This window comes from Aquirufa sp., from assembly GCF_964796385.1.
In genome coordinates, this window is sequence record NZ_CBAUBA010000017.1 from 1 (window position 1) to 52,410 (window position 52,410).

Consider the following 52,410-nt stretch of genomic DNA (forward strand, 5'->3'; position numbering starts at 1 on the left):
AAATAAAAAAAATTAAAATCGACCTATATTGACCTCAAATAGTACCAAAAAACATACCTTTGCCGGGTAACCTTGAAAAAATGGACTCCCCTTTTAGCCCCAAAAGCCCACGTGCCGCTCACCGCAAAAGTGAAAGTCAACCTCTAAAAGAGGCCATCGAATCGCTATTACGTGTCTATAAATTGCAAGGACAATACGACGAAACTTATATTGTGGCCCATTGGGAAGAAATCATGGGCAAACCAATTGCCGCTCGAACACAAAAAATGTACATCAAAAACGGCAAACTGTTTCTCACACTAGACAGTGCTCCACTCAAAAAAGAACTCATGATGGCCAAAGCCAAAATGATCGAATTGATCAATAAATACGCCCATTCCGATCTTATTCAAGAAGTCGTATTCCTATAATACTAGCATGTCTCAAATACCCCAACTGTTAAAACCTGGAAATCGCGTAGGCATTATATCACCTGCCTCACATCCCACATCCGATCAATGGAAAGCAGGGCTCGAGGTATTAGCTGATTGGGGATTAGAAATTGTGTTGGGAGATCATTATTTGGCCGAGCACTATGGTCTAGGCGGAACAGATGAGCAACGTCGTGCTGATCTTCAACGTATGCTTGACGACCTTAGTATCGCGGCGATTTTTCCACTGCGTGGGGGATATGGGGTAAGCCGACTCCTCGACGGGTTGGATTTTACGAAATTTCGCGCACATCCCAAATGGATCATTGGCTTCTCAGACATCACCGCACTAATTTGCCATATTGATACCTTTTCGATTGCAAGCATTCATGGACCCATGCCCAATAATTTCTGCCAAAAAGGTGGAGAAGTGGCATTGGCCAACCTACGTACCTTGCTTTTCGAAGGTCGTACACATATTAGTACCACAAGTCATCCATTAAATAGACACGGAAAAGCAGAGGCAAGTATCATTGGGGGAAACCTCTCATTGCTCACCCACTTGATTGGGAGTGAAAGCTTTCCCAATCCAAAAGGCAAAATTCTATTCATTGAAGAAGTGGGCGAACGCCTCTACCATGTAGACCGTTTATTGCTTCAATTAAAGCGAGCAGGGTATTTAGCCGACTTGGCCGGACTAATAATTGGTGGATTTACAGATTGCAAGGAAGCTAGTTTAACTATAGGCTTACGCGTCGAAGAGATGATTCTCGAACATACGGCTGCCTATCACTATCCTATTGCCTTTGATTTTCCAGCTGGGCACATACCAACTAATCTAGCACTCCCTATGGGTAAAAAAATCAAGTTCTTGGTAAACGCAGAAATTGTCCAAGTAACTGATTAAAAAACAACGTTTTTCCGCGAACAGCCATGTAGTTTTGGTAAAAAAAAGATGCTCGCAAAAACGTATGGCATGTCCGTTATTGGTATTTCTGCCGCCCTAATTACCATCGAAACGAACGTTGGCCAAGGTAGTAAATGCTTTTTAGTAGGCCTCCCCGATTCCACAATTAAAGAATCCATTCTCCGAGTCGAATCTGCCATTAAACACATGGGGTGCTTCTTTCCGCGCAGAAAAGTAATTATCAATTTGGCCCCAGCAAATATCCGAAAGGAGGGCTCAGCGTATGACCTTCCCATCGCGCTTTCCATCATGCATGCCTCTGAGCAAGTGGATATGCAGGTATTAGCTAATTTTGTTATCATGGGCGAGTTAGCTTTAGATGGAGTGCTTCGGCCAATAAAAGGGGCACTGGCGATGGTCATGGAAGCAAAAAAACAAGGATTTACCAAAATAATCTTGCCCAGAGCTAATGCCATGGAGGCGGCCATGATTAAAGGAATGGACGTTTTCGGGATGGAAAATCTGCAAGAAACCGTCTTGTTTCTACGCGGGAAAACAGTACACAAGCCCTTTCCCACAACCCAAACAACTATTCATGCGTATGATGAAGACTTAGACTTTGCCCATGTTCACGGCCAAAAAGTCGCGAAACGCGCATTTGAAATAGCTGCTGCCGGTGGACACAACCTGATTCTCATCGGCCCGCCAGGTGCCGGAAAAACCATGCTTGCTAAACGCATACCAAGCATCCTGCCTCCACTTAGCTTAGATGAAGCCATGGAAACGACCATAATCCATTCCGTTGCCGGAAAAATCGTCCAAAATTCACACCTAATTTCCAAACGCCCATTCCGCGCTCCTCATCATAGTATTTCAGCTACGGCATTAATCGGTGGTGGTTCCAATCCACAACCTGGCGAAATATCCTTAGCTCATAACGGCGTTTTATTTCTCGATGAAATGCCTGAATTTTCAAGGCATGCCCTGGAAGTCATGCGCCAGCCACTCGAAGACCACCACGTTCTGATTTCTAGGACTAAATGGTCCATTGCATTCCCAGCCAATTTTATGTTGATCGCCAGCATGAACCCCTGCCCCTGTGGCTATTTTAACCATCCCAGCAAAGATTGTACCTGCGGAGAAGAAGTAGTTAAACGCTATCTGAATAAAATCTCGGGGCCACTCCTCGACCGAATTGATCTTCACATCGAAGTTAGTCCAGTTTCATTTGATGAAATCCGCTCCGCCGAAATAGCCGAATCCAGCGAGAAAATTCGAGCGCGGGTGATCGTTGCACGAAAAATACAACATAATCGCTTTTTAGATTTTGCAGATGTGCATGCGAATGCGGGGATGACGGGCCAACAAACTTCTCAATTCTGCCCATTGAATCCTGAGGTAGAACTACTCTTGCAGCAAGCTATGAATCGATTGAAACTGTCGGCGCGCGCGTTCGAACGAATCCTAAAAGTAGCCCGAACCATCGCGGATTTGGCAGGCCAATTAGATATAAACCAACGACACATGGCCGAGGCCATCACGTATCGAAATTTAGATAGAGAAAATTGGGCAGGATAATGTATTTTTGAAAAAAATTTAAAGATGACTCGTAAGCTTTCAATCATTGGTTTTTTAGTTACTATTTCACTCGCAAGCTTTGGCCAAAATCCATCCTTCAAAAAATGGGAAACCCCTGAAGCAATTTTTCAGCGTGCGATCAAAGAAAAAAAGCCGATTTTATTAGAAGCATTTCTACCCACATGTTCGCATTGTTTGGCCTACGACAAAACGTTACGTAGCCCAATCATCAAAAATTATTTAGACAAAAACTTTCTTGCTTATCAATTAGATCTTTCCAAACGCGAAAATGGCCTATTCCTGCGGAAGCAAAAAATCTATATCCCCTCAACTCCATCATTTATCATCCTCTCACCCGAAGGTAAAACGTGGCATGTAGAAATTATGGGCGAAGAATTGAATTCCGTGCCAGGAATTCTGAAGACATTACAGCTAGCCACAGATCCCAAACAGCGCGATGCAGCGAAGTTGGCGCGCTACCAAGCGGGCGATCGCCAACCAGACCTATTGCTCTCCACTGCTTTTTACACGCGCGTGACGATGGACACGATACAGAACATGGCGATTGTCAACGACTATGCAAAATCAGAAGCGGTGGAAAATTACGGATCTGAACTTAATTTTTTGTTGATTCAAAAAGCCATGCTAGATTCTGATAATCCAATCTTTAGTTATTTCATTAATAATCTGCCTACATATTATGCCAAATATGACACCGCTCTAGTGAAGCAAATGGCTGAAAACACATTAATGTCGAGCATTTTTGCTAGTCGGGCACGCAAATACAGCCCTGAACGCATCGAATCCATCAAAAAAGATTTAGCGACATTAGGTATTCCTGTCAAACAAATTGCCATGCGTTTCATCGTATTAGAAGTGTTAATCGACCTCGATCAAGCAGATTCCGCGAAAGCCATCGCCCGCATCAATGCGTTTTACGAAGGGAAACCCATACCGGAAAAAGAGAAGGCATTTTGGTGTAAACAGCTAACCCGAAAAGAGGATACGACAAGCCCTTGTCCCTTACCTTAAATCCTTTTGCAATTTCCCCGTAAATGCATTAATTTCATTGACAAATTAGTAACCTCTGTACTCCTTGTATGAAAAAAATTCTACTCCTACTAGTACTTAGTTCCATTGGAATTTTGGCAACAAGTTCCGTTCCCTTAGGTGGAGAAGAATCATTGGAATCTGTTTTCAAGCGTATCAAAGAAGAAGTCGATCAAAATTCAAAAGCCTATGTCACCTTGGGTGATGCCTGTAAAAAAATTGGCCATCGATTAACAGGAAGTGCAAATGGCAAAAAAGCCGAGGAGTTCGCCTACCAATTATTTAAAAGTTACGGATTTCGAGACACAAAATATGAAGGCTTTCAAGTAGAGGCCTGGGCGCGCGATACCGTTACCCTATCTGTAGCCCCTCCCAAATCAGATGACTTTAGAGATATTAAAGTTGTTGCCTTAGCCCTAACCCCAGTAGAAGCAAACGTAACAGGAACAATCGTAGACTGTGGCAATGGGTTAGATGCAGATTTTGCTGCTAAAAAAGATCTCGTAAAGGGAAAAGTTGTGCTGGCAAACATCGGCTTGTTGGACGCCCCTGCCGGCACAAGAAATCTACATCGTTCTGAGAAGACAGCCTTAGCAATCCAATATGGCGCCACAGGTGTCATCTTTGTCAATACGGTCAAAGGAGAAATTTTATTAACAGGAACGGCATCCGTAACGGGTAATTTGATTTCAATTCCAGCGGTTTGTATTTCACTTGAAAGCGGCACTGAATTGCGCAAATGGCTCGTGGAGCAGCCGGGCTTATTGAGTATAATCGAAATGCATAACGTAAGCCAACCGATAAAAGCACGAAATGTAGTGGCAACCTTAAAGGGTGAAAGTCGGAAATTACGCCACGAAAAAATCATCATCGGCGGCCATTTAGACTCGTGGGATCTTGCCACAGGAGCTATTGACAATGGAATAGGTTCATTTTCAGTCATAGATATCGCCCGTACATTCAAAGCCTTGGGTTTGACCAGCAAGCGCACCATTGAATTTGTTGCATTTATGGGCGAAGAAGAGGGTTTATTAGGCTCCAAAGCCTACATTGAGCGCGCAAAGCGCACAGGGGAAATTGATAATATTGTCTACATGATTAATTTAGATATGGTCAACAATGTCTATGGATTTAATGCGGGTGGACGCGATGAGATGCTTTCAATCCTGAAGGAAATTGGCAATAAAATTAAATCCATCGATGCGAAATTTGGTAATGAAATTCACAATTCAGCTGGACTACATTCCGACCACCAAGTATTTTTAATGGAAGGAATTCCTGCCGCAGATCCACTTGGAAAATTACCGCGGTCAGTTCTTGATTGTTACCACGCGAATTGCGATACATTTGATTTAGTTAATAAATCAGAAATGGAAACCAATGTTAAGTATACGGCCATGTTGTTGTATGCATTAGGTAATGTCCCAACTTTCCCAGCCAAAAAGTTAGACTTCTATTCAACACGTGACTTTTTCATCAAACAAAACTTACGACGCGAATTAGAATTAGGAAATGAATGGCGTTGGGGGGATAATTAAAAAACGTATTTTTGCACTTATTGACCTTTTTGTTCACACAAATGAATACTACAAATCCTTCTTTTTTTGATCACGATATGGAAATGATTCCTGAAAACTCATTTAAATCCATCATCAAAGTCATCGGTATCGGTGGTGGCGGCTCCAATGCTGTCAAGCACATGAAAGAGATGGATATTAAAGGTGCCGACCTTATTATTTGCAATACAGACTCGCAAGCCCTGGCTTCTAATCCAGTGCAGACAAAAATAAAGTTGGGCCAACAAGGCTTAGGTGCGGGAACGGATCCGGAAGTAGGCCGACAAGCTGCCTTGGAATCCCGTGAAAAAATTCAACAAGTATTATCAAACGATACCCAAATGGTGTTTATCACCGCGGGTATGGGCGGTGGAACAGGAACAGGTGCTGCACCAGTTATCGCTGAAATCGCTCGGGAGAAGAATTTATTGACTGTTGCTGTAGTCACTGCCCCTTATAAATGGGAAGGAAGAGATAAAATCCACTATGCAATAGATGGCGTTGAAGCTTTAAAAAGCTATTGCGACACCGTGATTGTAGTAATGAATGATAAATTAGCCGAACATTACGAAAATTTACCCATGTCCGATGCCTTCTCGAAAGCAGATGATGTACTTGCCAAAGCCGTAAAATCCGTCGTTGATGTTATTGCCAAACCCGGTGATATTAACACCGACTTCATGGATGTGAAGAAAGTATTAACCAAAGCGGGACAAGCGATGATGAGTTCCGCATTTGGCGAAGGCGACAACCGGGCTTTTGATGCAATTGAAGAAGCATTGAAATCACCTTTGTTGAATTCGCAAGAAATTAAAGGAGCGAAACGCATTTTGGTGACTGTGTCTACTGGAAGCAAGCGCCCTTTATTAATGAAGGAACAAAATGTTATCATTAACTACTTGAATGAGCGTATTTATGCACAAGCAGATATGGTCAAGTTTGGATATTCTACGGATGAGGACCTAAATGAAAGTTTGTACCTAACCGTTATTGCGGCTGGATTTGAACATGAAGAAGATGGTTTTGGTGGATATTTCGAAAAGACAGAAACGACCTTTTCAGGATTAGATGATTACATTGATCAAGAATTAACACCGGGAAACACCATTACTTTTGAAGGAGAAAGTGCTGGAAATCTACTGAATGAAGAGGCTCGATTCGCTTACATGGTGGAACAGTATGTTAATGGTGGTCCAAGCGAACGTGAATTTGAAGTGCCTACTTACCGCCGCAATGCCGCTAAATTAATCTCACTCGACAGCCTTCGCCGCGATGAATGGGTAGTAACAGATCTATACGAAAACTAGTTTGAACGAATTTGCTGAATAGCCTGGCGGATGATTTCTTCACTCGCAAAGGCTACTTCAAATTCTGAAATTTCAGAAACACCGCCCATTGAAATGCCTGGCCTGCGGTATTCCATCATTGAATTGCGAACCGTTCGCGCGCTCAAGTGAATCGCGTTGACCCCTATTTGCTTAAAAAAGGCACAGTTTTGAGGGTTGACCCCACTGCCTGCCATAATCTGAATCCGGCCATCCGCACGTTCGACCATCTCGGCCAATGCCTCTATTCCTTCCATCGCCTTATCTTTTTGGCCGGAACTAAGAATGCGCACAAATCCCACTTGGATTAATCCTTCCATGACTTCAAAAGGATCACGTGACACATCAATCGCCCGATGACATGTGAGCGCAATGCCGCCCACAATGCGTTTTATTTCCGCTAAAAATGTGACATCAAGATCACCATTGGGCAATAAAGCACCTACAACTAACCCATGTACCCCCGCAGCAACTAAATCCGAAGCTTCGGCAAGCATCGTTTGTTTCTCTGACGCATCATAACAAAAATCCCCACCCCTAGGCCGCAACATGGCATGTACCTCGATAGACGTATTCGCTAATACCTGTTTAACCAAACCCGTGGAAGGTGTCGTCCCTCCTTCGTAAGGCGAAGCACAAAGTTCAACCCGATTCGCACCCACCCGATCAGCCGCCAAACAAGAAAAAAGAGAATAGGCACAAACTTCGACGTCAATTTCTTGATTATTTTTCATAAAAAGAGGCGAATAAACGCCGAAAATGAGACTTTTAGATATTTATTCAAAATTTAAAAAATAAATCTTTTATAAATATATTTTTATTTTACTTTTGCACACAGATCAATTTGAAATACTAAAATTACAAATCATATGTATTGGACACTAGAACTTGCATCATATTTAGAAGATGCGCCTTGGCCAGCCTCTAAAGATGAATTAATTGACTTCGCAATCCGCACAGGATCACCTTTGGAAGTAGTTGAAAATTTACAAGAATTAGAAGATGACGGACAACCCTTCGAAAGCATCGAAGAAATTTGGCCAGATTATCCGACGAAAGACGACTTCTTTTTCAACGAAGACGAATATTAATTAAGAGGCGAAAGCCTCTTTTTTATTGGCCCTAATCTCCTCCGCCAAACGTTCGTTCCGTAAACCAATCCCCCAGCGACGGATTAAGACATCGTCCCAACAAGTCGCCATTTCATTTTTCTGTACGTATTCAAGCTCCCCAACTACATAAGGTAATTCAGGATGCAAACGGGTTAGGTCACCGGTCAACAACTCAAACGCTTGTGAACCATACGTTGACCACAAATGCGACTGAATATCCGCATGCAAACTTCCAGTCTCAGTAATAAAGCGTGGTTTTTCACGTTCGAGCCCCCCCATAAGCACATGATTCTGCGTTTGACAAGAACTCGCCGACTGGTGTAAAACTTCACGCTCTAACTCATCCAACGTGTCAGCTGCCATCACGCGATATGTTGTCCATTTTCCACCCATAATACTCACTAGTTTACTGCGACCGTCCACTTCAACTTCGTGATCGCGCACTAGCGACTTCGTATCGGTTGCTAAATCACTAGCTAATGCAGCTTGAAGCAATGGTCTTTGGCCCACAAACGTAGCACTCACATCAGATTTAAGCGCTTTTTTCTTAGAATATCGATTAAAATAATCCAGCAAATAATCTGTTTCGTCCGGCGAAATTTCAGGTGATTCAGATAAATCATCCGGGTCATCGGTGGTTCCCACTAACACATATTCGCGCCATGGAATAACAAAGATTACCCGACCATCATCCGTTTTAGGAATTAACAAGGCCGTCGCTCCTGGCCAGAAATCTGCCGACAAAACGATATGAGCCCCTCGACTCACTTTCATGCGTGGCATTAAATTTGGATTAGCTAAAGCACGCACATAATCTGTAAATGGTCCCGTCGCATTAATAACCGCTTTAACCGGAATTTGATACGTTTGACCTGATTTTACATCAGTCCAACAAACTTCTTCAATTTTATTCGTGGTAGGTGATTGAACAAATGAGTTAAGTTTCGCATAATTTAACACACAAGCCCCCGCAGCCTCTGCTGCTTGTAAAATTGCCAACGCATAGCGAGCATCGTCAAATTGCCCATCAAAATACATAACACCGCCACGGACATGATGCATTTCCAAATTAGGACATAAGGACCGCATCCGCGATGGACTTAACCCGATACTTGGCTCTAAATTCGTTTTTCCAGCAATTTGATCATATACCCACATGCCAATGCGGTAATAAATACGATCAAACCAAGTATAACATGGAGTTAATAAAGCCAAGGGATGCGCCAAAAATGGTGCGTTTTGCAATAATACCTTGCGCTCATGCAACGCTTTATACACCATTTTCAACTGCTGCCAATCTAATTTCTTTACCGCTTGCTCTAGATATCGTACACCACCATGCACAAGTTTTGTTGACTTAGACGAAGTTTGTGCAGCAAAATCCCCCTTTTCGAGCAATAAAATGCGGTATCCACGTAGTGTTGCATCCAATGCAACCCCTGCTCCAGTTGCGCCTCCTCCGATGACACACAAGTCAAACGGTGCTTCTAGTTTCTTGAATTGATCTGGGCGGTTGAATGCCATAGGATATATTTTAACTTCTAAACAAATGATTTACCCACATTTACTCACAATTTGGAAAATAAAAAGCAAAAGATTCCGCTAATATTGATATTAATGGCAGAGATTTTATAATTTTGCAGTCCTTTAAAAAGAATTTATTAGTCGTATGGCAAAGAAAGAAAAAAACGAATCGATTGAAATTATTGAAAGCCCAGAAGCACTTCAGCAAGAGTTAACGAAGGTGACTGGTTTTTTTGAAAATAATAAATCCTCAGCAATCCTAGCTGTTATCGTAGTTATCGCTGCAATTGTAGGTTATTTCGGATTTAGCTGGTATCAAACCAACCAATCAACTGAAGGAGAAAAAAAATTATACAAAGCGGTTTACGCATTTGAGGCTGATTCATTAGCTACGGCAGCAAAAGATTTGGCTAAAGTTTCAGATGAGTTTGGTGGAAATGCGCAAAATTTGGCAGATTTATACCTAGGTATTACGTTGATTAAGCAAGGAAAATACGATCAAGCCATTGAGAAATTAAAGAATTTTAAAAGTAGCGATTTGTTAGTTCAAGCACGTGCTCTATCGCTTGTTGGCGATGCCTACTCAGAGAAAAAATCATATGCTGATGCCATCGAGTTTTATCAGAAAGCGGCAGAATATAAGCCAAATAAATTTTTCTCCCCGGGTTATTTATTAAAATTAGCCAATGCACAAGAGGCTAATAAACAACCTAAAGAAGCATTAGCGACCTATACAGAAATCACGGAAAAATATCCGCAGTCCGCTGAATCGGTCCCTGCAAAGAAATACAAAGCGCTCCTAGAAAGCTCTATCTCCGAATAAAAACATATTAAATAATGAAATGAAGGGATAAGAGCAAACGCTTTTATCCTTTATTTTTTTAAGCCCAACCCATGTCTTCAGCGCTAAAAAACTTGAGCGATTTTTCAACTGCCAATCTTCCGGATGTCAGCCAAAAACGATTCGCCATCATTGTTTCCGAATGGAACACCGAGGTCACAGGCGCACTCTACACAGGAGCCTATGAAACCTTGGTCAACTATGGCGTTCACGAGAATCACATCGTTAGCGCGCAAGTACCAGGCAGTTTTGAACTTAGCCTAGGTGCACAGAAATTCGCACAACGCGAAGATATTGACGCGGTGATCTGTTTAGGCTGTGTAATTCAGGGAGAGACACGTCATTTTGATTTTATTTGCCAAGCAGTAGCAGATGGCGTGACCAATGTTAGCTTGAAATACAATAAACCCGTTATTTTTGGCGTATTGACGCCCAATACCCAGGAGCAAGCCATGGATCGCGCAGGTGGAAAACATGGGAATAAAGGATATGAGGCGGCCATTACCGCCATTAAAATGTTAGCCCTAAACTAAAAATATACGATAATGCAAGTTTGGAAATTTGGAGGTACATCCGTAGGGAAACCAGAAAGAATGCAATCAATTCGTCAACTGATCACAGCGGACGGGAAGCCGAAAATCGTGGTTTTATCTGCTCTATCGGGATCTACGAATGCATTACTATCCATTTCAGAATCTTTAATCGCTCAAAATCAAGCGGAGGCAAAGGCTAAAACAAGTGAATTGCGCGCCCACTATGATGCGTTTATACACCAACTTTACCAAAGCCCGGCAGGCTTAGGCAAAGCTCAAGTCATCATTGAAAAAGAATTTTCATTCATTGGTAGTCTGATCGCAACGGTTCCCTTTACGGTTAAACAAGAGAAAGAGATGGTGGCGTTGGGTGAATTGTTGTCAACGCAAATTTTTGAGGCTTTCTTGCAAGAAGAGGGGGTAAAATCGGTTTTATTGCCAGCCTTAGATTTCATGGTCATTGATGCTGACAATGAGCCCATCATGGCTGAAATCGAAAAGAAATTAGCCGCTACACTAGCACCTGTTCAAGATAAACAAATCTTTATCACGCAAGGTTTTATTTGCCGAAACCCAGCTGGAGAGTTAGACAACCTAAAGCGTGGAGGGTCAGATTATACCGCATCATTAATCGGTGGGGCCATACAAGCAGAAGAAATTCAAATCTGGACGGATATCGATGGCATGCACAACAACGATCCACGCATCGTAAAAAACACATTCCCGATTCGGGAATTATCGTTCGCTGAAGCGGCTGAACTTGCGTACTTCGGTGCGAAAATTTTACACCCAAGCACCATCACACCAGCGAAAATAAAAGGGGTTCCCGTTCGGTTAAAAAACACAATGGAACCAAGCGCTTTTGGTACATTAATTTCAGAAAAGTCGACAGACATTGAAATAAAAGCCATCGCCGCCAAAGATAATATAACCGCTATCTACATTCACTCAACACGGATGTTGAATGCCTACGGATTTCTAAAACGTGTTTTTGAGATTTTTGAAAAATACAAGACGCCAGTTGACATGATCACCACGTCTGAAGTTTCCGTATCTGTCACCATCGACCAAACCGCTAACCTAGACGCAATTATGCGCGAATTACGCGAATTTGCTGAGTTGGAAGATCCGGATAATGAACAAGTGATTATTTGTATTGTGGGTAATTTCTGGGCCGACAAGGAAGGTATCGCCATTAAAGTATTGGATGCAATAAAAAATATCCCGATTCGCATGATTTCATATGGGGCATCTGAGCATAACATCTCACTTCTTGTAGATGCCAAACATAAAAATGATGCCTTAAACGCATTAAATGAAGGACTTTTCTAAACGAACACCATGCTAACGATTCCATTTATCCGGACAAACACGGACCTTACGATTGCTGGTTTAACGAAAAAGCATGTTAAAGATGCTAGAAAAATCGTGGCTCAGCTCATGGCAATGGATGATAAGCGGAAAGCTTTGCTCCAACAAGCCGAACATGCGCTGGAAAAATCCAATGCAGCTGCCAAAGAAATTGGTGCGCTCATGCAATCAGGTCAAAAAGAATTAGCTGAAGGAAAACGCGCTGAAACAGCTGCGCTGAAAAGTGAAATCAAAGCTATGGAGGAGGCCGCGCGAATAGCGGAAAAGGAATTAACCGACTTATTAGTTACCCTTCCAAACCTTCCACACAGCTCTGTCCCAGAAGGAAAATCGGCAGAAGACAACGAGGTCCTTTTAAACTGGGGAACTATCCCTACCCTTCACGCAGCCGCTAAGCCGCATTGGGACCTGATTAAGGACTATGACATCATCGATTTTGACCTAGGAAATAAAATTACAGGTGCCGGGTTTCCTGTTTACAAAGGAAAAGGAGCCCGTTTACAGCGTGCACTAATTAATTTCTTTTTAGACGAAGCCATTAAAGTAGGCTATTACGAAATCCAACCGCCCCTCTTGATTAATGAAGATTCGGGTTTTGGCACGGGGCAATTGCCCGACAAAGAAGGCCAAATGTATGTGACCCAAGCAGAAGGTTTGTATTTAATCCCAACAGCCGAAGTTCCCATTACGAATCTTTACCGCGATGTGATTGTTAATGAAAAAGAATTACCAATTAAAAATGTAGGCCATACACCTTGTTTCCGCCGCGAGGCAGGATCTTGGGGAGCACACGTGCGAGGTTTAAACCGCCTACATCAATTCGATAAGATTGAAATTGTACAGATTCAAAAGCCAGAAAATTCATACGCTGCTTTGGAGGAAATGTCTTTGCACGTACAAAGTATCTTACAGAAATTAGAATTACCGTACCGCGTATTACGCCTTTGTGGTGGCGATATGGGCTTCACGTCTGCCCTTACCTATGACATGGAAGTTTGGTCAGCCGCACAAGGTCGCTGGTTAGAAGTAAGCTCAGTTTCAAACTTTGAAACGTATCAAGCAAACCGCTTGAAACTACGGACGAAAATAGACGGAAAATCAATCTTATGCCATACACTAAATGGCTCTGCATTGGCATTGCCACGTATCGTAGCCGCAATTTTAGAAAATAATCAGACACCAGAAGGAATCAAAATACCAGCGGTTTTAGTTCCGTATACAGGCTATACGCACATTAACTAATTCCTTCAATACTCAATCGAAAACCCTCGCCGTGCAAATTCACTAGTTGTACGCGAGGGTCTTCTTTTAGCATTTTGCGCAATTTGGTCATGTACACATCCATGCTCCGCGCATTAAAATACGTATCATCTCCCCAAATTAATTTCAATGCATACGACCTACTGACCGGTCGGCCTAAATTCTCACACAACAATTTCATCAAATCATTTTCCTTAGGGGTAAACTTTTGCTCAATCCCAGCACGAATCAATTTCATTTTTTGCGGCCAATAAACAAATTCACCTAAGCTAATATCTGCAGCCAAACTTGGAATTACCTTATCTGTTTTCGTTCTTCTCAGTACCGCCTCCATCCGTGCCACAAGGACATCCATAGAAAATGGTTTGGTTAAATAGTCATCAGCACCCACTTTAAAGCCATGAAGCGTATCTTCTTCCATCGCTTTAGCGGTCAAAAAAATAATCGGGACTTCGAGGTGTGTGGCGCGAATGTCTTTGGCTAATGAAAAACCGTCTTTTTTAGGCATCATCACATCCAAAACACACAAATCGAATGAGCCTTTGACAAAATAATCCAAAGCTTCGTCTCCGTTATGAGCCCAGGTTACCCCGTAACCCTTCTTTTTCAAGAATTCGGCCAACAATAATCCCAGGTTGGGATCATCTTCTGCCAATAAAATTTCAGTTGTTTGTGCCATTTGGTATTGTTATTTCAAACGTACTACCTACGCCTAATTTGCTGCTCACTTGCACGCTACCTCCATGCGCTTCGACAATCTTTTTAACATAACTAAGTCCCAAACCGAAACCCTTTACATTGTGCACATTACCGGTAGGCACCCGATAAAATGGCTCAAAAACAGCCGAAAGTGCCTCTTTTTGGATACCCATCCCTTGATCGCGTACTTGAATATGCAAACCTTGGCTATCAGATTGGGTCTGAATGTCAACCTGTGGCGCTTCTGGACTGTATTTAATGGCATTGTCCAATAAGTTATTTAGCACGTTGCTAAGGTGTACCTCATCCACCATAACCTGGCTTTGCTGCGCATCTAAATGTAAAATCAATGATCCTTGATGTGTCTGAAGCAGCGGTGCATTCATGTCAGCCACTTGCTGAATTAACGCGTGCATATCCACCAACTTTTTCTTTAGAACGATTTCCTCGCGTTCCATTTGAGCCGTTTGCAATACGCGTTCGACTTGTTGGCCTAACCGAATATTCTCATCCTTTATGATCCCTAAATACCTTAAAATTGATTCACTTTTCGCGGCTTGCGGTTCCTCTTGAATCAATTGTGTAGCCAATGAAATCGTTGAAATAGGCGTCTTGAATTCATGCGTCATGTTGTTGATGAAATCATTTTTGATTTCAGCCAATTTCTTTTGCTTGATAATTGTCATCATCGCAATGTAAAAACACCCAATCATGATGAGAAGCAAGACTCCAGAACCGAGTAAATTCAAGCCCATGGTTTGCCAAATAAATCCATTGGTATCCGCAAAATTGATATGTAAAAATTGACCTGAGGCATGTAAATCATTCGGAAATAACGCGGCGGCAAATTGTGTCTTTTGCTTTTTTATACTTGCATTGGAGGCATAAATCCAGTCGGTGGACTTTTTAGGAGTAGCTGGCCCTATGCCAAAATCATAATTTAATTGAATGTTCTTAGTCGCCAGTTCTTTGCGTACCAGGCTATCGATAAACCGCGGCTCAACGCGCTCTGTTATTGGTCGTTCTTTAAATAGATAATCCGCGAAAACTTCTTTGGCTAAAGCGGTTTTTTGAATCACCTTGTCCACATCTTTTTTAGCGAATGAATCAACTGGAGATTTAGTCTTTTTCGGAGTTCGTGAATCCACAGAAACAAGCATTTTTCTGTTTTTAAATCTCCTTTTTATGTTATTCAAGCGCTTCTGAAGTCTAGGGGCAAAGAGTTCGGAAAGTTGTTGATCCTCTTGCATGCGCCTTTGGATTTCCATTTCGGGATCAACATCCACACGATATTCCTCCGTTATCTCTGCAATTTGGCCGTTGGGTAATAAAAATGACTTTCGAATATACATGATATCGGAACGAACCTCATTATGAATCGAGCCTCTTGGGCCACGCGCGATTCCTTCGGGGCCAACAAACGCTACTTCGGGATGTATATCTTCAGTTAATGCTTCCTGTCTAGGCTTAATGACGGGTTTAGGTTTAGCGGCTAATTTGGCAGAAAGTTCTTTCAATTTCTGCTGTTGGCTTTCAAACGTTTTATGCCGCTGGGCGAGCATGACTAATTCTTGTTTTTCCAACTTCCGTACAACTTGTGCCAAACCGTCTTGCACATCGGATGCAAATTGTTCTTTTTTTGTTTCGACCATAAACCCAAGCCAATAGGCTTGAAAAGCAATCAAGCCCACTAAAGCGAGGGTCATGAAGCCGATAATCCACCTGATTTTTGATTGGGTCATGGGTAATAAAAATTACAAAGTACAAATTTATCAAAATGCACCGAGCAAAAAAGTGGCCTTAACACATCTTAACAATCAACATTGCGCGGCATTTTGTAAGTTTGCTCCGCATTAAAAAACAAACACATGAAATACTTATTCATTACTGCGTTAGCCGCGTGTATTTCCACTGCCGCTTTTGCACAAGAAAAAAAAGAAGCCACGGTTAAAATCGTTATCAACGAAAATGGCAAAGAACGTGTCATTGAGAAAAAATTTAGCGACTTAGATCAAGCTGATGCCGAAATCAAAAAGTTAAGTGATTCATTAGACATCAATATTTCTACCTCAGGTGGAAAGAAAAAAATTGTTCGTGTAGATGTAAATAAAAGTCACTCGCGGATGGCTAATCAACCAGGCCAAATCATCATTGGAAAAATGGGAGATGAATCAGTAGGCGGGCCAGATAAGCGTGTGATTATTCGCCGTGTAGGTCCAGGAATGGCCACCCATGCAGCAGGCGCTCCAGGTTTTCATGGAAAAAAGCCGAATGTGATGATCTTCCGAGGAGAAGGAGGTCCGGAAGGAATGAGAAAAGATGGTCCAGGCATGAGAAAACGTGCGTTTAAACGTATACATAAAGGGATGTTAGCAGATCAAGCCTCAAAAACAATTCACGGGTTGAAAGCAGCACCAAACAAACCATTTAACGGTAAAATCAGTGTTAGATTTAATGCTCCTGAAAAAGGAAATGTGAACATTTCAATTTTAGATGTGAATGGCAAGGAATTAGCTAATGAGCAAATCAAAGATTTTCAAGGCGACTATTTGGGTCAAGTAGACATCAAGAAAGCAGGAGCTGGTGTCTATTTCATTCGGGTAAGTCAAGGTACAGATGGAGCTGTACGTAGAATTAAGGTTGATTAGTTTATTTCCCCAGGCCTTAGGGTCTGGGGAACATGTTAAATCCGCCTAAGACATAAAACCCTGAACGAAAGTTCGGGGTTTATTATTTACCCATATTTGCCCAAGCAAACGCATACATATCGGCGGTCAATTCGATCAGCTTCGCGGTATTGCTGGAACCATGACCACTGTTTGTATCAATCCGAATAATGGCAGGTTTTTTCCCTTTGTTTTTCTCTTGTAAGGTCGCTGCATATTTAAATGAGTGCGCAGGCACCACGCGATCATCATGATCTGCGGTAGTAATCAAGGTCGCCGGATATGCCTTCGCCTCGATATTGTGCAAAGGTGAATAACTACGTAATACCTTAAATTCCTCGGCATTATCACTAGAACCATAATCAGCTATCCAGTTCCAGCCAATCGTGAATTTCTGAAAACGCAACATGTCCATAACACCTACGCCGGGTAAAGCCACCCCGAATAATTCAGGATGCTGATTAATAGCTGCACCCACCAATAATCCACCGTTTGACCGGCCAGAAGCGGCTAAATATGATGCAGAAGTATATTTCTGACGAATTAAATACTTGGCTGCATAAATGAAATCATCAAATACATTTTGCTTGTTAAGCTTCATACCCGCCTCATGCCATTTTTCGCCGTATTCGCTGCCGCCACGTAAATTGGCCAACACGTATACGCCGCCTTTTTCCAACCAAGCCATTAGGCTAGCCGTAAAACTAGGTGTAGAGCTGATATTAAACCCACCATATCCGTGTAGGATGGTTGGATTTTTGCCATTAAGCACCATCCCTTTTTTACTCACAATAAACATAGGAACACGCGTACCGTCTTTACTTGTATAGAACTTCTGAAGGACTTGAAAGTCCTCAGGCTTAAAGGCCAATTTTGGCTTTTGGAATACCTTACTGGTATTTTGAGCGATCTCGTATTTATAAATTGTGGGAGGAAAGTTAAAGGATGAATAGGTAAAGAAAACAAATGTGTCTTCCTTCTTTCCTTGAAAACCACTTACATTTCCAAGGCCCGGCAATTTTACCGAACCAATGGCAACCCCTTTATTAGTATAAATTAACACCCGTGATGTCACATCCTTTAAATAAGTCAAATACAAGCGATTACCTACACTTGAGACTGCTTGTAATGGCTCAGCACGTTCTGGAACTATCGATTTCCAATATTTCTTATCTGGCTTAGTTAAGTTCACTTCTACTAGCTTTCCGTTGGGAGCGGTATCATTTGTTTCCAAAATAATACGATCCCCTATATTGTCAACAACTGAATAACTGTAAGAACCAATTTTTCTAACAATTGGTCTAAATACATCACCTACAACATCGGTATGAATATACCAAAGCGAATTTCCTTCCAAACCTTTCCCCCGATCACTAATCGTTAAATAGGCTAGCGTCTCATCTTCTGACGTTGAAATTGTATGAAAACGCTGCAAATTCTTCTTGTCATCATAAACTAATTGGTCTTGACTTTGTGGTGTTCCCACCGTATGAAACCAAACTTGATGATTCTCATTTTTCGTACTTAATTCCTTACCTGAATCTGGTGCAGGATAGCGTGAATAATAAAAGCCATTCCCCTTCCAAGCAACACCACTTACTTTAACCCATTGAATCTCATCCGCTAAATCTTTGCCCGTTTCCATATCGCGCACGGTGTACGTCTGCCAGTCACTACCGCCTTTACTTAAACCGATACAAGCATACCGTCCGTCTTTATTTAAATTAAACACAGTTAGTCGCGTAGTTGCATCCGACGACAATTTATTGGGATCTAAAACCTCCTCAGGAGTGCCATTTAGGCCTTTTTGACGGTAGAGTACCGACTGATTTTGTAGGCCTGAATTTTTATAAAAATAGAACCATTCACCGCGACGCGTAGGTGCTGAGAGCTTTTCGTAATTGCTCAATACCTCAATACGTTTTTTAAAGGTTTCACGCATTGGCAATTTTTCCAAATAGCCAAAACTTACTTCATTCTGAGCTTTGACCCAAGCCTTGGTATCTGCACTATTGTCATCTTCAAGCCACCGGTAGGGGTCTGCCACGGAAACCCCGTGATATTGATCAATTTGATCTACTTTACGTGTTTTCGGATAGGACAATTGAGCCATGGCATGAAGGCTTGCGCCAACTAAAAGGAGTGAAAAAATTCGTGTCTTCATAATCATTTATTTTTGATGAACCCAAAGCACTGCATCTGCAACGATTAGTCCTTTGGCATTTTTCGTATAGACAAGTACGTCTGCTGTAACAGGGTCTGAAAAAGTATAGGTCCCGAGTGGCAACCAGCCTGTTTTCATTTCCTGAGTTAGCTTTAAGGCGACTGGAAATTTAGTTCTACCTACATAAACTTCCAACTGTACCGTGGTATTTCCCATGGAAGTTGGCAAAAAATAATACGCTTGATAAACACCTTTCAAAGGTGTTCGTGGATTAAACCTAACCCGCGCGCCCAAATCGTCATTCGAAAATGTAGACAAATATCCTTCTCCATATCCATTGACCTTATCGGCAACTTTCTTCCAGGGACCAATAACCTCGACCATCGATTTATTGGAATCGTCAATCAATAAATCCGGACGAGATCCATCCATCAACGGGTTAAAACTATAATAGCGTTGAATATCATCCTCTTTTACATTGGCAACTGATATTCCTTTTTGCATCGCGTCGAGCGAGCGAATAACAGCCGTTTGGCTAGCTAAAATAGCATCTGACTCGAACACTTGACTTAGCATAAAAATAGGTGCTTGCGTGTTAGTCCATTTAATGGCGGGCTTTTGTAGGTGTTTGGTTGAGCCACCCATACCATCATCTTCTACCAGGGAAGTCATCTGATAGCCCGCCTTCGTAAGCAAGTCGGCATGTACACTACAATCAATGAACTGTTTCGCTTTAACTATTCGAATTCCTTTTCCATCAGAAACACTCACTTGCAGTAGCTGCGACTCATTTTGCTGGACCTCTTGTAATTGCATTCCTTCCCACACTAGGAATTCTGATTGCTTTTGATAGGCTTCAATGACTTGTTTTTTAACTCCGGCTGCTGCCTCAAACACATCAAACTGACCTGTCTTTTGACCAAGCTTTCGATAAAAATCCCAAGCTAATCCCTTGACTTCATGTCTAACTAATTGTTTTGAAATAGGGAGTTCATCAGCGGATTGGGGTACGATCAGCAGTGTTTTTTTACCTGCTATTTTGGCGGCATGTGCAGCTAGTTGAGCGCCTACATTTGCCCCATAAATGACCACATCCACCTGCTGTGCTTTTTGACCAAAGCAATAATGTACAGTCAGTAAAAGGATAAAAATTAAACGCATGCCCTTAAAATAACGTCCCCGTTTGTGCCTTTGGAGCGATACCTACATGAAGATATGCCTTTTCGGTAGCTTCCCGACCACGAGACGTACGTTTCAAAAATCCCTCTTGAATTAAAAAAGGTTCATATACTTCTTCAATGGTTTCTGCCTCTTCTCCACATGCCGTGGCAATGGTCGTTAGGCCTACGGGACCGCCCTTGAATTTTTCGATAATAGTCATTAAAATGCGATTATCCATTTCATCCAAGCCATTTTGATCCACATCTAAGGCGTCTAAAGCAATCTGGGCGATGCGCACATCAATTTCCCCATTGCCTTTTACTTGGGCGAAGTCACGTGTTCTACGGAGTAAGTTATTAGCAATACGCGGTGTTCCACGGCTCCGACGGGCAATTTCATAAGCCCCAGACTCCTCTATCGGCATTTTAAGAATTTGTGCGGAACGCTTCACAATGGTAGTAAGTAATTTGGCATCGTAATATTCCAAACGAGCATTGATTCCGAAACGTGCCCGTAATGGGGATGTTAACAATCCCGCACGCGTCGTAGCACCAATCAACGTAAATGGATTCAAACTAATTTGGATGCTGCGGGCGTTTGGACCCGAGTCCAGCATGATGTCAATTTTATAATCCTCCATGGCTGAATACAGATATTCTTCCACAATTGGATTTAATCGATGAATTTCATCAATAAATAGCACATCAAATGGTTGCAAATTCGTCAATAAACCTGCTAAATCAGAGGGTTTATCTAACACGGGGCCTGAAGAAATCCTCAAGGTAGACCCTAATTCATTGGCAATAATATGCGATAAAGTCGTCTTTCCAAGTCCTGGAGGACCATGAAGCAGGACGTGATCCAAGGCTTCTTCGCGCGCTTTGGCAGCTCCCACGAATACCTTCAGGTTCTCGACGATTTTGCCTTGACCCGAAAAGTCAAAAAAGCTCAAAGGCCGGAGGGCTTTGTCGTACTCTTTTTCTTGTGGATTCAATGCTTCCGCATCACCTGTTAAATAATCTTCCCGCATAAGGCGTTTTGAATCAAAAATTGAATTCAAAGATAATTTTTTTATTGCGAAGATTTTATAGTTTTGGAAAACCTTATTGATTTTCTAAACCTATGACCTCCATCTTTATCGGCGAACTCGCCGGAACAGCTACTCTATTATATATCGGAAATGGCGTTGTCGCCAATGTTCTCTTAAAAGATACGAAAGGAAATGGTACGGGATTACTTGCCATCGCGGCAGCTTGGGCTTTTGCCGTCACAATCGCCATCTATGTTTCCACTTATTTTGGCAGTTCTGCAGCGCATTTAAATCCAATTGTAACCATCGCAGATTGCGCTAAATCGGGTGATTGGTCCATGTTCCCAACTTTCACTGGGGCACAATTGTTGGGGGCGATGTTAGGTCAGTTATTAGTTTGGATACATTACAAACCACATTATGACATTACAGAAGATCCGAGGGCAATAAAAGGCTCATTTTGCACGGATCCTGCAATCAAAAATACCCCATTCAATTTTATTTCAGAAGCATTTGCTTCTGCTATCGCTGTCGTTGCCTTGGGTACGTTTAGCTCCATCGAAACAGGATTAGGGCCATTTATGGTAGGTATATTAGTCTGGGCAGTTGGCCTGGGCTTGGGGGGAACAACTGGTTATGCCATAAATCCTGCCCGTGATTTAGGACCACGTATTATGCATGCAATTTTACCTATTCGACATAAAGGAAATTCCGATTGGGGCTATGCATGGATTCCTGTTTTAGGACCTGCAGCGGGAGCTTTATTGGGTGCCTATATTTTGACCTTAAACTAGACCAGCTATGTATATTGGATCAATCGACCAGGGAACAACAAGTTCTCGGTTTATCATATTTAACAAGGCAGGAGAAATTATTTCCGTTGGCCAAAAAGAACATCAGCAGATTTATCCACAAGCTGGCTGGGTAGAGCATAACCCGGATGAAATCTGGAAAAATACGCAGGAAGTTATTGGCCTAGCTTTAGGAAAAGCGAACTTATCAGCGAAAGATATTGCGGCGGTTGGGATTACGAACCAACGAGAAACCACGGTCGTTTGGAATAAACATACGGGGAAACCCTATTATAATGCCATCGTTTGGCAAGATACACGCGTCGGATCTGAATTAGCTGAACTTGCTAAAGACGGGGGCATGGATCGTTTTCGTGCCAAAACGGGATTGCCACTAGCAGCCTATTTTAGTGGATTAAAATTACGTTGGCTACTCAATAACATCGAAGGACTTCGTTCCGATGCTGAAAAAGGCGATGCGATTTTCGGAAACATGGATACGTTTATTGCCTGGCATTTAACAGGTGGGTTACACATCACGGATGTGACAAATGCGAGTAGGACCCAACTCATGGATTTGGCGACATGCCAATGGGACGATGAAATTTTGGGCATATTTAACATCCCAAAAATCATGTTACCCGAGATTAAACCTAGCTCCGCCGTGTACGGACTTGCAAAGGGCGTTTTAGGCGGTGTACCATTAGCTGGGATTTTAGGGGACCAACAAGCTGCGTTAGTTGGCCAAACCTGCTTCAACCCGGGCCAAGGAAAAAATACCTACGGAACCGGTTGCTTTTTACTCATGAATACCGGGGAAAAACCTGTTCCCTCCCAACATGGCTTACTAACAACCGTGGCATATCAGTTAGGAAATGAACCCGTGCATTATGCTTTGGAAGGCTCTGTTGCCATAACCGGCGCATTGGTTCAATGGCTTCGTGACAACTTAGGGATCATTAAAAACAGCCCAGACATTGAAAAATTAGCGAAAGAAGTGGATGACAATGGCGGTTGCTATTTTGTTCCTGCATTCTCTGGATTATATGCCCCCTATTGGAAATCGGATGCACGTGGTGTTATCGTAGGTCTTACCCGCTATGTGAATAAATCACATATCGCTCGGGCTGCTTTGGAAGCAACTGCATTTCAAACATGGGAGGTGCTTGAAGCCATGGAAAAAGATGCTGGCATTCCAATTACGTCACTACGCGTGGACGGCGGCATGGTCGTCAATCAATTATTGATGCAATTTCAAGCAGATATACTGGGAGCAGAAGTAATTTGCCCAAAAATTATAGAAACCACTGCTTTGGGTGCAGCCTATGCCGCTGGGCTGGCCGTAGGATATTGGGAAAATCTAGATGACCTGCGGAAAAACTGGGGTATTGCACATACGTGGAAAAAACAAATGCCGACGGAAAAACGCCAGCATCTGCAAGGTCAATGGAAAAAGGCCGTCACGAAAAGTTTCGACTGGGCAGAAGATTAAACACGCTTAATCTTCACCGCCTCTACTTTTGTTGTCCCATAAGCAGGACAATACGCAGGTTGTGCACAGGAACTAAAGATTAATCCGGCCAACACACTTAATGCAATAAGCTTTTTCATATCGTTTTGATTAAACTGTAACAGGTATATTTACGGCCACCGGCTTCTTTTCTATCACCGGAACTTTTGGCTCATTATAGCCCAAAATCTGAAGCATCGTACCACTTGACTGCTCCTCTTGGAATAAGCGTGTGGTAATTGTTCCATCATCAAGGCGGTCAACAATCACATGTTTAGGAGCAGGAATTAAACAATGTTGGATTCCCCCATACCCACCTAAGGACTCTTGGTAGGCGCCGGTGTGAAAAAAGCCAACATACTGGCGTTCCTGATCCTCTTCAAATATAGGCAAATATAAGTCAGAACTGTGCGCCTCCGTATTGTAAAAATCCATCGAATCACAAGTTAAGCCACCTAAGTTAACTTTCTGATATGGGGAACTCCAGTTATTCACCGGAAGCATAATGTATTTTTGATTCATGCCCCACGAATCTGGCAATTGCGTAATAAAAGATCCGTCGATCATATACCACAACTCCTTATCATTCTGCAACTTCTGATCGATAATCTCATACAAAACGGCTCCACTTTCACCTACCGTATACGAACCAAACTCAGTGAAAATATTAGGAACCGGTACATTGTTTTTATTGCAAATCCACGAAATTGATTCAACGATTTCGTCGACCATCGACTGGTAATCGTAGTTAAATTGAAGCGAAGTTTGAATCGGCAAACCACCACCCAAATCAATCGAATCTAATTCAGGACAAACTTTTTTCAATTCGCAATATTTGTAAATAAAGCGGCTCAATTCAGACCAATAATACGCCGAATCTTGGATACCCGTATTAATAAAGAAATGAAGCATCTTTAAATTAAACTTCGGATTTGGTTTGATTTTCTCCTCATACAGAGGAATCACATCCGAGTAACGAACACCCAAACGAGACGTGTAAAAAGCAAAATCAGGCTCCTCATCCGTGGCAATGCGAATCGCTAGATTGGCCTTTTCGGCAGTCACCGACTTCTCATAGAAATCAATTTCCTTTAAATTATCAAGGATTGGAATGCAATTAAATCCATCATTGATTAACTCTGAAATATATTGCGTATACAAAGGTTGCTTGTAGCCGTTACACAAAATATAGGTCGACTTTGTCACTTTTCCTTGATTGTACATATCCCGAATAATCGGAATATCAAATGCACTTGAGGTCTCTAAATGCACATGTTGCTTCAAAACTTCCTCTAAAATGAAAGAGAAATGGGATGACTTCGTACAGTAACAGTAGGTGTAATTTCCTTTGTAATTGTATTTCTTGATGGCATTACGAAAAAGCAATTTGGCATTTTCAATATGCTCCGAGATTTTGGGCAAATAAGAAACCTTTAACGGCGTGCCATATTGTTTGATGATTTCCATCATGGGCACGTTGTTAAATAACAACTCATTATTCTCATTGATATTGAATTCGCGTGTAGGGAACTCAATGGTTTGATCAATTAGATCGACGTAATTTTTCATTCAGTCAGATGAATTGTACTCAAGCGAACTTGAGTTTGTGGAAAAACGTGCAAAACTGCAATAAAAGTATGTACTTTGCAAACAAATTACTGATTAAGTTATTATGCCCAAAATACATTTTATCGCAATCGGCGGCGCTGCCATGCACAATTTAGCACTTGCCTTAAAAGCCAAAGGATTTGAAATTACCGGCTCCGATGATGAAATTTATGAACCTTCCAAGAGTCTCTTAGACGCAAATGGCATCCTTCCTGATGCATTTGGCTGGTTTCCAGATAAAATAACATCGGATTTAGATGCCGTCATTGTGGGGATGCATGCGCGTGCCGACAACCCTGAACTGGTACGAGCACAAGAATTAGGCATTCAGATTGAGTCCTATCCTTCATTTTTATACGAGCAAAGTAAAAACAAGCAGCGTATCGTCATTGCAGGAAGTCATGGAAAAACTAGTATCACCTCCATGATTTTACATGTTTTAAAAACGCTTAATAAACCATTTGACTATTTAGTGGGCGCGCGGATTGAGGGATTCGACCTGATGGCCTCGCTTTCAGAAGCTCCGATAATTGTTATCGAGGGAGATGAATACCTCGCTTCACCGATCGACCGACAAGCCAAATTTTTGGTCTATAAACCACATATTTGTTTAATCTCAGGGATTGCCTGGGACCACATTAATGTGTATCCTACATTTGAATCGTACACCGATTCATTCAAAAAATTAATTCAAGAATTACCAAAAGCAGGCTGTTTGTTTTTTGATGAAACAGATGACGTGCTGATGAACCTAACGGAAAATTGTCCGGAGCATGCCGACAAGCAAGGATATAAGGCCCATCCTTCAGTTGTCAAAAATGGCCAAACTATTTTATTGGGCGAAGATGGCAAAGAGTATCCGATTCAGGTTTTTGGTGAGCATACCTTGAAAAATTTGCAGGGTGCTCGCTTAATTTGCGAGCAAATTGGCATTTCGACTACTGCTTTTTATGAGGCCATTCAAAACTTTAAAGGGGCAGCAAAACGATTGGAATTGGTTGCATCCTCAGAAAATGGATTGTTTTATAAAGATTTTGCACATGCTCCATCGAAAGTAAAAGCAACCACAGATGCATTGAAAAATCAATTCCCCTCCCGAAAACTTGTTGCTTGTTTGGAATTACACACATTCAGTAGTTTAAATCCTGCATTTTTACCTCACTATGCGGGAACATTGGATTTAGCAGATGAGGCAATCATCTATTTAAGTGAACATGCGCGTGAGATTAAACGTATGGATCGCATCGAGGAACAAGTCCTTCAAACGTATTTCAAGCATCCTCGCCTGCGCGTTATCCGCAATGCGGAAACATTGCGTGATTCCTTGTTACAGGAAACTTGGGGGGACACCAACTTGCTTATGATGTCTTCAGGGACATTTGATGGATTGGTTATGCCAAAATTGGGCCAAGAAATAGGTATGTTACGCGCTTAGTAATTGATCTAATTCGGCTTTAAAACCAGTTAACAAAAGCTCTTTCATGCTAATCTTACGTTTTTGCGTATTGATTTTGCTTTGAGTTGGCTTATCATCCATAAGTCGATCCTGTTCTGCTTGCGCAATAAAATCATCCAGTTCACCACGTTCCTTTTTCGTCATGTAGTCCATTTGATTAATCATGATTTTCAATTGCTCAATCCGTGGCTTGTCATTTAAGGCTGGATGGCGATATGAAATCACGCGTAATAAATAGTTCATCTCAAAAATCTTATCACACGCATTTCGGAAACGTTCAGCCATACTACGATCGACTGTTTTCACTTGTGCGGTAACCTCTTTCCATTTAATGAGGTAGGCCTTGGCTAAGTCGGCAGTGGCCGGCATATTCAACTGATCACCCAACTTCAATTCCAGCTCCCCTGTCATGGCAACAAGTTCTTGCACACGTGGATCTATCCGAGGCTTATATTCAATGCCATTAATGCGATTATATTTTTCAAAAAACATGTCATTGGCTTTCTTAAAATTCTTCCAAAGCATAGATTGTTTTTTGGGAGGAAGGCCAATGACTAACTTCCACTCTTTTTGTAATTCTTTGACTTTAATGATGGCTGCGTCTAGGTCGTCCGACTTGCGGTATTGATGCACGGCATCGATGTATCCTTGTAATGTGAGGATTTTCTCGTCAATTTGTCGGTTTTTATCTTCAAAAAATGCTCTTCTACGTAAGAAGAACTGATCCATAATTTCTTGAAATGAATCTGATAAGGAGTCTTGAAATTGCTTATCGACTGGCCCGGTTTTCACCCATTTTGCCTTCAAATCCATTAGCTCATCGGTCGCGGCAATCACATCCTCTTGGTTGGCAATCACCTGCGCATCCTCAATGAGTGCGCGCTTAATCTCCAGATTCTTGATTTGATTGTTTTGGATTAGACCACGTAAGAAGATTTCTAATTCATCCAACTTAGCTAATAAAGGGATAAAATCGCCTAGTCCATCAAACGTAATTAGATACGCTTTCATTTGAACAACCTTTGTCAGGTAGGAGCCCTTATTCTGCACTTCTTCAAGTTCCTGTACTAATTGATTTACCTTGGAATTGGCTAATTCGAATCGTCGGGCGAAATAATTTACAGCTTCTTGTTCAGTTTCACGAACAAATCCGATTTCCCGCGATGGAAAATCTAGGTAGGCGTTTAGGAAAACTTTGCCGTCCTGGCAAAACCCAAACTCATTTTTAGCGGTGTGGCTCATATTAATTCTTATAAAAGAGCTTCAAGCAAACGCTTTGGCTCATTAAATCCGACGTCAATTTATCTAAAAAATTATAAAGAAGTAAAGAAATCCGTAAGAGAAATTCAAAAAATTACATAAAAATAACATTCTTTGCAGGTTCATATTAAACCAAACACGATTGACCCTATGAGTAACGAAACTATTATCTTTTCAATGGAGCGTGTATCCAAAGTGATACCCCCCCAGAAAACGATCATTAAAAATATATATTTATCCTTTTTTTATGGGGCTAAAATTGGTGTTCTTGGACTCAACGGTTCAGGTAAATCCACCCTTTTGCGTATCATCGCCGGAATAGATAAATCATTTACGGGAGACGTTGTTTGGTCGCCCGGATACACCGTAGGTTTACTTGAACAGGAACCACAATTAGACCCAACTAAGACCGTTCTTGAGGTCGTTGAAGAAGCCGTTGTTGAAATCAAAAACTTGTTGAAAGAGTTTGACGAAATCAATGAGGCCTTTGGAGATCCAGATGCTGACTTTGATAAATTGCTTACGCGTCAAGGAGAGGTACAAGAAAAATTAGACCATTTCAATGCATGGGAATTAGATACGCGTTTGGAAAAAGCGATGGATGCCTTGCGTTGTCCGGATCCAGATGCGTTAGTCAGCACACTTTCTGGTGGAGAAAAACGCCGTGTGGCACTTTGCAGATTACTACTTCAAGAGCCTGATGTCTTGTTATTGGATGAGCCTACCAACCACTTGGATGCAGAATCGGTAGACTGGTTGGAGCAACATTTACGTCAATACAAAGGAACCGTTATTGCCGTAACTCACGATAGATACTTCTTAGATAATGTAGCAGGCTGGATTTTGGAGTTAGATCGTGGTGAAGGGATTCCATGGAAAGGAAATTATTCTTCGTGGTTGGAGCAAAAACAAAACCGTTTGGCACAAGAAGAGAAGACAGAGTCGCGCCGACAAAAAACCTTGCAGCGGGAGTTGGAGTGGGTTCGTATGGCACCAAAAGCCCGTCAAGCGAAATCAAAAGCGCGTATTGGTTCCTATGAGAAATTATTATCTGAAGAGAACCGTCAGAAAGAAGACAAATTGGAATTATTCATTCCAGCGGGCCCGCGTTTAGGGAATAAGGTCATTGAGGTACAGGGCGTTTCCAAGTCCTTTGGCGATAAATTACTCTATGAAAATGTAAGTTTTTCACTTCCTCCAGCAGGAATTGTTGGGATTATTGGGCCTAATGGCGCGGGTAAAACAACGATGTTCAAGTTAATTACAGGACAATTAGAACCGGATTCGGGTAGTTTTGAGGTGGGTGAAACAGTGAAATTAGCTTATGTAGATCAGGAGCACAATCAACTGATTGCTGAGAAATCAGTATATGAAACCATTGCCGATGGAAATGATTGGATCATGCTTGGCGGCAAGCAAGCGAATGCCCGTGCGTATGTGAGCAAATTTAATTTTAATGGGGCGGATCAAGAAAAGAAAATTGGCAATTTATCTGGTGGCGAACGCAACCGGGTACATTTAGCGATGATGTTGAAGGAAGGCGCGAATGTGTTATTGCTAGATGAGCCGACGAACGACTTGGATGTAAATACGCTACGAGCTCTGGAAGAAGGTTTAGAGAATTTTGCGGGTTGTGCGGTGGTTATCTCCCATGATAGGTGGTTCTTGGATCGTATTGCAACGCATATTTTAGCATTTGAGGGGGATTCCCAAGTGACTTATTTTGAAGGTAATTATTCAGAATATGATGAGGCGCGTAAGAAACGCTTAGGTGACGCGGCTCCGAAACGAATTCGATACAAGAAACTGCAATAGCGTTAAAAGTATAATATTTACCTAATTTTGTAGCTAATCTGAAAATACAGAACGATGACTCCAAGAGAAAAAATTCAAGCGGTAATTGACGAAATGGGGAAAGTGGTTGTTGGGCAGGAACGCCTCATCAACCGTTTGCTTGTGGGCCTTTTTACTGGCGGACACGTGCTTCTCGAAGGCGTCCCAGGACTAGCTAAAACATTAACAATCAACACATTAGCGAAAATTTTGGATTTGCATTTTCAGCGAATCCAATTCACGCCAGATTTACTTCCTTCGGATTTAGTGGGTACGATGATTTACAATCCGCTAAAGAATGAATTTGAAGTCAAGAAAGGTCCAATTTTTGCTCAGATTATATTAGCTGATGAAATTAATCGGGCTCCAGCAAAAGTACAATCGGCCTTATTGGAGGCTATGGCCGAAAAGCAGGTAACAATAGGCGAAACTACCTATTTATTGGACAAGCCATTTCTAGTGCTAGCGACCCAAAATCCGGTGGAACAAGAAGGAACTTTTCCTTTACCGGAAGCGCAGGTAGACCGCTTTATGATGAAGGTTTTCTTGAATTATTTGGATAAGGAACAGGAGCTCGAGGTGATGCGCAAGATGTCTAATATGGATTTTCAGTATGAACCCAAATCAATTTTGGGCCTACAGGATATACAAGCTATACGTAAGGAAATAAATCAAATTACCATTTCGGAGACGCTGGAAAAATACATTATTGAATTAATTTTTGCGACGCGAAATCCGGTGGATTATGGTCTGACTAAAGAGGCGGATTACATTCAATTTGGCGCATCTCCGCGTGCGAGTATTCATTTAAACTTAGCTGCCAAGGTGATGGCCTACCTGGCAGGTCGTGATTATGTGTTACCAGAAGACATAAAAGAAATGACGCCGGATGTGTTAAATCACCGGATTATTTTGACTTACGAGGCAGAGGCGGATAACATTACGAGCTTGCAAATCATTCAAACGATCTTGAGTTCGGTGGCAATTAATCGCTAAATCATCAGTAAATAAGCGATTTGAATTGCTTTAAAGGTCAAATTAAGACCTTATGAGATTTCGTTTCGCGCTGATCATCAGCACCTGTTTACTTTTTAGTTTCAATGCATCTGAGCCTTTGCGCGTATTTTTGATTGGCGATTCCACGATGGCCGACAAGATTCCTGCGGACTTTCCAGAGACTGGCTGGGGGATGCCCTTTGCAAAATTATTTAATGAGGCAGTTGAGGTGCAAAATCATGCGTTTAATGGCCGGAGCACCAAAAGCTTCCGCCGCGAAGGTCGCTGGGCAAAAGTACAAACCCAATTAAAAAAAGGGGATTATGTGTTTATTCAGTTTGGCCATAATGATGCCAAAGTAAGTGATACAACTCGGTATGCTTCGGCTCAAACAGATTTTCGTGCCAATCTCATTCGCTATGTGATGGAGACACGAGCATCAGGTGCTACCCCAATTTTATTAACGCCGACTCAACGGCGTAAGTTTGATTCTACAGGTGTTTTTGTCGATCAACATGCAGATTATCCGGCAGTAGTGCGCGAAGTAGCGGCGCAGGAAAAAGTGATGTTGATTGATGTAGAAAAGGCAAGTAAATCGATTATCCAGCAAGAAGGGCCCGAAGGCGCGAAAAAAATATTCTTGCATTATCCGGTAGGCATATTTAAGAAATTCATGAAAGGAGTGGCAGATGACACGCACTTCTCGCCCTATGGTGCGATGCGCATGGCAAATCTGGTGGCAGAAGCTTTAGCTAATTCCACAGAGCATTTGAAAAGCTTCTTACGTAAATCAGCTTTCAGCGAAAAATATGAATTCGAATTACCTGCCGTGGCAACGACAGCATTTAAAAAAGATACATTTAATATCGTGCAATATGGAGCTAAGCGCGCAGTAAGGGTGTTGAATACGGGTGCGATCCAACAAGCGATACAAGTTGCAAACCAACAAGGCGGTGGGGTTGTCTTAATTCCTTCCGGATTCTGGATTAGTGGGCCGATAACAATCTTATCGAATGTGAATTTGCATTTGGCGCAAGGTGCTGTTTTGCAGTTTAGTGATAATCCAAAAGATTACCCTCTAGTTCGCACAAATTGGGAGGGTGTAGATGCAATCAGGGCTCAATCTCCTATTTCAGCTTTGGGTGCTCGGAATATTGCCATAACGGGTCAGGGAATTATTGATGGTTCGGGGGAAGCGTGGAGACCGGTCAAGAAAGGGAAAATGACAGCAGGAGAATGGGATAAATTGGTTCGTTCGGGCGGAGTATTGGATCCCAAAAAAGAAACCTGGTACCCAACGGCTGGGGCGCTAAAAGCGTCTACGATGGATCGCCCGGGTGTCGTGGCGGCAGGGTTTACGGAGGCAAATACAGAGGAAATTAAAGAATTTGTCCGGCCAAACATGATTAGTTTACGGGAATGTGAGCAAGTGTTATTGGAAGGTGTTACGTTTCAAAATTCACCGGCTTGGAATATTCACCCACTGCTTTGTAAGCATGTAATCGTTGAAAATATCTCCGTAAAAAATCCCTGGTATGCGCAGAATGGTGATGGAATTGATATTGAATCTTGCGAGTATGTGACGGTGCGTAATTCGCGTTTCGATGTGGGTGATGATGGAATTTGTCTGAAATCTGGCAAGGATGCGGAAGGCCGTAAACGCGGTCGGCCAAGTGCGCATATCATGATTGAGAATTGTGTTGTTTTCCATGGTCATGGTGGAGTGGTGGTCGGAAGTGAGATGTCGGGGGGTGTGCATGACTTGTATGTAAGGAATTGTCAGTTTTTAGGAACGGATGTAGGATTACGATTTAAGACAGCGCGGGGACGGGGCGGTGTCGTAGAAAACGTGTTTATTCGCGACATTTCAATGAAAAATATTGCTGGCGAGGCGATTCTATTTGACATGTATTATCAGGGGAAAGATCCAGTGGCTACTTTTGGCGATGGAGGTGAGACTCCTAAAATTGAATTGTTACCTGTCAATGAAGGAACGCCACAGTTTAGACATATTTTCGTTGAAAATGTAGTTGCCAAAGGAGCCGAAACTGGATTGTTGATTCGCGGCTTACCCGAAATGCCGATTCACCACATTCAACTTAGCAATTTAGATATTGAAAGTATCCAAGGGTATCGGGTAATTGAGGCGCGGGATATTGTCTTGAAGCAAGCAAAATTCACGGAGACTGGGGCGAAAAAATCGGAGTTATTTCATGTGAAAAACTGGAAAAATAATTAACCCATCTCCTACCTTTGCCAATCCTCCAAGGTTTGGCAAAGGTAAGGGGGAAAAACTTCAAGTAACTGATATAATTACTTGTGTAAAATCAAAATACTCGGATCCGTCACATAACGCCCAGACTGATCGCCATACAGCGCCAAACCTCCACGCGTCGACTCGAATCGAAGCACTAATTTCCCCGTTTTCAAAGCGACTTGCCAAGCAACTGGAGGAATCACACCCTGAACGAAATACCCATAGGTTCCCGCCTCATCTAATTTTTTATTCCGCGCCTGATAATGCCACGAAAGCACTCCCTGGTGATCCGCGGGATCATCCGCTAAAACCGTCTCTAACGCCATAATTCCATTAGCCGAAACACGCATCGAGGAAGAAGATGGATACACATCCGTTTGTGGATAGGCATTGGGATTAACACTGGGATCAAAGGTGCCTTTGCCCAACATATAATCTCCATCCATTTTTCCACCACCTGGACGATCCTTGCCCAAAACAGGCTTAGAGGAAGCCTCCGCCATAAATCGCACCTCAGCAATATCGGAACCAGTAATCGGGAATTCATATTCAAAATAACCAACCCCGGCCCCGTTAACCTTTTGGCCTAAAACTCCTGTCCATTGCTTTTCCGGCCATTGCGAAGCACTATAACGCTCCACGGGAATGGAAACTAATTCCATTTTTGGATTCGACGGCTTTAAATTTCCTTCCTCAACGATAATATGCCCAAAATTCCGATGTAACACTTTTCCCGAAACATCCATCAAAATGAAGCTGAGCGTATTGACTGATTTATCTTTTGGTAAAACCACAGACAAAGAATCCAACGCCCGAACATCCCAAGGAGCAAATTTCAAAGGCAATTCCTTCGTCCAATGTGCTTGCTTTTCTCCCCACGCCGTCACACCAGCAAACGAAATTTTCAAACGCAGCCCACCTGACAAATCCGTCATGGATGACAGATGAAGCGGAATCTTAATGGTTTGACCAGCCTTTCCAGCCCAAGTTATTTCTTGACCCGTGGAAACATAAAATGGTCCATGCAAATCCTTCAATGTCATGCCTGGAACAATCGCACCTAACCCCGTTTCCTTCTCCGTCCGATCAAATTTATAATAGCCATTCCACTCATTAATCACATCGTGATGTTCGGTGTACAACCAACCAGCCATCTTCGGATGATTCCGAAACGAATTCATCGCCTTATGATAATCAAACGTATAATCAACATCACCCGTACTTCCTTGATACCCCCACACATTCCCAAACTCCGAATTAATCATAGGCTGCGCCCCTTGCACATAACCCTTTTCAAAATTCCACTGACTACCCGGAAACACATTTTTCGATTGATCATCCATCACTTTATCCCATTCATATCCCGCTTGATAGGCATGCCATGAATGAATATCCGTCTCCGTATGCCCCCGACCACAACAAATCGAATTGTCTTCCACTAGGCGTGTTGGGTCTAAAGATTTTGCCAAACGATATACCGAAGCCACCCATTTTTGCGTCTCAAGCGTATAGGTCGACTTTTTATCAATCCGTGTAACCAAACCCCACGTTTCATTGAAAGTTATCCAAGAAAAAATCGACGGATGATTAAAGTCGCGCTTCAACATCTCATGCAAGGTGTATTCCGTCTCCCGACGCATATCGGCATCCGGCTCACCCCAAGAATTAGGAACGTCCGACATCACCAATAAACCCAATTTGTCTGCCCAATATAATTTGCGTGGAATATCCACTTTGATGTGTGTTCGAATCCCATTTAACCCGATTCGCTTACTGCGAATGATTTCATCCTTCATAAATGCATCCGAAGGAAACGTATAAAATCCATCCGCATGGTAACTTTGATCAAGTGCCAGCTGCAAATACACCGGTTTATTGTTTAACGCAATGTAAGGAATCTTGGACCCCGGTAATGGCGTCACTGAAATCTTCCGAAATCCGAAATATCCCTTAACCTGATCATCCCCTAAACTCAGCGACAAATCATATAAATAGGGATCCTCCAACGACCACAATCGTGGCTTGACCAATTTCAACGTAAGATCCGCTGAAGCATCACCTTTTTTAACCGATACACTTGCCGACTGCCCATTGGCCAGCCTCAACGCTAAAACGGCATCTTTTGAAGCAGCAGTACCTAAGTAGGTTTTGACCCGAACAGTGCCCTTGTCAATATCTGGATAAACCGCATAATGATCAATGTAATCCGAACCCCGCGCATCCAAATAAACCGTCTGCCAAAGGCCCCGCGCATTCCCATACCCCTGTTTCCCATACAACGTAAACATGCGGCGTTTGTCATCTACACGGATGTCAACCGATTGAATCCCTGCTTTCAAAAATGAAGTGACGTCAAAATCAAACGGAGTATATCCCCCTTTATGCTCGCCAGCAAATTTGCCATTTACATACACAGACGTATGCCAATCGGAAGCACCAATATTCAAAAACACGCGCTTAGAACCCCACACGGCAGGTACCTGAAAAGTCCGGTGATACCACGCCACATCCGCTTCGTCCTTCACGCCAGAAAGCTTCGATCCCCAAGGAAAAGGAACCTGAATTTTATGAACAAATTTGGATGGAATAACGAGAGTAGAATCAAAGGTGAAATCCCATGAGCCATTTAGATTCAACCACTGTGACCGCATTAAATCAGGCCTCGGATGTTCCGGAAGGGGTTGAGCAGTTTTTTGTGCAAAAGCAAACGAGTTAGCTCCCAAGAATAGGAGTATCAATAGTTTTTTCATAGGTTTAGATTTACGCAAGGGCATTCCAATGCTAAAAACAAATTTGGCAAATTTTCTGATTGTTTCAGCTAATTTTTAATTTAAAAGGTAATTTTACGGCCATGAGTCAATTAGAAGAATTAAAAAAGAAAATTCCTACGCAAATAGCCGTAATCGGAGGAGGTAGTTGGGCAACAGCACTTGTTAAAATTTTATCTGAAAACCAGGTCAAAATTAAATGGTGGATCCGTCGGAAATCAGATGTTGACTTTATCCGAAAATACAACCACAACCCAAGCTACCTTACAGATGTAGCCATCAACCCCCGGAAAGTAAAAACATATAGTAAAATGTCAGACGCCTTAGCAGGTGTTGAATATATCATTTTAGCAGTACCCGCTGCATTTATTCCAGCCACATTAAAAGATTTAAACCAAAAACACTTCGAAGGAAAAAAAATTGTGTCAGCGATTAAGGGCATGATTCCAGAAGAAAATTTATTGGTCACCGACTGGATGGAAAAAGCATTCAATGTGCCTATCAGCCAAACCTGTGTTATTGCTGGCCCATGTCACGCCGAGGAGGTCGCACTCGAAAAACAGTCCTATTTGACTATTGCATCACCCTCTTTGGCAGTTGCCCAATCATTTTCAAATTTACTGAACAGTCGATTTCTTCAAGCACACGCCATCGAAGATCTCTATGGCGTGGAATATTGTGCGGTTATCAAAAACATCATTGCCATTGCTTGCGGAATTACACGAGGTTTAGGATTTGGCGACAACTTTCAAGCCGTTTTGGTGAGTAACGCGATGCAGGAAATTAAGATTTTCTTAGATGCCGTTTACCCGGAAGCTAAACGCGACTTAAACAGCTCAGGATATCTGGGTGATTTATTAGTAACTGCGTATTCGCAATTTTCGCGCAACCGTACGTTTGGAAACATGATTGGCAAAGGATACTCCGTTAAATCAGCGCAGATTGAAATGAACATGATCGCAGAAGGGTACTACGCCGTACGGAGTATTCACGCGATTACGCGTCAGCACAATCTTCATCTTCCGATTATCGAAGCTGTCTACAACATCGTATATGAGAAGGCGAATCCACAAGCGGAAATGAACAAACTAAAAGGATACTTAAAGTAAGAAGGACTTAATTAATGTCGCTGTTGATGCCAAAGATTCTTGCGAAGGTTTCAACTTTTCTTGCGAAAAATTAATGTCCAACATCCGATTCATAGGTACCAAATGTACATGCGCGTGTGGCACTTCCAATCCAATGACAGCCACACCAATACGCTTACATGGAATGGCTTTCTTAATAGCCGGAGCAATTTTTTGCGCAAATTTCATCAAGTCGCCAAGTAATTCTGGATCTAAATCAAAGATATAATCAACCTCTTGTTTGGGAATAACCAACACATGACCCTCTACTAAAGGCATTACATCTAGAAATGCCATAAAACGATCATCCTCCGCAATCAAATGACATGGGATTTCTCGATTAACAATTTTGGTAAATATCGTAGCCATTAATCGATGCGTTTTAGATTACACTTCGTAATCGGCTTAATAATCAAAGGTACTTTTTCCAATTTCACCGCATCACTATCCAAGCCAAAATACTTGTCCTCCGAATGCGTAAACTGCTTCACAAAGAAGTGAGCCTTCATCACCAAACGATCCATGATTGGCATCTCATTGTCATAGGATAAGAATTTCTCTAGGACAACAAAACGGAAATCACCAATAACATTTTGCTCATTTAAAGATTTATATCGAGAGGTAATATCCACCTCACCGCGGGCAACCATCTCTTCTACAACCTTACGGAAGTATAAATTAATACGTTGCTCGACGCGGAAACCTAATTTGAAATTCACCTTAATAATATCATCCCGCTCAATCACAGTAACCTTATAATCCATTGTATACGGATCATCCGTGGTATCCACGTGCACAAACCAATAGATATCGGCTTTCTTTGGTCGGCGTTGAAAAATAGAGTAAATAATCTTCGATTCAATATCCGTCACACGCGCAGCGTTAGACATAAATACCAAATGTGTGGCATATTTGGGAATCGTTTCATCGTTGCTCAATTCCTTTAGAGGTTCAATGTAGTCGGCCAACTTCTCATACTCGGTTAATTGTTTTTTAATGCGTGTTGCACGCAACCACACCCACATTAATAAAATAATAACTCCAGCTATAAATAAAGAAACGTAACCACCATGCCAGAATTTCTGCAAGTTTGCGACCAAAAATGCACCCTCTAGGGAAACGTAAACAACTAAAAATAATAGAATCCACCACATGTCAACCTTCTTAATGTGCAGATAATAGGCCATTAATGAAGTCGTCATTAACATCGTCATCGTGATAGCTAATCCATAAGCCGCTTCCATATTGGCAGATTCACGAAACCATAACACAACGCCAATACACCCCATCCAAAGCAATAAATTAATAGACGGCACGTAGAGTTGGCCTTTTTGATCTGATGGATAAATCAAGCGTACACGCGGCCAAAAGTTTAAGCGAATCGCTTCTGAAATCAATGTAAATGAACCCGATATTAAGGCTTGAGAGGCGATTACCGCCGCTGCAGTCGCTAGCAAAATTCCAGAGAACAAAAACTGTACCCCCAGCTCAGATCTAAGTAATTCAAAAATGGGCTTTTTAGCACCTAATAACTCTCCAGTATGAGACAATAACCAAGCCCCTTGGCCGAAGTATTGAAGCAACAAAGCAACTTTAACGAACATCCAAGAAATTCGGATGTTGTCACGGCCACAGTGGCCTAAATCTGAATAGAGCGCTTCCGCTCCTGTGGTACACAAAAATACCGCACCTAACGTCCAAAACCCCGCCGTTCCCGACTGATGTGTAGTTAATAAATCATAAGCAAATTGAGGATTAATCGCGCGCAAGATGGACCAATCATTCTCGATACCTAGTATACCAGTGAAGGCTAACATCCCAAACCAAGCCAACATGATAGGACCAAAAAACTTACCTACAACCTTCGTTCCTAAGATTTGGAAAAGGAATAGACCCGTTAAAATTACGATAACCAAAGGAATAGTATCCGTTACAAAAGGGGTTCCATCTGCATGATGCAACATCCGCAAGCCTTCTACAGCTGAAGAAACCGAAATTGGGGGTGTAATTATTCCATCGGCCAAAAGCGTGGCTCCTCCGATAATTGCCGGAAGTGTTAGCCATTTGGCATGCCTCCGAACTAAAGCAAACAACGCAAAAATTCCACCTTCACCCTTATTGTCGGCACGCAAGATCAGAATAACATACTTCAATGTTGTCTGTAAAGTCAAGGTCCAGAAAATACATGATAAACCACCTAAGACTGTTAATTCATTAATTGGATTGTCGCCGATGATGGCTTGCATTACGTAGAGCGGAGAAGTTCCGATATCCCCATAAATGATACCCATAGCTACCAAAAGGCCGGCAGCCGTCATTTTATTCTTGTGTTTGTGTTCCATTTAACTAAAAGGGTAGTAAACGTATTATCAAATAAAAATGCTTTAACGTAAGAGTGCAAAAAATGCCCAAAATTGTACTATTTCATACCATTTTCTTGAAATATTTCAAGAAGTGGAGGCAAATATAGTTCAATGTTTTTGATATCAAATAGGGATGAATTTTTTTTCACCGAAAGCCTGGTGACATGGAGGTTAACGCGTATAATAATAACCAAAAATGATGTTCATTTCGTCCTCCGAGGTGAGTCCAAAATTAATGTCTTTAGCTGTATCATTGACGTAGGTGACAACAGATGTCAAACCTTCGCCAGCCTTCAATTCAATCGGAGCCGCATAATTAATTACTTTGGGATGTTCCCAATCGGTATTTTCATAGATCAACTCGCCGTTTCTTGAACCTCCTTTAATTTTTATTTGAAATAATTTTCCTTTTGCGTGATAATGCGAGGTAAGTGAAACGACCACCACATCCTTATCAAATTTAAAATCGCGCGTAATCGTGGTGGTTTGTTTAGCCGGTAACGTAAAATTAGTTACACCAAAATCAATCATCTGCACTGCTTTTTTGACTTGATCCGCGGGTACTGTATACAAATTCACATAATTTTCCCCATAAAGCGGCTCCTTCGTTCGATTAAAGTAATGTGGGTTCAAATCAACTGAAGCATTCGCTGGCAATTGAAGGGCCATACCTTCTGGGAACGTATAGTCTGAATTAGGATCCGTACCGCCACCTAAAAAAATATGATTCGACATTTGCAAGAATGTCAATATATTTAGAGAGTTGTCTAAATTTCTTAAATCGCGAATCTCATCTTCTTTTGGTAGTACCGATTTATTTCTAAAATCATAAATAACCATGTGGTGGCTATTCGACCGCGACTTTAATTTAATTCGGGAAACGTATACAGGAGCCGCGTTATTCAAGGGCCTGCGTACAAATAGTTCACGCTCAAAATTTGGAGGGACAACAAAGCGCTCTACTTTTAACTGAACGCCCGATTTACCTTCCTCAGCTGGAGAAGGCAATGGTATGAAATTTGCACCCTCAACAAAACTAGGTGTTTGATCATCTAACAAGGTAGGATCCGCCACTTCTCCAGCTGCAGGCGCACCTGCGTCGATCCATTTTTGAACAAAAGAGAGCTGACCCTTACTGATTGGCTTTCCTCCCAAGGGCATTGGTGCACCATAATTAACTAAGCCATGATGTGCCAAATCCCAGTTTAACTTATGAAAAAATAAACTTTCGTTCGAAGCAAACTTCTTAACGCGTAGAACAGACCTAGACAAAGCCGCCGCATTGACAGATGGCACACCTACCAAATTTGCATACGCTTTCCCTTTAACCAATATAAGCTTATGCTGTGCAAAGCCGGCATCTTTCTCAGACAAATGACATCCAGATGTCGCGCAAGTTGGCGTTAAAAATTTATCCTGCAGTCGATCAAAAGAAGCTATTTCTTTGGATTGAGGAGCCGGACTGACACCCGGATCCGTAGCCTCTTTCGAACAGGCAAATGCAAAAAATGATACCAATAACCAGCCTTTTCTCATCGTAAATAATACATATCATGTTGTTCACCCGGCTCAATCCGCAAAACACGTCCAAGCACAAGTAAGACTAATTTTCGAGACGCTAACCACAACGGAAGTCCTAATTTTAGCGCAAAATCTGCCAATGTAATAACTTCATTTTCCCGTAAATATTCCATCAACCACTTCTCCGAATCACCATAAGCAAACGTTAAACCAGCATCATTTTCACGACGCAAAATTTGCTTCATTTCTCTACTCGCCTTCACCGTTCTGTCCTTTACCCGTACGTAACATACTGGGTTAGAATCTGATTCCAGCTGCACAAAATGTGGTTTATCCACACTCTCAAAAACATGATAAACAAGCACCGAACGTTCATTCTCCAAAGGTATCCGATAGACATTATACGTAAACGCAGGAAAACAATAGGCATCTATTGCCTTTTCCAACAAGAACTGATCTTCCTCAACAAATTTAGATCCTTCAATTTGACCTTCATCAGAAACACCCACAAATAAATGCCCCCCTTCAGAATTTGCAAAAGCAACCAACTCCTTTATAATCTTCTCTGGAAATTTTACCTTCATCTTAAACTCCAACCGCTGCCCCTCTCCATGGCGAACCAAATGCTTCAGATTTCGCAAATCCAAAAATAGATCGGCATCCTCTCCAGACATTTCATCCAATAAAATTTCATTCCCTGTGCGCATGGTCTTAAAACTCATTTCAATTTAACAAAGTTTTAAAACATTCACATTTTATTTTACTTAGTATAGCTATTCAATAGACTTTGTATATCTTTGTGAAAATTTTAGTAAATGATCCCAGAAAATTTCGAAAAATCACTACTGCCTTTATCACTTGACGAAAGACTTGCCCAAATTGCACTTTTTTTTGAAGGTCAAAAACTGGTGTTTTCCACCTCATTTGGACAAGAGGACCAAGCGATTACGTATGCCATCGCTTCGCAAAAATTAGCTGTAGAAATTTTTACGTTAGATACCGGTCGGCAATTTCAAGAGTCCTATGAACTCATCGATCTAACAGTCAAAAAATCAGGATTCAACCTGACCACCTTTTTCCCGCAAACAGCTGCCGTGGAAGACCTCGTAGCAAAAAAAGGATTTAACTCATTCTACACATCGGTAGAAAACCGGAAGGAATGTTGTTTTATCCGCAAAATCGAACCCTTAAACCGAGCACTTCAAGGTGCAAATGTTTGGATTACTGGGTTACGTGCAGAACAATCAGAGAATCGGGCCGACATGCCCATGATTGAGTGGGATGCGCAGAAGAACCTATATAAAATCAATCCGCTGATTGATTGGTCTTTTAAAACACTTGAAAAATACTTAACCGAACATAAAATACCCCAAAACCCACTACATAAAAAAGGGTTTGTCTCGATCGGATGTGCCCCATGCACACGCGCGATCAGTGAAGGTGAACATCCCCGCGCAGGTCGCTGGTGGTGGGAGAATTCACAAAAAGAATGTGGTTTACACGCCTAATAGTTATTTATGAATACGTACCAAGATAAAATCGGCCATTTCCCGCGTCAACTTGAAGATGAGTCCATCTACATTATGCGTGAGGTTGCGGCACAATTTGAACGCCCAGCCTTACTTTTTTCAGGTGGAAAAGATTCCATTACGCTGGTTCGTTTAGTCCAAAATGCATTCTTTCCAGGTAAAATTCCCTTTCCACTCGTTCACATTGACACAGGCCATAACTTTCCAGAAACAATCGAATTTCGCGATTGGTTAGCCAAAGAAACCGGGGCAGAATTAATTGTACGTTATGTGCAAGATTCGATCGACCAAGGGAAAGCCAAAGAAGAATCAGGCAAATACGCCTCGCGAAATGTCTTACAAACCGTAACGCTATTAGATACGATTGAAGAATTTAAGTTTGATGCATGTATTGGTGGCGCACGTCGTGATGAAGAAAAAGCCCGCGCCAAAGAACGGATCTTCTCAGTTCGCGACGACTTCGGACAATGGGATGCCAAACGCCAACGCCCCGAATTATTTGACATGCTGAATGGCCGCATTGCCGTAGGTGAAAATGTACGTGTTTTCCCGATCTCCAACTGGACCGAATTAGATGTTTGGAACTACATCAAGGAAGAAAAAATGGAAATTCCATCCATCTACTTCGCACACAAACGTCAAGTAATTGAGCGCGACGGTATGCTTTGGGCTGACTCAGACCACTTAAACAAGGAAGCAGATGAAATTCCATTTGAGACAACAGTCCGATTTAGGACCGTTGGCGACATGACCTGCACCGCCGCCGTTGCCTCCGATGCAACCGAAATCGACGTCATTATCGAGGAGATTCTATCAGCGGAAATTTCGGAACGTGGCGCCCGCATCGACGATAAACGTTCGGAAGCAGCAATGGAAAAAAGGAAACAACAGGGGTATTTTTAATCAAGCGAAGAAAGACAATGGATATATTACGCATAGCAACTGCCGGTTCTGTGGATGACGGAAAAAGCACCTTGATCGGTCGTTTATTATATGAGACCAACTCAATCACCAAAGATAAAATTGAAGCACTCGAAACCGCTTCGAAACGCAAAGGGCTTGATTTCTTAGACCTTTCGCTGTTGACAGACGGCCTTATCGCAGAACGCGAGCAAGGAATAACCATCGACGTAGCGCATATTTATTTTTCTACCCCTACCCGTAAATATATCATTGCCGATACCCCAGGGCACGTGGAATATACTCGGAACATGGTAACTGGGGCTTCCAATGCCAAAGTATCCTTAATTCTAGTGGACGCGCGCCAAGGATTAGTCGAACAAACGGCTCGGCACTTGTCGATTGCGGCCATGCTGCGCATTCCCAAAGTGATTATCTGTATCAACAAAATGGATTTGGTTCAATACCAAGAATCCACTTTTGAGGAAATAAAAGCCAGTTTAACCGAACTCGTAGCACAGACAACATTCGCAGGACAAGCAGTTAGTTTCCTACCCATCTCATCATTATACGGTCAAAATATAACTATCAAAGCAGAACACATGCCTTGGTTTACAGGCAATACGCTATTAGGCGAATTAGAGGCATTTGAATATGCGGAGACATTGGCACATGCACCAGCTCGATTTCCGGTACAGTTTGTCGTTAGACCCATGACCGAAGCCTACCACGATTTCCGTGGTTACGCAGGTAAAATAAGTTCTGGTACGTTCCAAGTGGGCGATGCGATTCGGGTTTTACCCACGGGCCAAGAGAGCACCATTGCGACAATCGAAAAATTTGAAACAAAATTATCGACTGCCATTGCTGGCGATTCGGTGGTGATTACCTTATCTACTGACATCGATATTTCACGTGGGAATACGATTGTTTTGGCCAATGATTCCGCTGCTCCGCAATTGAAAGATTTTTCAGCACAGGTTTGTTGGCTTGATCACCAAGCACTTACTCCAGGTAAAACGTATTTATTACAGCACGGCATTAACATCACTAAGGCGAAGATTTCCCAAATCACAGAACGTCTAGACGTTGTTGCGCAGACAGCTACGGAAGGAGTTGATTCGCTGAAGCTGAATGAAATTGGGCGCATTGAGTTGCGAACTGCTCAGCCGATTAGCGCAGATGTGTATGCAAAAAACCCATCCAATGGGGCCTTTATATTGATCGATGAATTTTCGAATTCAACAGTTGGCGTAGGGTTCGTTCAATAAAACTTATTGAAATTTCTTAGGGGCGTACAGGAAACCAAAAGCCTGTGCGCCTTCTTTCGTATGTACTTCGTGGTGCACATAATGCGCTTTCATAATGCGCTTCATGTACCGACTCGTCGCTTTGTATTTGATTTTGATCCGACGATGCACGATAATATCATGGAAAATAAAATAGAAGATTCCGTAAGTCGCAATGCCTAATCCGATATAAAATAAGGGCCAAAGTTCAGGAATCTCAGCTCCTGCGATGATCGTGAGTGTAGATGAAATACCAAAAACAACCGAGAATAAATCATTTTTCTCAACCGGATTATTATGATGTACATGATGTGACTGGTGCCAGCGCCACATAAATCCATGCATAATGTACTTGTGCGTTAGCCAAGCCATACCTTCCATGCCAATAAATGTCACCAACCATAAGAGAATTCCCATTTGAAACTTTTTGAATTTTAACCCAAAATTACACGGAATTGTTTTAAAAATCGACCGCCTGCTTTGGCATAATTCAATTATCTTTGTGGGCTATATATGACCGCATTGCTTTTATGATTGATAAAAATTACGCCCCCCAGGAAATCGAACAAAAATGGTACGCCTATTGGTTGGAAAATAAGGTCTTCGCTTCGAAACCTAACCCAGCAAAGGAAGCGTATTCCATTGTCATTCCGCCACCCAATGTCACCGGGGTGTTGCACATGGGGCACATGTTGAATAATACAATTCAAGATGTATTAATCAGAAAAGCACGTATGGAAGGCAAAGAGGCTTGCTGGGTCCCGGGAACCGACCACGCCTCCATCGCCACAGAAGCAAAGGTCGTAGCCATGCTGAAAGAAAAAGGCATTGAGAAAAAAGACATTACCCGCGAAGAATTCTTGAAACATGCCTTCGAATGGAAGGACAAATACGGCGGAATTATCCTAGACCAATTAAAGAAATTAGGTGCTTCATGTGACTGGGATCGCACCCGATTTACGATGGAACCATCTTTGTATGAGGCAGTTATAGACACCTTTGTACGTTTATATAACAAGGGTTTGATTTACCGTGGCGTCCGAATGGTCAACTGGGATCCGCAGGGAAAAACAGCTTTGTCGGACGAGGAAGTGATTTACAAAGATGTTCAAGCCAAATTATACCATATCCAATATCCCTTAGTAGACGGCTCTGGATTTGTGACGATTGCCACAACCCGACCAGAAACGATCATGGCTGATGCCGCAATTTGTGTCAACCCTGCGGATGAACGCTATGTACATTTACATGGCAAAAAGGTGCGTATTCCATTAATCGATCGTGAAATCAGCATCATCCCAGATGAATATGTGACGCTGGATTTTGGAACAGGTTGCTTAAAAGTAACCCCTGCCCACGATTTAAATGACTACGAATTAGGCTTGAAACACAAATTACCTGTCATCGACATCTTGAATGACGACGGTACATTAAATGAAAAAGCGGTATTATTTGTGGGCGTAGATCGTTTTGAAGCCCGTAAACGTATCGTAAAGCAATTAACCGAAGAAGGTTATTTAATCCAAACGGATGAATACAAATCAACCGTAGGGACTTCCGAGCGTACAGGTGCGGTCATCGAACCGAAATTATCTTTGCAATGGTTCATGAAAATGGAGGATCTGGCAAAGCCGGCATTGGAGAATGTCATGAATGACACCATTCAATTACACCCTGCCAAATTCAAAAATACGTACCGTTCTTGGATGGAAAATGTGCGTGACTGGTGTATCTCAAGGCAGTTGTGGTGGGGCCAACAAATCCCTGCGTTTTACATGGAAGATGGCACAGTGATTGTAGCCAAAGACAAAAAAGAAGCCTTACGCATTGCGCGAGATAAATACCAATTATTCGCATTGGTCGAGGATGATTTGACGCAAGATCCAGATGTATTGGATACATGGTTTTCATCGTGGTTATGGCCAATTTCGGTATTTGACGGCATTGAAAATCCGGATAATGAGGAGATTAATTACTATTACCCGACCAATGATTTAGTCACTGGACCCGATATTTTATTCTTCTGGGTGGCTCGTATGATTATGGCGGGATATGAATGGCGCGATGAATTGCCATTCAAGAATGTGTATTTAACCGGAATTGTTCGGGATAAACAAGGACGCAAAATGTCCAAATCACTCGGTAATTCACCTGATCCTTTGGAGTTAATTGAGCGTTTTGGTGCGGATGGTGTTCGTTCGGGCTTGTTGTTTTCCGCACCTGCAGGAAATGATTTGTTATTTGATGAAAAATTATGTGAGCAAGGAAGAAACTTCTCCAATAAAATATGGAATGCATTCCGTCTTTTAAAAGGTTTGGAGGTTGTTCCTGGAGCATCATTATCAGAGCATATGTTAGCGACCGCATGGTTCGAATCCAAATTAAGCCAAACGATTGTTGACGTTCAAGATCACTTTAGCAAGTTCCGCATATCAGACGCATTGCTAAGTATTTACAATTTGGTATGGGATGATTTCTGCGGTAAGTATTTGGAGATTATTAAGCCTGCTTATCAAAGCCCAATTCACGCAGACACCTTGCATTCGGCATTAGGACTATTTGATTCGTTAATGCGCTTAATGCATCCGTACATGCCATTTATCACAGAAGAAATATGGCAGGCGATTGCCGTTAGAAGCGTAAAAGGCACTATTTGCACAGCCGAGTACCCTAAAGCGGGCAAAGTTGATGAAGCATTGGTCGCGCAATTTGATGTCGTATTTGAGGTCGTAACCAAGGTACGCGAGATCCGTAATTCAAAGCAATTGTCGCCAAAATTAGCTTTACCGCTTTGCATTAAATCAGAACAACCAACGGCCTATGCGGCAGTGGAAGCCATCATGTTAAAATTGGCTAATTTAGAATCGATTAGTTTTATTTCTGAACCGATTACGGATGCACAGACTTTTGTGGTGAAGTCAGATCAGTTCTTTGTTCCGATGGCTAACGATGAAGATCCGGCAGTTTTAAAGGCGGAATCTCAAAAGGAATTGGATTATTTAGAAGGCTTTAAGAAATCTGTTGAGGCAAAATTGGCAAATGAAAAATTCGTTCAAAATGCAAAAGCGGATTTAGTGGAGCGTGAGCGCCAAAAACTTTCGGATACCGAAAATAAGATTAAATCGTTACAGGAGCTATTAGGAAGATTGGGATAATGAAATATTGGTTCGCGCTTTTTATTGGTTTTTGCTTCGCATCGTGTTCTTCTAAAAAAGAGGACAAGGTTCCCGCATTACCCGAAATCAAATGGGACATGCAGCGATTGGATCGATCATTTGCGAACGCCTCATCAGCGCTTGTTGTAGATTCGATACTCAAAAAGCATCCTGAAATTGCTGTTGGTTATTTTAGTTGCCCACCAGAAAAAACACCTTTGCTAGCGCGCGATTTATATCAATTATTTAATAATCCAGCCCTACGAAAATTTTACGACCAAAGTCAGGATAGTAGTTTCTTTGGCGGAGATCGCTTGGAAAAAGAGTTAAAAATTGCTTTTCAGCGTGTACAAAAGGAGTTTCCAGGCATGAAAACGCCAAAAATCCGCACTGTCTTTTCTGGTTTTGGCGGATTGGGAAGTGAATTTACGGCTCAACATTTGCAAGTATCAGACTCGCTTATTGTTATTGGCTTGGATTTTTTCATGGGGAAAAAAGGTTTATATCTACCTCCAAATGTGTATGATTATCAAATGCGCCGACTGGAACCTCGGGCGTTAGTAGGCCAAGTTATGCTTCAATATTCTGCGTTTTTAAATAAACAAAATGAGGAAGATCATAGCTTACTGAGTGATATGATTTGGTACGGAAAGGGCTATGCGTTTACCAAAACAATCGTTCCTGAAGTTGCCGACAGCCTTCTGTTTGGCTATACAGCGCAAGAGTTGCTAGAGACAAATGCCTTCCAGAAACAGGTATGGGAACATTTTATTGATAAGAAGTTATTGTTTAACAAAGAAGAATTAATTAAAAGTAAATATTTAGGCGAACGACCAAAAACACCAGAAATTGGTCCAGCATGTCCCGGTTCGATAGGGCGCTGGGTAGGTTATACCATTGTGCAGCATTACTGGGCGGCTAATCCAAAGCTCAGCATTTCAAAAATTATGGCTGATCAAGATTTTAATCGCTTATTTTTAAAGTCGGCCTACCGCGGTAAGGCATTAAAGAAGAACTAAGCCATGGCAAAACGACACGAGAAAATGGGTACGGGAGTCGATCCAAAGGACAAAGTCAAAGTAGATAAAAAAGGCTTACAAAAGGCGTTGAAAATATTCCGCTTTGTCATTCCATACAAATGGACATTTGGTTTTGGGATGATGTTCTTGTTGCTGTCGAATTTAACGACGATGAGTTTCCCTTTGTTGATTGGGGAAATGACAAAAGTGATAGAAGGAAAATCGAAGTACTTGATTAATGAAGTGACTATCTTCTTCTTTGCCATTTTGATTGTGCAGGCTATCTTATCGTTTATACGTATTTACACATTTGCGCAAGTTTCAGAAAAATCGATGCGGGATGTTCGTCAAACATTGTATGCGAAAATCATCACCATGCCTATTTTTCATTTTGAAAAACGGCGTGTGGGAGAATTGATGAGTCGAATTACATCGGACATTACGCAGTTACAGGATGTGTTATCGATCACCTTAGCCGAATTTTTTCGTCAGATATTCACGTTGATTGGCGGTATTGCCTTAATCACGTATTTATCATGGAAGTTGACATTATTCATGTTGGCCACCTTCCCTGTCTTGGTTATTGCTGCTATCGTTTTTGGCAAGTTTATTCGCAAGATCTCGAAAAAGTCGCAGGATGAATTAGCTGAAACGAACATCATTGTGGAGGAAACATTTCAATCGATTCAAGCGGTTAAGTCCTTCACGAATGAGTCGTATGAAGTGAACCGATATACGCAATCTCTAAATAAGGTAATTGAGGCGGCATTAAAGGCGGCCACGATGCGTGGAGCTTTTGTGAGTTTTGTGATTTTTGCCTTGTTTGGGGGGATTGTCGGGGTTGTTTGGTATGGCGCTCAATTGGTTGCTCAGGGGGATATGATCTTGGCGGATTTATTAACCTTTATATTTTACACGGCGTTTATTGGAGGGTCCGTGGGTGGCTTAGGTGATATTTATGCGCAGTTACAAAAAACGATAGGTGCATCTGATCGTATTTTGGAAATATTGGAGGATCCTTCTGAGGTACATTTAGCGGATGAGGCTAAGGAGGCTTCGATTGAATTTGGCACGATTGAGCTCAAAAACATCCACTTTTCGTATCCGAGTAGGCCTTCGGTTGAAATTTTGAAGGGAATTTCTATACGAATAGAACCGGGTCAAAAAGTAGCGATTGTGGGTACTTCTGGAACGGGGAAATCGACATTGGCTCAATTAATGATGCGATTCTATGAGCCTAATACAGGTGAAATTGAATTAAATGGCAGGAATATCAATGCGTATTCGGTGAATGCTTGGCGAAAGATGTTGGCTCTTGTACCTCAGGAGGTATTATTATTTGGAGGGAGTATCCGTGAAAATATTGCGTATGGCAAACCGGGTGCTACACAAGCTGAAATTGAACATGCGGCTGAGCAGGCGTATGCCCGTGAATTTATTGAGTCGTTTCCTGAGAAGTGGGATACGTTGGTGGGTGAGCGTGGCGTTAAGTTGTCGGGTGGCCAGCGCCAGCGGATTGCGATTGCGCGAGCCATATTAAAGGATCCTAAGTTTTTATTGTTGGATGAAGCAACGAGTGCCTTGGACTCTGAATCTGAAAAATGGGTGCAATCGGCCCTGGAGGAGTTAATGAAAAATAGGACGAGTTTAATCATTGCGCATCGCTTGTCTACGATTCGTTCAGCGGATCAAATTATCGTGATGGAGTCAGGTAAAATTGTTGAGGCTGGAACGCATGAGGAGTTGCTGGCAAAGAAGCAAAGTGTTTACCGTAAAATGGTTTCGTTACAAACAGAACATTTAGGATGACAAAATTAGCTGCCTTTTCGTTACGAAATACCCCATGCCGAGAGGCGGTGCTACGCGCATTTGAGGATGCAGGATATGCCTTAAGTCAGGGAGATATTGAGCAACATTTGTTATCGCATTTTGATCGGGTTACTATTTACAGAACATTAAAAACCTTCTTGACATCGGGAATGATTCATAAAGTTTTAGATGATTTGGGTAGTATCAAATATGCTTTGTGCAAAACAGTTTGTCAGCATGAGGGACATCAGCATGATCATGTGCATTTCAAATGTATTCAATGTGGGCAGACCACATGTTTGGAAACGGTACACATTCCGAATATTCCATTACCGGAACACTTTATTAAGCAGGAGAGTAATTTATTGATTCAAGGTATCTGTAAGCCATGTAGTTTACAGGGATAATTCTTTTTTAACAAAGTCTTTGACTTGATCATGTAATATGTACCTTTTCTGACGTTTATCGAGTTGGGAGCTTACGCGTAAAATAGCGTTTTTCTCCCCAGTGAGTATGGTTAATTTCGAGTTAAGTTCTTTAATGACTGTTGACCTGCGGAATCGCTGCGTGTCGGCCCCTAATTGATTAATACCTAATATCTCATTTACTTGATCTACATTTAGTCCTTCATGTGTACTTTGATGATAAAAATTTATGAGTAGGTCAACTTGCAACTTATCAAAATGATTAGCGACTTGAATGGTGTTAGGTGGTATTATATCAGGTTGTTTGGTTTGAATTCTTTGACCAAAGAGTTTACGAGCAATCCGATATAAAACAAAGAATATGCTTAAGAGGATGGCGGCGTAAAACCAATTATTTTGATACCAAGGTTTATCCGTAAGGTAGCCTAGGAATTTAGCTTTTTTAGCTATATCATGAAAATTAACCAGCTTTGATTCGTTGACAAGGTGTATATCATTCGAATATTTAGTACCTAATACCCATTCATTGTGGAAAAAAATATTCGGTTTCTCGACAGTCATACTGAAGAAAGGAAATCGCGAAAATTCCATATTGATATCTTCGTATTCGTAAATACTTAGATCGCGAGGATCTATAAATGTAATGGTCACATGACCTTTAGACCCTAGTGGAAAAACAACAAAATACTTACCTGTATATAAGACACGAATGCGGCTATCTACGGGTAGTTTAGATAAAACATCTTTGAGATAAGGATGGGTGATTTGACCAAGGTTTTTCCAAGTTCTAGTGGCAAAAGAGAACTCGAATATGTCATTAATTAAATCAAGTGTTCCAAAAGTATGACTAATGTCGTTTGAAAAATTTGATAAAGTAATCAATTTATCTTGTTCGGGTAGGTAGGCAGTGAATCCGCGGTAAACACCTGATGGGACATCGCCACTAACAGCAACCCCTTCCCATTCTTTAATCTGGGAGTCAAAGTAGCTGATGTGGTTGTTTGTTTCCCAAAATCCATATCCGCCGATCTGGTAGTATTGACCTTTACGAAAAAAAGTAAATGCTCCACAATTATCTCCTCGAAAATAGGTGTGATCAAGTCTTTTAATCGTTTTGGAGGTAAGGTTAAGATTAAAAATCTGATTGGTGCATTCTAAAAAAAGAATAAATTCATTTGGCATGTTTGTCGCAATCGATCTAAATTCGGACTCTTTCCGAATTTCCGAGAAGGATAGTGAATCGATAGTAATAGCACCAGCGTCAACCCAATGTTTTTTGTCAATAAGTACTTGAAACGTTTTAGAACCAAAGTCGATTCGATTTGCTTGCTTGGTGATTGGATTAAGGAAATGTGCAAATGGCCCAGCATATACGAGTGGCGCCAAAAGACAAAGCAGGATAGTAATATAATTGCGAAGCATTTGACAAATATAAGGAAAAGGGTGGGAAGTAGTAGACAGTGGTCAGTAATCAGTGGTCAGTAATCAGTGGACAGTCGCTAGTCGTCAGTCCGGAGGGAATTAGTCCGAAGGGAACATAGTGCTCTTACTTCTTAAATCCTAAATCTCAACTCTTACCTCTTACCTCATACCTCTCACATTACACT

Annotated in this window: 43 protein-coding genes; 26 read left to right on the plus strand and 17 right to left on the minus strand. The window is 41.9% G+C overall.

From position 1 onward, the window contains the following. Positions 1-59 precede the first annotated feature (59 nt). From AC1W6K_RS06790 to ftsZ, 6 genes are all read left to right on the plus strand, one after another. On the plus strand, positions 60-410 hold the full coding sequence (locus AC1W6K_RS06790; protein WP_395785989.1) for a DciA family protein: 351 nt from the start codon (positions 60-62) through the stop codon (positions 408-410). A gap of 7 nt (positions 411-417) precedes the next feature. Beyond that, positions 418-1,317, plus strand: a complete 900-nt coding sequence (locus AC1W6K_RS06795) for a S66 peptidase family protein (protein WP_481720009.1) — start codon at positions 418-420, stop codon at positions 1,315-1,317. Between the two features lie 48 nt (positions 1,318-1,365). Next, positions 1,366-2,895, plus strand: coding sequence for a YifB family Mg chelatase-like AAA ATPase (locus AC1W6K_RS06800; protein ID WP_481946907.1), 1,530 nt, complete (start codon positions 1,366-1,368; stop codon positions 2,893-2,895). 24 nt (positions 2,896-2,919) lie between these two features. Then, positions 2,920-3,927, plus strand: coding sequence for a hypothetical protein (locus tag AC1W6K_RS06805; protein ID WP_481946908.1), 1,008 nt, complete (start codon positions 2,920-2,922; stop codon positions 3,925-3,927). Positions 3,928-3,995: 68 nt separating this feature from the next. Then, a complete protein-coding gene (locus AC1W6K_RS06810; protein ID WP_481946909.1) occupies positions 3,996-5,483 on the plus strand; it encodes a M20/M25/M40 family metallo-hydrolase in 1,488 nt (495 codons plus the stop codon). Positions 5,484-5,524: 41 nt separating this feature from the next. After that, positions 5,525-6,808: a cell division protein FtsZ gene (ftsZ, locus tag AC1W6K_RS06815; protein ID WP_481946910.1), complete on the plus strand. Its 1,284-nt coding sequence runs from the start codon at positions 5,525-5,527 to the stop codon at positions 6,806-6,808. Here ftsZ and AC1W6K_RS06820 read toward each other — a convergent pair. Beyond that, positions 6,805-7,560, minus strand: a complete 756-nt coding sequence (locus AC1W6K_RS06820; RefSeq protein WP_481946911.1) for a copper homeostasis protein CutC — start codon at positions 7,558-7,560, stop codon at positions 6,805-6,807. The genes ftsZ and AC1W6K_RS06820 overlap by 4 nt on opposite strands. A gap of 135 nt (positions 7,561-7,695) precedes the next feature. Here AC1W6K_RS06820 and AC1W6K_RS06825 point away from each other — a divergent pair, with 135 nt between their 5' ends. Then, positions 7,696-7,917: a DUF2795 domain-containing protein gene (locus tag AC1W6K_RS06825; protein WP_130895915.1), complete on the plus strand. Its 222-nt coding sequence runs from the start codon at positions 7,696-7,698 to the stop codon at positions 7,915-7,917. Here AC1W6K_RS06825 and AC1W6K_RS06830 read toward each other — a convergent pair whose 3' ends face one another. Continuing rightward, positions 7,918-9,462 (minus strand): glycerol-3-phosphate dehydrogenase/oxidase, encoded by a 1,545-nt coding sequence (locus AC1W6K_RS06830; RefSeq protein ID WP_481946912.1) that lies wholly within the window; start codon positions 9,460-9,462, stop codon positions 7,918-7,920. A 145-nt stretch (positions 9,463-9,607) separates the two neighbouring features. On the opposite strand from AC1W6K_RS06830, the gene AC1W6K_RS06835 reads away from it, so the two are divergent. The 4 genes from AC1W6K_RS06835 to serS all read left to right on the plus strand — a co-directional run bounded on the left by AC1W6K_RS06835 (position 9,608) and on the right by serS (position 13,449). Beyond that, a complete protein-coding gene (locus AC1W6K_RS06835; RefSeq protein ID WP_481720024.1) occupies positions 9,608-10,285 on the plus strand; it encodes a tetratricopeptide repeat protein in 678 nt (225 codons plus the stop codon). A gap of 71 nt (positions 10,286-10,356) precedes the next feature. After that, on the plus strand, positions 10,357-10,836 hold the full coding sequence (ribH, locus tag AC1W6K_RS06840) for a 6,7-dimethyl-8-ribityllumazine synthase (RefSeq protein ID WP_481946913.1): 480 nt from the start codon (positions 10,357-10,359) through the stop codon (positions 10,834-10,836). 12 nt (positions 10,837-10,848) lie between these two features. Continuing rightward, positions 10,849-12,168, plus strand: coding sequence for an aspartate kinase (locus tag AC1W6K_RS06845; protein WP_481946914.1), 1,320 nt, complete (start codon positions 10,849-10,851; stop codon positions 12,166-12,168). A gap of 9 nt (positions 12,169-12,177) precedes the next feature. Beyond that, complete coding sequence (gene serS / locus AC1W6K_RS06850) at positions 12,178-13,449, plus strand: serine--tRNA ligase (RefSeq protein WP_481720030.1); 1,272 nt, start codon at positions 12,178-12,180, stop codon at positions 13,447-13,449. On the opposite strand, the gene AC1W6K_RS06855 is transcribed toward serS, so the two are convergent. Both AC1W6K_RS06855 and AC1W6K_RS06860 read right to left on the minus strand, forming a co-directional pair. Then, positions 13,442-14,146 carry a response regulator transcription factor gene (locus AC1W6K_RS06855; RefSeq protein WP_481720032.1) on the minus strand — a complete coding sequence of 235 codons (705 nt, stop codon included), beginning with the start codon at positions 14,144-14,146 and terminating at the stop codon, positions 13,442-13,444. The genes serS and AC1W6K_RS06855 overlap by 8 nt on opposite strands. After that, positions 14,130-15,908, minus strand: a complete 1,779-nt coding sequence (locus AC1W6K_RS06860; protein WP_481946915.1) for a sensor histidine kinase — start codon at positions 15,906-15,908, stop codon at positions 14,130-14,132. Before AC1W6K_RS06860 ends, AC1W6K_RS06855 begins: the two co-directional genes overlap by 17 nt. A 126-nt stretch (positions 15,909-16,034) precedes the next feature. Between AC1W6K_RS06860 and AC1W6K_RS06865 the strand changes: the two genes are divergently transcribed. Further along, positions 16,035-16,814: a T9SS type A sorting domain-containing protein gene (locus tag AC1W6K_RS06865; RefSeq protein WP_481720036.1), complete on the plus strand. Its 780-nt coding sequence runs from the start codon at positions 16,035-16,037 to the stop codon at positions 16,812-16,814. Between the two features lie 82 nt (positions 16,815-16,896). On the opposite strand, the gene AC1W6K_RS06870 is transcribed toward AC1W6K_RS06865, so the two are convergent. Genes AC1W6K_RS06870 through ruvB form a run of 3 tightly spaced genes read right to left on the minus strand, consistent with a single transcriptional unit; the run spans position 16,897 to position 21,187 of the window. Beyond that, positions 16,897-18,996, minus strand: coding sequence for a prolyl oligopeptidase family serine peptidase (locus AC1W6K_RS06870; protein WP_481946916.1), 2,100 nt, complete (start codon positions 18,994-18,996; stop codon positions 16,897-16,899). A gap of 6 nt (positions 18,997-19,002) precedes the next feature. Further along, positions 19,003-20,157: a golvesin C-terminal-like domain-containing protein gene (locus AC1W6K_RS06875; protein ID WP_481946917.1), complete on the minus strand. Its 1,155-nt coding sequence runs from the start codon at positions 20,155-20,157 to the stop codon at positions 19,003-19,005. 4 nt (positions 20,158-20,161) lie between these two features. Next, positions 20,162-21,187 carry a Holliday junction branch migration DNA helicase RuvB gene (gene ruvB, locus AC1W6K_RS06880; RefSeq protein ID WP_395785520.1) on the minus strand — a complete coding sequence of 342 codons (1,026 nt, stop codon included), beginning with the start codon at positions 21,185-21,187 and terminating at the stop codon, positions 20,162-20,164. Positions 21,188-21,279: 92 nt separating this feature from the next. Between ruvB and AC1W6K_RS06885 the strand changes: the two genes are divergently transcribed. Beyond that, positions 21,280-21,981: an MIP/aquaporin family protein gene (locus tag AC1W6K_RS06885; protein WP_481720042.1), complete on the plus strand. Its 702-nt coding sequence runs from the start codon at positions 21,280-21,282 to the stop codon at positions 21,979-21,981. A 7-nt stretch (positions 21,982-21,988) separates the two neighbouring features. After that, positions 21,989-23,470, plus strand: a complete 1,482-nt coding sequence (gene glpK / locus AC1W6K_RS06890) for a glycerol kinase GlpK (protein WP_481720044.1) — start codon at positions 21,989-21,991, stop codon at positions 23,468-23,470. Here glpK and AC1W6K_RS06895 read toward each other — a convergent pair. Further along, the gene (locus tag AC1W6K_RS06895; RefSeq protein WP_395785523.1) at positions 23,467-23,589 is read right to left on the minus strand and encodes a hypothetical protein; all 123 of its coding nucleotides are present in this window, start codon (positions 23,587-23,589) and stop codon (positions 23,467-23,469) included. The two genes, glpK and AC1W6K_RS06895, sit on opposite strands and share 4 nt — an antisense overlap. 10 nt (positions 23,590-23,599) lie before the next feature. Then, entirely contained in the window at positions 23,600-25,057 is a 1,458-nt protein-coding gene (locus AC1W6K_RS06900; RefSeq protein WP_481720046.1) for a type III PLP-dependent enzyme domain-containing protein, read from the minus strand. 103 nt (positions 25,058-25,160) lie between these two features. Between AC1W6K_RS06900 and AC1W6K_RS06905 the strand changes: the two genes are divergently transcribed. Continuing rightward, positions 25,161-26,531: a UDP-N-acetylmuramate--L-alanine ligase gene (locus AC1W6K_RS06905; RefSeq protein ID WP_481946918.1), complete on the plus strand. Its 1,371-nt coding sequence runs from the start codon at positions 25,161-25,163 to the stop codon at positions 26,529-26,531. On the opposite strand, the gene AC1W6K_RS06910 is transcribed toward AC1W6K_RS06905, so the two are convergent. After that, on the minus strand, positions 26,520-27,794 hold the full coding sequence (locus AC1W6K_RS06910) for a DUF349 domain-containing protein (RefSeq protein WP_481946919.1): 1,275 nt from the start codon (positions 27,792-27,794) through the stop codon (positions 26,520-26,522). The genes AC1W6K_RS06905 and AC1W6K_RS06910 overlap by 12 nt on opposite strands. Positions 27,795-27,962: 168 nt before the next feature. On the opposite strand from AC1W6K_RS06910, the gene ettA reads away from it, so the two are divergent. The 3 genes from ettA to AC1W6K_RS06925 are packed head-to-tail and all read left to right on the plus strand — an operon-like array spanning position 27,963 to position 32,880. Next, a complete protein-coding gene (ettA, locus tag AC1W6K_RS06915) occupies positions 27,963-29,627 on the plus strand; it encodes an energy-dependent translational throttle protein EttA (RefSeq protein ID WP_481720053.1) in 1,665 nt (554 codons plus the stop codon). A gap of 54 nt (positions 29,628-29,681) precedes the next feature. Next, complete coding sequence (locus AC1W6K_RS06920) at positions 29,682-30,641, plus strand: AAA family ATPase (RefSeq protein WP_481946920.1); 960 nt, start codon at positions 29,682-29,684, stop codon at positions 30,639-30,641. A 52-nt stretch (positions 30,642-30,693) separates the two neighbouring features. Then, entirely contained in the window at positions 30,694-32,880 is a 2,187-nt protein-coding gene (locus tag AC1W6K_RS06925; protein WP_481946921.1) for a glycosyl hydrolase family 28 protein, read from the plus strand. A 74-nt stretch (positions 32,881-32,954) separates the two neighbouring features. Here AC1W6K_RS06925 and AC1W6K_RS06930 read toward each other — a convergent pair whose 3' ends face one another. Beyond that, positions 32,955-35,648, minus strand: a complete 2,694-nt coding sequence (locus AC1W6K_RS06930) for a glycoside hydrolase family 2 protein (RefSeq protein WP_481946922.1) — start codon at positions 35,646-35,648, stop codon at positions 32,955-32,957. A 101-nt stretch (positions 35,649-35,749) separates the two neighbouring features. On the opposite strand from AC1W6K_RS06930, the gene AC1W6K_RS06935 reads away from it, so the two are divergent. Further along, positions 35,750-36,775, plus strand: coding sequence for an NAD(P)H-dependent glycerol-3-phosphate dehydrogenase (locus tag AC1W6K_RS06935; protein WP_481946923.1), 1,026 nt, complete (start codon positions 35,750-35,752; stop codon positions 36,773-36,775). Here the strand turns inward: AC1W6K_RS06935 and AC1W6K_RS06940 are convergent. From AC1W6K_RS06940 to AC1W6K_RS06955, 4 genes are all read right to left on the minus strand, one after another. Next, positions 36,767-37,162 (minus strand): HIT family protein, encoded by a 396-nt coding sequence (locus AC1W6K_RS06940; RefSeq protein ID WP_481720063.1) that lies wholly within the window; start codon positions 37,160-37,162, stop codon positions 36,767-36,769. The two genes, AC1W6K_RS06935 and AC1W6K_RS06940, sit on opposite strands and share 9 nt — an antisense overlap. Further along, complete coding sequence (locus AC1W6K_RS06945; RefSeq protein WP_481946924.1) at positions 37,162-39,135, minus strand: KUP/HAK/KT family potassium transporter; 1,974 nt, start codon at positions 39,133-39,135, stop codon at positions 37,162-37,164. The genes AC1W6K_RS06940 and AC1W6K_RS06945 overlap by 1 nt, the downstream gene beginning before the upstream one ends. Before the next feature lie 192 nt (positions 39,136-39,327). After that, positions 39,328-40,692, minus strand: a complete 1,365-nt coding sequence (locus tag AC1W6K_RS06950; protein WP_481946925.1) for a hypothetical protein — start codon at positions 40,690-40,692, stop codon at positions 39,328-39,330. Next, complete coding sequence (locus tag AC1W6K_RS06955) at positions 40,689-41,399, minus strand: AlbA family DNA-binding domain-containing protein (protein ID WP_481946926.1); 711 nt, start codon at positions 41,397-41,399, stop codon at positions 40,689-40,691. The genes AC1W6K_RS06950 and AC1W6K_RS06955 overlap by 4 nt, the downstream gene beginning before the upstream one ends. A gap of 93 nt (positions 41,400-41,492) precedes the next feature. Here AC1W6K_RS06955 and AC1W6K_RS06960 point away from each other — a divergent pair, with 93 nt between their 5' ends. From AC1W6K_RS06960 to AC1W6K_RS06970, 3 genes are read left to right on the plus strand one after another with little or no spacing between them, the layout of a single operon-like run. Further along, a complete protein-coding gene (locus tag AC1W6K_RS06960) occupies positions 41,493-42,185 on the plus strand; it encodes a phosphoadenylyl-sulfate reductase (protein WP_481946927.1) in 693 nt (230 codons plus the stop codon). Between the two features lie 9 nt (positions 42,186-42,194). Further along, positions 42,195-43,109 carry a sulfate adenylyltransferase subunit CysD gene (gene cysD, locus AC1W6K_RS06965; protein ID WP_481946928.1) on the plus strand — a complete coding sequence of 305 codons (915 nt, stop codon included), beginning with the start codon at positions 42,195-42,197 and terminating at the stop codon, positions 43,107-43,109. 17 nt (positions 43,110-43,126) lie between these two features. Further along, the gene (locus AC1W6K_RS06970; RefSeq protein ID WP_481946929.1) at positions 43,127-44,377 is read left to right on the plus strand and encodes a sulfate adenylyltransferase subunit 1; all 1,251 of its coding nucleotides are present in this window, start codon (positions 43,127-43,129) and stop codon (positions 44,375-44,377) included. A 3-nt stretch (positions 44,378-44,380) separates the two neighbouring features. On the opposite strand, the gene AC1W6K_RS06975 is transcribed toward AC1W6K_RS06970, so the two are convergent. Then, on the minus strand, positions 44,381-44,812 hold the full coding sequence (locus AC1W6K_RS06975; protein ID WP_395785538.1) for a sterol desaturase family protein: 432 nt from the start codon (positions 44,810-44,812) through the stop codon (positions 44,381-44,383). 113 nt (positions 44,813-44,925) lie between these two features. Between AC1W6K_RS06975 and AC1W6K_RS06980 the strand changes: the two genes are divergently transcribed. From AC1W6K_RS06980 to AC1W6K_RS06995, 4 genes are read left to right on the plus strand one after another with little or no spacing between them, the layout of a single operon-like run. Then, the gene (locus tag AC1W6K_RS06980) at positions 44,926-47,550 is read left to right on the plus strand and encodes a valine--tRNA ligase (RefSeq protein WP_481946930.1); all 2,625 of its coding nucleotides are present in this window, start codon (positions 44,926-44,928) and stop codon (positions 47,548-47,550) included. Continuing rightward, positions 47,550-48,569, plus strand: a complete 1,020-nt coding sequence (locus AC1W6K_RS06985; RefSeq protein WP_481946931.1) for a gliding motility protein GldB-related protein — start codon at positions 47,550-47,552, stop codon at positions 48,567-48,569. Before AC1W6K_RS06980 ends, AC1W6K_RS06985 begins: the two co-directional genes overlap by 1 nt. A 3-nt stretch (positions 48,570-48,572) precedes the next feature. After that, positions 48,573-50,378 (plus strand): ABC transporter ATP-binding protein, encoded by a 1,806-nt coding sequence (locus AC1W6K_RS06990; RefSeq protein ID WP_481946932.1) that lies wholly within the window; start codon positions 48,573-48,575, stop codon positions 50,376-50,378. Further along, a complete protein-coding gene (locus AC1W6K_RS06995; RefSeq protein ID WP_481720083.1) occupies positions 50,375-50,785 on the plus strand; it encodes a Fur family transcriptional regulator in 411 nt (136 codons plus the stop codon). The genes AC1W6K_RS06990 and AC1W6K_RS06995 overlap by 4 nt, the downstream gene beginning before the upstream one ends. On the opposite strand, the gene AC1W6K_RS07000 is transcribed toward AC1W6K_RS06995, so the two are convergent. Continuing rightward, the gene (locus AC1W6K_RS07000; RefSeq protein WP_481946933.1) at positions 50,774-52,225 is read right to left on the minus strand and encodes a hypothetical protein; all 1,452 of its coding nucleotides are present in this window, start codon (positions 52,223-52,225) and stop codon (positions 50,774-50,776) included. The two genes, AC1W6K_RS06995 and AC1W6K_RS07000, sit on opposite strands and share 12 nt — an antisense overlap. Between the last annotated feature and the right edge of the window lie 185 nt (positions 52,226-52,410).

Bases quoted from the DNA above. Each gene is read 5' to 3' on its own strand.
- AC1W6K_RS06935 (WP_481946923.1), top strand. From the start codon at position 35,750: ATGAGTCAATTAGAAGAATTAAAAAAGAAAATTCCTACGCAAATAGCC.
- ribH (WP_481946913.1), top strand. From the start codon at position 10,357: ATGTCTTCAGCGCTAAAAAACTTGAGCGATTTTTCAACTGCCAATCTT.
- AC1W6K_RS06820 (WP_481946911.1), bottom strand. From the start codon at position 7,560: ATGAAAAATAATCAAGAAATTGACGTCGAAGTTTGTGCCTATTCTCTT.
- glpK (WP_481720044.1), top strand. From the start codon at position 21,989: ATGTATATTGGATCAATCGACCAGGGAACAACAAGTTCTCGGTTTATC.
- AC1W6K_RS06950 (WP_481946925.1), bottom strand. From the start codon at position 40,692: ATGAGAAAAGGCTGGTTATTGGTATCATTTTTTGCATTTGCCTGTTCG.
- AC1W6K_RS06875 (WP_481946917.1), bottom strand. From the start codon at position 20,157: ATGCGTTTAATTTTTATCCTTTTACTGACTGTACATTATTGCTTTGGT.
- AC1W6K_RS06995 (WP_481720083.1), top strand. From the start codon at position 50,375: ATGACAAAATTAGCTGCCTTTTCGTTACGAAATACCCCATGCCGAGAG.
- AC1W6K_RS06945 (WP_481946924.1), bottom strand. From the start codon at position 39,135: ATGGAACACAAACACAAGAATAAAATGACGGCTGCCGGCCTTTTGGTA.
- AC1W6K_RS06895 (WP_395785523.1), bottom strand. From the start codon at position 23,589: ATGAAAAAGCTTATTGCATTAAGTGTGTTGGCCGGATTAATCTTTAGT.
- AC1W6K_RS06800 (WP_481946907.1), top strand. From the start codon at position 1,366: ATGCTCGCAAAAACGTATGGCATGTCCGTTATTGGTATTTCTGCCGCC.
- AC1W6K_RS06930 (WP_481946922.1), bottom strand. From the start codon at position 35,648: ATGAAAAAACTATTGATACTCCTATTCTTGGGAGCTAACTCGTTTGCT.
- AC1W6K_RS06955 (WP_481946926.1), bottom strand. From the start codon at position 41,399: ATGAGTTTTAAGACCATGCGCACAGGGAATGAAATTTTATTGGATGAA.
- AC1W6K_RS06990 (WP_481946932.1), top strand. From the start codon at position 48,573: ATGGCAAAACGACACGAGAAAATGGGTACGGGAGTCGATCCAAAGGAC.
- AC1W6K_RS06855 (WP_481720032.1), bottom strand. From the start codon at position 14,146: ATGGCACAAACAACTGAAATTTTATTGGCAGAAGATGATCCCAACCTG.
- AC1W6K_RS06960 (WP_481946927.1), top strand. From the start codon at position 41,493: ATGATCCCAGAAAATTTCGAAAAATCACTACTGCCTTTATCACTTGAC.
- AC1W6K_RS06900 (WP_481720046.1), bottom strand. From the start codon at position 25,057: ATGAAAAATTACGTCGATCTAATTGATCAAACCATTGAGTTCCCTACA.
- AC1W6K_RS06940 (WP_481720063.1), bottom strand. From the start codon at position 37,162: ATGGCTACGATATTTACCAAAATTGTTAATCGAGAAATCCCATGTCAT.
- cysD (WP_481946928.1), top strand. From the start codon at position 42,195: ATGAATACGTACCAAGATAAAATCGGCCATTTCCCGCGTCAACTTGAA.
- AC1W6K_RS06835 (WP_481720024.1), top strand. From the start codon at position 9,608: ATGGCAAAGAAAGAAAAAAACGAATCGATTGAAATTATTGAAAGCCCA.
- AC1W6K_RS06825 (WP_130895915.1), top strand. From the start codon at position 7,696: ATGTATTGGACACTAGAACTTGCATCATATTTAGAAGATGCGCCTTGG.
- AC1W6K_RS06865 (WP_481720036.1), top strand. From the start codon at position 16,035: ATGAAATACTTATTCATTACTGCGTTAGCCGCGTGTATTTCCACTGCC.
- AC1W6K_RS06830 (WP_481946912.1), bottom strand. From the start codon at position 9,462: ATGGCATTCAACCGCCCAGATCAATTCAAGAAACTAGAAGCACCGTTT.
- AC1W6K_RS06860 (WP_481946915.1), bottom strand. From the start codon at position 15,908: ATGACCCAATCAAAAATCAGGTGGATTATCGGCTTCATGACCCTCGCT.
- AC1W6K_RS07000 (WP_481946933.1), bottom strand. From the start codon at position 52,225: ATGCTTCGCAATTATATTACTATCCTGCTTTGTCTTTTGGCGCCACTC.
- serS (WP_481720030.1), top strand. From the start codon at position 12,178: ATGCTAACGATTCCATTTATCCGGACAAACACGGACCTTACGATTGCT.
- ftsZ (WP_481946910.1), top strand. From the start codon at position 5,525: ATGAATACTACAAATCCTTCTTTTTTTGATCACGATATGGAAATGATT.
- AC1W6K_RS06925 (WP_481946921.1), top strand. From the start codon at position 30,694: ATGAGATTTCGTTTCGCGCTGATCATCAGCACCTGTTTACTTTTTAGT.
- AC1W6K_RS06975 (WP_395785538.1), bottom strand. From the start codon at position 44,812: ATGGGAATTCTCTTATGGTTGGTGACATTTATTGGCATGGAAGGTATG.
- AC1W6K_RS06810 (WP_481946909.1), top strand. From the start codon at position 3,996: ATGAAAAAAATTCTACTCCTACTAGTACTTAGTTCCATTGGAATTTTG.
- AC1W6K_RS06870 (WP_481946916.1), bottom strand. From the start codon at position 18,996: ATGAAGACACGAATTTTTTCACTCCTTTTAGTTGGCGCAAGCCTTCAT.
- AC1W6K_RS06970 (WP_481946929.1), top strand. From the start codon at position 43,127: ATGGATATATTACGCATAGCAACTGCCGGTTCTGTGGATGACGGAAAA.
- AC1W6K_RS06845 (WP_481946914.1), top strand. From the start codon at position 10,849: ATGCAAGTTTGGAAATTTGGAGGTACATCCGTAGGGAAACCAGAAAGA.
- AC1W6K_RS06805 (WP_481946908.1), top strand. From the start codon at position 2,920: ATGACTCGTAAGCTTTCAATCATTGGTTTTTTAGTTACTATTTCACTC.
- ruvB (WP_395785520.1), bottom strand. From the start codon at position 21,187: ATGCGGGAAGATTATTTAACAGGTGATGCGGAAGCATTGAATCCACAA.
- AC1W6K_RS06795 (WP_481720009.1), top strand. From the start codon at position 418: ATGTCTCAAATACCCCAACTGTTAAAACCTGGAAATCGCGTAGGCATT.
- AC1W6K_RS06920 (WP_481946920.1), top strand. From the start codon at position 29,682: ATGACTCCAAGAGAAAAAATTCAAGCGGTAATTGACGAAATGGGGAAA.
- AC1W6K_RS06985 (WP_481946931.1), top strand. From the start codon at position 47,550: ATGAAATATTGGTTCGCGCTTTTTATTGGTTTTTGCTTCGCATCGTGT.
- AC1W6K_RS06885 (WP_481720042.1), top strand. From the start codon at position 21,280: ATGACCTCCATCTTTATCGGCGAACTCGCCGGAACAGCTACTCTATTA.
- ettA (WP_481720053.1), top strand. From the start codon at position 27,963: ATGAGTAACGAAACTATTATCTTTTCAATGGAGCGTGTATCCAAAGTG.
- AC1W6K_RS06905 (WP_481946918.1), top strand. From the start codon at position 25,161: ATGCCCAAAATACATTTTATCGCAATCGGCGGCGCTGCCATGCACAAT.
- AC1W6K_RS06910 (WP_481946919.1), bottom strand. From the start codon at position 27,794: ATGAGCCACACCGCTAAAAATGAGTTTGGGTTTTGCCAGGACGGCAAA.
- AC1W6K_RS06980 (WP_481946930.1), top strand. From the start codon at position 44,926: ATGATTGATAAAAATTACGCCCCCCAGGAAATCGAACAAAAATGGTAC.